The sequence below is a fragment of the Mammaliicoccus sp. J-M41 genome (genome assembly GCF_022385935.1).
GTDB lineage: Bacteria > Bacillota > Bacilli > Staphylococcales > Staphylococcaceae > Mammaliicoccus > Mammaliicoccus sciuri_A.
In genome coordinates, this window is sequence record NZ_JAJNIR010000001.1 from 1 (window position 1) to 57,671 (window position 57,671).

Genomic DNA, 57,671 nt, shown 5'->3' on the forward strand with positions numbered 1-57,671 from the left:
TGATGACATTTAATGCATCTCCTCGTGTTGTTAATTTTGGTTGGCTGACCAAATATTATTCTAGCATGTAGAGATGCATTTTTTAATACAACGGTGAAACCATACTGTACCATACGCATAGCGTATGGTTTTAATTACACAAATAAAATACCCGCCAACGAAATGATTTTCATCGCATTGACGGGTACTTTATAATATTCAATTCATTTAGGAATGATTCTCTTGTAATTCCACATTTTTTTGTGCCCACTCTTCTAATGGTACAAGCGCTTGTGCTAATTCGTATCCTTTAGTTGTTAAATGATATTCAACTGATAGAGGCGTTGTTGTAACAACTTTCTTTTCAACTAATCCCCAATCACTTAATTCAGTTAATTTAAGAGATAATGCTCTAGGTGTAATACGTCTTAAGTCTCTTTTCATATCAGAAAAGTGAGCCGAACGTTCATCACAACGTGATAAATAATTAAGTATTAAACCATTCCAACTGCGTCCTATTACTTTAAAAGTTTCTTCCAAATAAGGACATACTTCCATGTTACTCACCTCTTTAACTTCTATATTGCCATTATACTACACTTTATATACAAAGTATATAATTTATACTTGTTATACGGTTTCAGTCCAAATATCAGCACCTAGTGCTTTTAATTTTTCAACAATACCGCTGTATCCTCTATGAATATGCTTCACATTATAAACCGTTGTAACGCCTTCAGACATTAATCCAGCAATTAATAAAGATGCTCCTGCTCTTAAATCACTTGCTGCTACACTTGCACCTGTCAATTGAGATGGATAATAGATAGCTGTGCCATTTTCTAAATTCACATTTGCACCCATTCTGATCAGTTCATCAACGTGTTTAAATCTTGCAGGATAAATCGTTTCTGTTATTTTACTTTGACCATTTGCTTTTAATAATAAAGGTGTAAATGGTTGTTGTAAATCTGTTGCAAAGCCAGGATAAACTGCAGTTTGTATATCAACAGGTTTATATTCATCTTTACCTTTAATAACAACTGAATCTTCACCTAAATCGATTTCAGTGCCCATTTCTCTTAATTTAGCGATTAATGGTTCTAAATGTAAAGGAATGATATTTTCGATGTACACTTCTTCACCCATGGCTGCTGCTGCACACATGTATGTACCTGCTTCTATTCTATCAGGAATAATTGTATGTTTTGTACCGTGCAAGGATTCTACACCTTCAATTTTCAATGTATCTGTACCTGCACCTCTAATTTTAGCGCCCATATTATTTAATAATGTCGCAACATCAACAATTTCAGGTTCTTTCGCTGCGTTTTCTATTACTGTTTTGCCTTTTGCTAAAGAAGCTGCCAACATTATATTGATCGTTGCACCAACACTCACAACATCCATAAATATTTTAGCGCCAACTAATTCTTCAGCTATTAAATACATCGCACCTTGTTCATTTGTTACTTTTGCACCTAGTGCTTCAAAGCCTTTAATATGTTGGTCAATTGGTCTAGGGCCTAAAGGACAGCCGCCAGGTAAACCAATCACACATTTTTTAAAACGTCCGAGCATAGCACCCATCATATAATAAGACGCTCTTAAAGATTGTACTTTATTGTTAGGTAAAGGTAGATTCACCGCATCGCTTGAATCAACGACAAGCTGATCACCATTTAATTCTGTTTTAATATTTAAATCACCAAGTAGGCTCATTAAAGTTTTGACATCTGAAATATCTGGTAGTCCATCTAATGTCACAACATCATTCGCCATTAAACTTGCTGGAATAAGTGCAACTGCACTATTTTTAGCACCACTTATTTGCACTTTACCATTTAATTTTTTACCACCATTTATTTTTATAACTTCTTGAGACATATGTTTACTCCTTTACTTCATCGTCTTAGAGAATGCATACTCTCTCAACATGAATAGATAATTATTTCCATTATATACTATTCAATAAGATAAACGCAAAAACATAAAAAGTAAATAGAAATGACATAATTTACTACGAAAGAAGTATTAAATTTTAAATTTTTGGCATTAAAATAAATTGAGTAAACGTATTGAATAAATATTCAATTTTTCTATAAAAACAGAAAAAACTACTACAAGCACGATGCTTGTAGTAGTTTGAATTTAATTAAAATTAAGCTTGGTTAGAAGTACCAAATTCTTGGATTTTACCTTTAACTGTTGCTTTAATTGCTTCACGAGCAGGTCCTAAGTATTTACGTGGATCGTAAACTTCGCTGTCGTTGTTTAACACTTCACGAACTGCTTTAGCAGATGCGATTTGGTTTTCAGTGTTAACATTGATTTTAGCTGTACCGAAAGTGATAGCTTTTTTGATATCGTGAGTTGGGATACCAGTACCACCGTGTAATACTAATGGTAAACCAGTTGAAGCACCGATTTCTTCCATTTCTTTGAAACCTAAGTTTGGTTCACCTTTGTAAGGTCCGTGTACTGAACCTAATGCAGGTGCTAAAGTATCAATACCAGTTCTTTCAACTAATTCTTGACATTCTTTAGGGTCAGCATAGATAACGCCTTCTGCAACTACGTCATCTTCTTGTCCACCAACAGTTCCTAATTCAGCTTCAACAGAAACACCGTTAGCATGAGCATATTCAACTACTTTAGAAGTAATTTCGATGTTTTCTTCGAATGGGTGATGAGATGCATCGATCATTACTGAAGTGAATCCAGCATCGATAGCTTCTTTACATTTTTCGAAACTTGAACCGTGGTCAAGGTGAATAGCAACTGGAATTGTAATGTTGTAATCTTCAATTAAACCTTCAACGATTTTAACGACAGTTTTGAAACCACCGATATAACGTCCAGCTCCTTCAGATACACCAAGGATAACTGGCGCATTTTCTTCTTGTGAAGCTTGAAGAATAGCTTGTGTAAATTCTAAGTTATTGATGTTGTATTGACCAACAGCATAACCGTTTTCTTTTGCTTTAATTAACATTTCTTTCATTGAAACTAAAGGCATTGAGTTTCCTCCTAATGTGCAAGGCACGAATTATTTACAAAGTTATTATATCAAACTTTGTGAATATATGCACCTTTTGAAAGCCCTATCCTAAATGTTTTCTTACAATTTTCATAACTTCTTCAATTGTAAACGGTTTCATTAGCACACCTGTAATATTTCCTTTTTTTAAAACTTCTAACTCGGTAGATGATTGAAATGCTGAAATGATATAAACTGGAAGATTGTTGTCAGATTTTCTAATTTCGGCAAATACTTCTTCCCCAGAAATTCCAGGCATTCTTTTATCTATAAAAATCAATTTATAAGTATTTTTATGAAATAATTCAATGCCCTCCGCTCCATTTTTAGCAGTATCTACATTAAATTGATTTAATTCCATAATTTCTTTTAATAATTGTCTAATATTCTTTTCATCATCTATAATAAGTACATCCATTGAAGATACCCCACTTTTTCTATAAAATAAATTTAATGACGTTAATAAGGAGAATACAAATTGCTTAAAATTTTTAATACACAATTAAATGGCATATTTAGTAAAATAGATGCCCAAATTGAAGAAATTGAAATCGCATCACAACTGCTTATGCAAGCAGCAAACGGTGAAGGCAAAATACGCATCAAAACTTTCGACGAAATCAATCATTTCCAAACATTTATGACTGATGGTAACGAAAGCTTTCCACATGCAGAAACACTCAATACTATAGATGATATCGAAAAGATCGACTCTACTGACCGCGTATTATTAGCCGGTACTTCTTTTACTGAAGAACTCAACGAATGGATTACAAAATTAAACGACCACGATATAGATTTTGTCGTAATAGCCAACAAAGATAAAGACAATAAGACACACGAATCACTCATGCATTATATTGACTTATCAACACCAAGAGCAATCATTCCAACCGCTGATTACAGTAAAATCATTACCCCACATCTTATGGCTTTAAATTATATATATTATATCATGTTTGCTGAAATGCATGAGATTACACAAGATTTGAATGAAGAAATTTAGTAGTAGTAGATAATGGGTCTGAATTTTACGAGTTGGGAGATAACGGAGGTTTTAGTTACAATTTTTATGAGTTTTGTAATTATGGGCTTCCATAGTTACACTTCTACCGACTTTTGTTACTATGGACCGCCTTAGTTACATTTCTTATGAGTTTTGTAATTATAGGCTTCCATAGTTACATTTCCGCCGACTTTTGTAATTAACACACCTGTTACGAACAAGTTTGGCGAAAAGTGTTCACAACGCAGCACTTAATATCCCACACATATTCATACAAAAAAGCGCCCTCTATCTAAAATACTTGAAAAAGTATTAGGATAAAGGGCGCTTTAAATATATATTATTTATTTTGAATGCTTGCTTCTACAAATCCTCTGAATAATTTTTGTGGACGTGTTGGTCTAGATAAGAATTCTGGATGGAATTGACATGCTACAAACCATGGGTGATTTTCTAATTCTACGATTTCTACTAATCTACCATCTGGGCTTGTTCCTGAGAATTTCATGCCTTTTTCTTCTAATCTTTCGCGATATTCGTTATTAAATTCATAACGGTGACGGTGTCTTTCGTCTACTTCTAATTCACCATAGACTTTATGTGCAATTGTTCCTTCTTCAATTTTACATGGATAAACACCTAATCTTAATGTGCCACCTAAATCTTCGATGTCTTTTTGTTCTGGTAATAAATCGATAATTGGATATGGTGTGTTTGGATCTAATTCAGCTGAATGTGCATCGTTTAATCCAACTACGTTTCTAGCGAATTCAACTGTTGCTAATTGCATACCTAAACAAATACCTAAGTATGGTACGTTGTTTTCACGTGCATATTGAATGGCTAATATCTTACCTTCTACACCTCTATCACCGAATCCGCCAGGTACTAAAATACCATCTACATCTGCAAGTTCTTTTTGATAGTTTGTTTCGTTTAATTTTTCAGAGTCAATCCACTTAATTTCAACATCTGATTTAAAATCATAACCAGCATGTTTTAAAGCTTCTGCAACTGATAAGTATGCATCTTGTAAACTAACATATTTACCTACTAAACCAATTTTCACTGAACCTTCTAAATTACGTACAGTGTCTAATAATTGGTTCCACTCTGTTAATTCCGCTTCTGGTGCAGCTTCTAAATCTAATCTTTCAATGACGATATCATCCATATGTTGTTCTTTTAAAGCTAATGGAATTTGATATAACGTATCAGCATCTCTACATTCAATGACTGCACGTTTGTTAATGTCACAGAATAATGCAATTTTATCTCTTAAATCTTGAGTCATTTCATATTCAGTACGTACCACAATTAAATCTGGTTGAATACCTAAACCTCTTAACTCTTTAACACTATGTTGTGTTGGTTTAGTCTTCATTTCACCAGCAGCTTTAATGTATGGAAGTAACGTACAATGGATGTACATAACGTTTTCACGACCAAGATCACTCTTGATTTGTCTAATTGCTTCTATAAATGGTAAAGATTCAATATCACCAGTTGTACCACCAATTTCAGTAATAACAACATCAGCATTTGTACTTTCACCAGCCATTAATAATCTTGATTTAATTTCATTTGTAATATGTGGGATAACTTGGACAGTACCACCTAAGAAATCTCCACGTCTTTCTTTTTTAAGTACGTGAGAATAAACTTTACCTGCCGTTACATTTGAATATTTATTAAGGTTAATATCAATAAATCTTTCATAATGTCCTAAGTCTAAGTCTGTTTCTGCACCATCTTCAGTTACAAAAACTTCACCATGTTGATATGGACTCATTGTACCTGGATCAACATTTAAGTATGGGTCGAACTTTTGAATCGTTACATTTAATCCTCTATTTTTAAGTAATCTCCCTAGTGATGCTGCTGTAATACCTTTACCAAGAGACGATACTACGCCACCTGTTACGAAAATGAACTTTGTCATGTTTGTACCTCCATTTATTTTTTAAAAAATAAAAAACGCTCCCACTTACATTATTTAAAATGTAAGGAGGGAGCGCTATATTTATACGATTGTCCTATTTAAAGGAGCCCAAATAAAATATTACCATCTTTTAAAGAAAAGTCAATTAAAATTCGTCTTCTTCGTCTTCCTCATCTTCGTCTTCTTCATCTACAACAAGACCCGCTTCATCTAATTCATCTTCTACGTCTTCGTCTTCAGGGTCTTCAGGATCATTTAAACCTTCTTCATCATCTTGATCAATTGTAATATCAAGATCTTTAGATTTATCTTCTTCCCCTAATAATGAAATTTCTGAATCAGCTTCATCGTCTTCGTCTAGAACGTTGAATTTTTGAATTGTTGGTGCGATTTTTTCTTCGATATCGTCAACTGAATACCAGTCACGAAGTCCCCAAATATTCTCACCCACACTTAAGAAGCGTCCATCAGTATTTAAGTCCGTATAGAATTGTAAAATACGGTTCTCAATTTCTGAATCATTATAATTACCTAAGCTTTTGAATTCGTCTATCATATCATATAAGTTTGTTTCTTTACCGTTCTCTGTTAATAAAATATAAGCCATTTCGATAAATGAATGCTCATCTACCATTTCTTTTGTGAAATCTTTTAATTTCATGCTTTACTCTTCCTTTCAACAATCGAACTATTGTCGCACATTAATATTTATAATCATAACAGTTTACGATTATAATTGACAAGATGATTTTTAGCAAATGTTAGTTAATACTTAATATATTTCATGAGTTTAATATAGTCCTCAGATTTTTGTATTTCTACAAATCGTGCTTTCTCACATAAAGGTTTCAATTTATTGTTTGAACCGAATAAAGTGATGTGTATTTCTTTCTTATCTTCAAACCTTCTTCTAACAAAAGTACTTAACTGTCTTAAAGCACTCTCTGCAATACCTTCTTTTCTTTCGTCTTCTTCAACTTCTATACTACGAATATCAAAATAATGATCTTTATCTTCTAATACGATGATACCTACTTTTTGATTATCTTTCATTAAATGTATATCGACAAATTCGTTATCTAAATCATCTTCATTTAATACAAGTTTCAATGAAGATACATATTTTGAATCTAAATCTAAATAATACAATCGTTCTTTACCTAATGGTCCTTCTTCTTTTGTAGCTGTATGCATAAAGCCAGCTCTTTCATATAAATTCCATGCTGCCTCATTTTCAGCATCTACTACTAAATATAAATGATCAAAATCAGGAAACACATGTTGAACATACTCAGGTAAATTCATCATTATAGTTGTGCCATACCCATTTCCTTGATACTTTTCATTGATTGATAATGAACGTATATATACAACATTATGCGGTGTATCATAACCTTCGTGTTGATAATACTTATGCAATACAAAGAAACCAACTATGTCGTCTTGATCGTTTACAACAACATTAGGTCTTCTATCAGGATCTTCGATAGCACCATCCAACACTTCTTTAGGCAATGAAGAATAAATTTGTTGTCGTTCGTTTAATTCAAAATCATATAGTGCCGTTCTCATATGTTCTTCAAATGGTTTAATGACGATTTCACCGAATGATTTAGCTTTCATGATTGATATCCTCCCGTTTGTTTATATATATCATAACGAATTTTACATTCATTGCGCAATTAAGAACCATAGAAAACGTAATTATCGTACACATGTTATTTTGATTTGGATGAGGGTAATAGAAATAAGACTGCATAATTTAAAGGGGGATATTAATGAAACAGTCAAAAGACAATACAGACAAGCATAATAATAAGACAACATTAGTATTTTGGGTATCAATGTCTATTATATTATTAGTGACTTTAACTGCTGGAATTTTTCCAAAAGGTTTTGGTAAATACGCTAACATATTATATACATTTATATCTAACAGTACAGGATGGTTATTCTTAATCATCGTATTCGTTTTAGATATCTTTTTAATAGGATTAGCTATAACGAGGTTTGGTCGATTTAAACTCGGTAGAGACGACGAAGAACCAGAATTCTCATTTATATCATGGGTCGGCATGTTATTCTCTGCTGGTCTCGGTGTCGGGATTGTATTCTGGGGCGTAGCTGAACCAATGACACATTACTTAAAATCACCACTTCCAAATGAAGTAGATGGCTCTACATTAGAATCAGCTCGACTTGCTATGGGTTATACATTTTTCCATTGGGGTATTTCACAATGGTCTATCTTTGCAATGGCAGGGCTTATCGTAGCTTACTTCCAATTTAGAAAAAGAAGAGACGGTTTAATATCTACAGCAATGGAACCTGTATTCGGTGAAACTTATAAGAAACCATACAGAAATGTTATCGATATCTTAGCGATAGTCGCAACTGTCATGGGTATTGCAACATCAATTGGTCTAGGAATAATGCAAATTGGTGGCGGACTTCATCATGTTTTTGATATTCCTAATAATAATTGGACTAAAATTATCATCACCGTCATTATGACTTTACTATTTCTTGGATCAGCAGCATCAGGTCTTAATAAAGGTGTTAAATGGCTAAGTAATGCTAACATATTTATTTGTTTTGCTTTACTTATATTTATACTTATTTTAGGACCGACACAATTTATATTTGAAACATTTACTGTTGCTATAGGTGACTATATTACAAACTTTGTACAATATAGTTTAAGATTAAATCCTTATGAAGGCGACAATTCTTGGATTCAACAATGGACTGTGTTCTATTGGGCATGGGTCATTGCTTGGTCTCCATTTATCGGAGGATTTGTAGCCAGAGTATCAAGAGGCAGAACGATTAGAGAATTTGTAATTGGCGTGTTAATTATTCCACCACTTATTTCATTTAGTTGGATTGCCACTTTTGGTGGAACGGCCATGTATTTAGTTATTAATAAAGGTGCTTCTATTGCGGAAGATGTTAAAGGAGATTATACAGTTGCACTATTCTCCCTATTATCAAACTTCCCATTTTACGAAGCAACAAGTATTCTAGCAATAATATTAATCTTCTTGTTCCTTGTTACAAGTGCAGATTCAACTACTTTTATCTTATCAAGCATGTCTGATAAAGGTTCAATCGTACCGCCATTCAAGTATAAATTAGTTTGGGGAACACTAATTGGTGCCATTTCAGTTGCCATGACATTAGCAGGTGGTTTAGAAAGTTTACAAACAGCTTCTGTCGTAGCCGGCCTACCATTCGCATTTATACTATTCTTAATGATGTTCTCTATTATGAAAGCATTACGTAGAGAACCATCTAAACATTTCAAAATGACTTATATAGATGATGACACAGATTTCTCCAAGTCATTAGAAGAACGCGAAGAAGAAGAAAAATAATTAAAAAAAGCACCATTCATTGTTTCATCAATGAATGGTGCTTTCTTTTATTGTCGTAATTTCATATATTAAAACGAATGTATCGAAAAATATACCCAATAGACGATGATCCATATGATTAACCATAGTAATATTTTGATATATTGATTAACGTTTTTAAACACAATGTGACTGAGTACATATGCCAGATAGCTCGTTAATATAAACCTCAAGAGTCTTGCAATGAAACTTACGAGTATAAATACAATAAAAGATATACCTTCGTGATAGCTCATCATTGCATAAAGTTTATATGGAACACCAAACAATGGTGCTTCTATTAATCCGAGCACTCCTTTATCTTCTAATGAATGTATCACATGTTCTATCATATAAGGATGAATACCAGGAATCTTAATCATGATCATTTCAACAAAGTTCAAATGTTGAATTGAAATAATGTAAACGATGATACCACCTAGAACTGCACCTACAATTGCAATCAAATTTGCACATAATAATTTAAATTTACTTTTTTGTTTGATTGCATAATAAGTTAAAGCTACATCAGGGATAATAAAGAATACAATCGCTTCAAGAAAAGCCCATATAAATATGATTACCATTCTTTAAAATCACCTTCATTTCTAAGTTCATTCATTCGTTCATTAAGCTCATCCATAAATGCTTTTCTATTCTCATTAAATAAAAATGGACGTCCTACAAAAATATCAACAAAGAATGGTACAAATAGTTTTGAGCCTTTCGGTAATGATTTGCCTAACCCATGTAGAAACAAAGGTTGTATCGGAATGTTTGGTCGTTCTCTCATTAAATAATAAATCCCGGATTTATATTTTGATAACTTTTCAGGTTCTCCTCTACTTCCCTCTGGATATAGTATGATAATACTCCCCTCATCTAAAGCATCCACAATTGGTTCAAATAATCCTTTAATATCTCGCGTCATTTTTCGCTCTATTGGTATGATTCTCATAATATTCATAGAAAACCATTTTAATAGTTTGTTTTTCAGAAAATAATCACCTGCAGCTACAGGTCGTGCTTTCTTAAATCCTTCTCCTTGAAAAAGTGAAAGTAGTACAAGTGTATCTAAATGTGAATTATGGTTGGCAATAATCACAATAGGACCTTTTTTAGGTAACCATTCTCGTCTACGTATATTTAATCCTAAAACAATTAAAATAATTGGCTTAATGATACATGTAAATATAATGAGTCTTAACATATCGGTTCACCCCTTAAAAGTAAAAGAACCTTACAAAGTGGAAGAAGAGTGGCGCTGTGTATGTTAAAGAATCTACTCTATCCAAAATACCGCCATGACCAGGTATTGTTTGAGAAGTATCTTTAATATTTAAATCTCTTTTTAAAGCTGAAATATTCACATCTCCCACAAATCCCATAATACTAATATATAAACCTGCTACAATCATGCCTAATAATGTGAATGGCGTAAGTAATGGTGCTAAACATAAAGATAGAATTGTCGTTGAAATAATCCCCCCAACAAAACCTTCCCAAGTCTTGTTCGGACTCACTTTAGGTACAATTTTGTGTTTACCAAATGCTTTACCGAACAGAAATTGAAAGACATCATTTGCTTGCGTTAATATAACTAAAAATAAAACAAGGCTTGCACCGGGTACTGAACTTTTTTCGCCAGGTAAGACAATTAAGTATGCTAAATGACTTAAACTAAACACCATCAGCATCATGCCCCATTGTACAGATCCCATTGATTGTAAAAACCCTTTTGTTTCGCCTATCAATATTGCTTGTATCGGTATAAATAAGAACATATATACCGGTATAAAAATAATAAACATACCATAAAATCCAAAATAGATAAATGTAAATTGAATTGGTATAGATAAGTACGCCCAGAATAATACGGCTCTATGACTACGATTTGTAGGTATTAAAGAAAAATACTCTTTCAAAGCTAAAAAGCAAAGTAAGCCAAGAAAAATTAATGACACAGTAGAGTGAATAACTAAAGCAATTGTAAAGATAATACACATACTCCACCATGATTTAATTCTTAATCTAATTTCAGTGAAATCTTTTTCAGGATATCGTTTCGTTAAATAAATACTAATCAAACTGGATAATACGAGTACGATAAATACCCCAATCATAACAATCAGCATTTCTGAAGATATCTTCCCTAAGTTCATGATTTAACCTCCTTTAACCCTTTTGTTATTCGATTATAAATATTGATTAACATGAGTATTGAACAAATATAGAACACAAAATGTAAATAAGGAATGATATTTAAATGAACAAAAATCAAGATACTGATGAAACCTACAATAAATGCTCGGTCACTTTTACCCATCGGACCGTCATATCTTCTTGAACTACCGATCACTTGAACAGTTACACCAGCCATTTCACTTATGATTGATAAACTGATAAACAACATAATACCTATTCCATAATCTTCAGCAATAAACACGAATGGTATAAATAAAAATAAATCACTTATAACATCCCCTATTTCATTCAACAATAACCCTAAGTGAGATTTCATTTGATATTTTTTTGCCATTACACCATCAATTGCATTTAAAGCCATTCTTACAAACATCACGATTGGCATTAAAATATAAATCCATTTGTTTTCATGAAATATACTTAAAATAATTCCTGTTACGATAGATAGCAGTAATGCTAATATTGTAACTTGATTTGGGGTCATTCCGATTTTTCTCATCCAGTCAACGATAGGCATTAACAGTTGCTGAAATTTCGGTTTTATTTCGTATATGCTAATCAAAATATAACCTCCCTCATTTATACTTGGTATCATCTTATCATGTAATTATACAATTTTTACAATATATTTCTAAAAAGCATTAGTTTATCATATACAATTTTTTATAGTATAATAACGATAATTATTTACTTTTCTAGATGAGGTGTTCGTGTGAAAATTGGTATTGATGCCGGTGGTACTTTAATTAAAGTCGTAACCGAATTAAATAATGAAAGAACGTATCAAAAATGGTTAGCAACTGACATTGATCAAGTTGCAGATTGGTTAAATCAATTAGATGATGTTGAAGTATCGATTACAGGTGGTAAAGCACAATACTTAGACTCATGCATCAAACATCAAGCGAAACGTAGTATTGAATTTGATGCGACTTATAAAGGGATTCAAATATTTTTAAAAGAAAACAATATAGACCTTGAAACATATATATTCTCAAATGTCGGTACAGGTACTTCTATTCATTATGCTACTACTGATCATCAAGAGCGTGCAGGCGGTACAGGAGCTGGTGGCGGTATGATACAAGGGTTAAGTTATTTACTGACTCAAATTAGTGATTATGACGAACTTGTTCAAACAGCTTTAAATGGGGATCGAGATAAAATAGATTTAAAAGTTAAACATATTTATAAAGGTGATAACACCCCTATTTCTGGAGAATTAACTGCTGCTAACTTTGGACATGTATTACAACATATGAACGATGCATTTCCAAATGCTGATCGATTAGCAGCTGTAATGGGTATTGTTGGAGAAACAGTCACAACCGTATCCATTCATGCCGCAAGACAATACAATACAGAAAATGTTGTGTTTATAGGATCTTCATTTGTTAAAAATGAACTACTCAAAAATATTGTCGTTGATTACACGATTTTAAGAGGTCTAAAACCACACTTCATTGAAAATGGTGAATTTTCAGGAGCGCTCGGTTCAATATATTGTTAAACATTAAGGAGTATTAATATGAAAATTATAGAACCTAAACTACACAATGATTTTGAATATGAAGAAGAAAAAGATGTAATACTCTATCAGTCTTCGTATGACTTGTACTTTGATAAAGCATTAATTCAATTAGATGAAGAAACGAGTCAAATCGATACAATGTATTTCAATCAATGTACATTTGAATCTGTTGATTTCACTAAAATTCACGGATTAGATATTATATTTAAAGGATGCGACCTTTCAAACTGTATATTCAGCGAAGTCTCTCTTAATAGAGTACACTTCAAAGACTGTCGTATGATTGGTGCTAACTTTACGGGTATTAAACTCAAGCATGTACAATTTTCAAATTGTCAGTTGAAAATGAGTCAATTTCAAAATTGTAACTTAGATCACGTTTTATTTAACGATAATCAAATGTCAGAAACTTACCTTTCATTCTGTACTCAAAAATCTGTCGCAATTGAAAGATGTGCATTAGAGTCTCTTGAAGTCGTTGAAACATCATTAAAAGACATTGATTTATCGTCCAATACAATCGAACAACTTGTTGTCCAACCTAACGACTTAAAAGGTGCAACAGTTTCTGAATATCAAGCATATGATATACTTCCGTTATTCGGGGTTAACGTAACATCAAACTAGAAGGTGACACTATGAATCAAATGATAGACATTTTAAAACGCTTTGGATTAAGTGAATATGGCTCTAAAGCTTATATCGCCCTTGTTCAAAATCCAGGCATAACAGCTTATAAACTTAGTGAAATATCAAGCGTACCACGTTCAAAAATTTATGAAGCACTCAATAAACTTGATGAACAAGGACTCGCTTATTTCAATTTACAAGACCAAAAGAAATACTACTATGCCTTATCACCAAAACAGACCATTCAACTATTTGAAAAAAAGCAAAACGAAGAACTCCTTCAACTGGAACAAGAAATCAATAAATTAAACATTGTAACAGATAATGCACCTATTCAAATAGAAGTCTTAACAAATGAATCAACAATCATCGATACCGTAACATCTGCCATTAAACAAGCTAAAAGACAAATAACCGTTTCAATATGGCCAGACTTATATGACATCTTAACAAACCATGTCTCAGAAGATATCCATATTCAAGGAATTACATTCCAAGTCGACCAACCCGGCTATGATCTCATCAATCACCGTTATACAAACTACGTCAAAAGTTCATTAGCACTTAAACCATTTGTCGTAATCGTAGACGATGAACACATGATTTACGGACAAACAGCAGAATCAAATATGCGCGCTTATATCAGTTATGACCACACACAAATAAAAATGATGAAAGACTACATTTGGCATGACGTCTTAGTCAATAAATATATTAATAAATTTGAAGAAGATATAGAAGACGAAATAACCCTTAAGAGAAAAACCTTTTTCTCTTAAGGGTTATTATTTGGGATAAATGATTTTACTACGTTGGGATGAAGTAACTACCTTAGTAGTTACTAATAATGTATCAAACAATCTTCCCACCGTCAACACGAATCGGTAAATATAATTTTTTCAACTTATGACCATTACGGTCGAGGTAAACGACTTTCAATTTATGTTTACCTTTAATATTATCAAGGTTAGTGCTAAAACTTAAACGAGCTTCATATTTATCATAAGTCACACTAGCTGTTTTATATTTACTATTTTTCAATTCATATTTTCCGCCACTTGTATCATATAAATCATCAACAAGTAAAATGAATGCTCCATCTAAGTTTTTTTCAAATTCATCTTTCGAACCTTTATTTTTCAAAATGGTCATATCCATATCTATTGTTATTTCATTACTAACAGTATGCGCATCTAAATTACTGATTTTTAACTTGCCTACACTTATTTCATGATTATGATTTAATTGAATCTCCTCTTTTTTTAATTCGTAATCTGTAAATTTTTCATTTGCCTTTACATATTGACGATACCCTATTGAACCAATACTGATAATTAGAACGACTAAAACGGTAATGACGAGTGTTTTTTCATAGTTATTCACCTACTTTGATGACTTTTTCTTCGCTGCTTAATCTATATACGTATGTAATCAATACAAGATAAATCGATATACAGAATAAACTCGGTAAAAATTGTGAATTATATATACCATAAGATATTAATAAGAAATGTATAGGCGTTACAATTATATCGACTATCATGAATTCAGTAATGGCATAAAATAGTGTATGAAGAATGAAAGGTATAAACATAACGATAACTTTCTCACCAAAATATAATAGTAATGATATTGAGAATACATTTGTTACTATGCCCCATAAACCTACAAACACAATTAATGATAATATAAATATTGTTGGATAATCATAATACAAAGAAATGATCATTGGATTATCTGAAAAAATGCCACCGAACTGTTTAAGTACAATGTCAGGTTTTATATTTGGTAAAATCATAAACATTCCTAAAAAATTTATTAAAAGTGGTAAAGTTACCATAATAAACGATACGAAACTCGAATAAATTAATGTTTTAAACTTTGATTTTAAATTTAATTTATAAAATAACGTACTAACGCCAATTGAAATGACCAATGGCATAATCCCTACATATAAAATAGATAATAATGAGTCACCTTTAATCATGATATTTTCTGTGTAAGGCGTATACTCTAGTAGTTGATATTCCTCATGCTGTATTTTGACATTCCATAAATGAATAATAGATATTGAACATAAAAGTAGAAAAGAAATTACAAATTGCCATTTATAAATGATTAATTTTAAGTACTTTAACATATCAACCGCCTCCAATTACTATAATTTACCATTTTTTGATTTATTATAACCTCCAGTTAGTATTTTTACAACAATCGAATAATATTATATTATTAATTACAATTAATTCGAAAGACAAAAAAAGACGCTTGCTTTATAGCGAGCGTCTTTTTTAATTACATTTATTTAATTATTTAACAAGGCATTGCGTTTAAAATGGCTTTTGGATCTGTTACTGTACCGATCACACCTGATTTTAAGTTGATTCCTAATGCGATGTCTTCTTGTTTCAAGTCTTCTAACCATTCTTCGAAGACTTCTGTTTCTACTTCAATAATATCGTATTCTTCAAAGTCATCACGATGTACTTTTTCTGCTAATTTGCGTGTACTCCATACTGTCATCATGTTTGGTAGACTTGCATCTTCTTCTGATACGATAATGAATTGTTTTTGTCCTTTGACTGTTAACCCGTAAACATAGTTTTCGTTACAAATGTCTTCTGCAAATTCATCTATTCGGATATCATCTAGTTCACTCATGATTTCTTCTATGAATGGAATTGCTTCTACTTTTATTCCGTTATCTTCTGCTGATTTGTCCACAATGAATTGATCGCCTTCATCAAGGATATCATCCATTTCATATGTAACAAATCTATCTAAATCTAACTCCATAATTTTATCGTATTTAGTAATTTCATACGATTTCAAATATGACTCTGCACTTTCTTTCGTTGACCAAATCAGACGAAAATCAGTATCGCCGTCTCTTAAGATTTTACGGTCATTTAGCACAACATAAAATCTTTCTTTTGTTAATATTTGTTTAAATTTAGACATATCCTGGATAGCCATTCTACCACCCTTTTCTTTATATTTAATCCCAATAAAATATATTATACGTATTAGGTATAAGTCAATATAAAAGAAGTTAAATTGTAAAAAAATTTTCATTTATTTTGACTACTTAATGTATCTAGAAAAAGTTGCTCTTGCTCTAATGCTTTTTCTTCAGTTTCTGCATGCCAAATTCCAACAAATCTTGATTTTACGTTGTCTTTACCGAAATAGTCACCATCATAGTATGCAAGTGGATAGAGGTAGCCATTTTTGATGAATTTTTCTATTGTATTGATGAAATGCGTGTTATCTCCTGTAGAATGATAACTTAGAAATTTATGAAAGCCTTCATGTAAACGATCTTTCAGTAATAACATACTTGTTGAACCATTTTGTCTGAAGTTTAAATCAATGGCATATACGTCATGGTTTTTATCTACGAGCAGGTCAAACCCTGATACGCCTTTATAACCATGCTCAACACCATTTTTCATAATTCCATATCCTGCATCTATAACACTTTGTGGTACATGATTTGAATTAACATTACCATTGTAGAAGCCGTATTCATCTGTAAGCTGTTTTACAGCACCTATATATTGTATACCCGTCTTTTCACTATATACGTATTGAACACAATAATTATCAATTTCTTCAATAAATTGTTCGATGATAATGTATTTTGTATCTGATGCTTCTTTAATTCTATCAGTTGCTTTCTTTAAATCCGCTTCATTATAACAAATCATTACACCATACCCACCTGCAGTAGGTAACTCGTCTCCCGGTTTAATGACTAATGGTAAATCCCAGTTTTGAATAGCTTGTTCAAATTCTTCTGCTTTCACAATTTCACGTTTCGGTAAATATTTACCACCCGTCCATTGTTCAATTTTAGATTTATTATTTAAATCTATAAATTTAGGTTTATAAACGGCATATTCTTCATCTTTACATAAATGTTGACCATGTATGTATTGGAAAAATATTTTTTTATTGTCAGCTGTTAACTGTTGTAGTAAATGTTCATATTGCGTTCTATCTTTAAAAGTATATATATTGCTCGGAATATCCACATTTACTAATTTTAAAATTCTTTTAACATTATCTGTTAAACATGCTTCATGAACGATCATGGGCATATTACTAATAATCATTTCTCTTGCTGTTAAAAAATTAGATTGTGCTTCTTCAGCTTTTAACCAAGGATTATCTTCATACGAAGGTCTCGCATTATATACAATATCTTCTTCATACAAATCTCTTAACGTTAAATTGAGTGGTTTCCTATATTCTTTGTTCATAACAAGTTCTCCCTTAATGTTTGATGATGCTCAATAATTTCTTTTCTAAGGGATACATTCTCTATAAGTTCTAATCCCATTGATGCTAATATTTTCGCACCGTTAATTAATGCCTTATCACCCTTTGTACTTGCAGCAGCTTGGCAAAATTCTTTCGTATGGCCGACTAAATTTGATGGTCCAATTTTAATGTGTGGATGAATAGTCGGTACGATATGACTTACATTCCCCGTATCAGTAGAACCAAAACCAAAATCGTCATCAATGACTTCTTCGCCAACTTGTTCGGCGTGCTTTCTAAATAATTCGTCTAGTGGTTTATTAATTACGAATTCATTCACACCATTTTGAATTGGTCTTAATTCATATGTACCTCCTGTTTGTATAGCTGCTCCTTCAGCTATTTTTCTCACTTTATCAGTAAGAATATCTAGTTCTTTACGTGAAGTGGCACGCGTGTAAAAACGTGCATGTGTAAAGTCAGGAATAATATTCGCTGCTTCACCACCATTTAATATGACACCATGCACTTTATCTGTCTTTTTAATTTGTTGTCTTAACATGCTCACCCCATTAAAGAAAGATAACATAGCATCTAACGCATTAACCGCTTCAAAAGCATTTTCAGAGGCATGAGCGCTTCGTCCATAGAATTTAACATCAAATACATCTACAGCTAATGAAGGCACTGTCACGTACGTCTCATGGCCAGGATGGACCATTAGTGCAATATCAATATTATCGATAATACCAGCTTTCACATAAGTTGCTTTTGCACTACCATTAATACCCCCTTCTTCAGCAGGACAACCTAACACGACAACTTTTCCTCCGACTTGATCAATCACTTTAGACAAACTGATACCTGCTAACACACTTGAAGTCCCAATTATATTATGACCACACGCATGACCAAGACCAGGTAATGCATCATATTCTGCTAAATATGCAATAGTTGGTCCTTCTTTTCCTGAGTCATATGTTGCAATGAAACCTGTCGGATGCTTCGCAATATTCTTCTCTATCTTAAAATGATGACTCTTTAATTGATCGCTTAATAAACGTGATGCAAATACTTCTTCATTTCCTAACTCAGGACGCTCATGAATTTGATGACTCATTGATAAATATAAATGTCTATTTTGTTCTATATAATTAATAATATTTTGCGATAAGTTACTCATTAATGATTCACCTTTCCATTATAAAAGCGCACTTCTTGTAAGGAGTGCGCCAATCGTTCTTTTATCTTCCAGTAACAAACTGTAGGAATTGGCACCTTTCCATTATGGGAGGTTGCTGGACTTCATCGGGCCCTTCCCTCAGTCTCTCTTGATAATTCGTATGAAATTTGAATTTAATTCTAACTGTCTAACTCGGATATGTCAATGATTTGTTGCAATATCATTGGAATTTAAGTACCATTTTTCTGCTTTTTTCTCGAATTCTTTAATCATGCTGTCTTTTCCTTTATAGTACTGTTCACTGTCATCAGGAAATTCAATGACTAAGTCATGCTTGAGACGACTATATCTTTCTCTTTCACCATTGAAAGCTCTTAAATAATCTCTAAAGGACAATAATCTTAAAATATGTGGGCTACCTTCATCATAAATATGTAAATGGTGAGAAACTGCACCGTAATGATCATATTTTTTGAAATATCGATTACCGATAACACCACGTTCTCCTTTAGACTCATATCCTAAAGCTGATAATTCATGTGTAAATTCATCAATCGATTTACTATCTTTGACAACTATTAATATATCTATAATCGGCTTCGCAGATAATCCAGGAATAGCCGTTGATCCTATATGTTCAATGCTGATACTATGTTCTTTCAATAACGACTGTAAATATTTTTTCTCTTCAAGAAAAAGGTGTTGCCATATACTGTCGTAAGGGACTACACGTAAACGTTCCATCTCATCACCTAATTTCAGAATAATTTATTAATATTATCTTATAAAGTAACATAGAAAGAAAGTAAAAGAAATCTGAATTGATTGTTTTTTCAAAATTAACTTGATATAATGATGCCGAAATCAAAGGAGGAATCTTCATGACAAAAATGAATGTAGAAAGTTTTAATTTAGATCATACGATAGTAGACGCACCATTTGTGAGACTTGCAGGAATCAAAGAAGGACTTAATGGTGATGTTATTCATAAATATGATATTCGATTTAAACAACCTAACAAAGAACATATGGAAATGCCTGCATTACATTCCTTAGAACATTTAATGGCTGAGAACATTAGAAACCATACAGACAAAGTGGTAGACGTAAGTCCAATGGGATGTCAAACAGGATTTTATGCTTCATTCATCAATCATGACGATTATGATGACGTACTCGCTATATTAGAAGCAACACTTAAAGACGTAGAACAAGCAACAGAAGTCCCAGCATGTAACGAAGTACAATGCGGATGGGCAGCAAGCCATTCATTAGAAGGCGCACGACAACTAGCAACTGAATTTTTAGCAGAACGCGATAATTGGAAAAATATCTTTAAAGAAGATTAATGAGGAAAGCCCAGGATATGACCTGGGCTTTTTTATGTTGGAATGGCGGGGCGTTGTGAACACTTTCGGGTAAACTTGTTTATAACGGGGGCTTTAGTTACAAAAATCAGTCAAAGTGTTACTACGGACTGCATTAGTTACAAAACTCGCGCGAAGTGTTACTAAGGAACGCCTTAGTTACAAAACTCGGCCGAAGTGTTACTAAGGGCCCCCTTAATTACAAAACTCGGCCGAAGTGTTACTATGGGCCGCCTTAATTACAAAACTACTGAGAATTGTAATTACTGGTCTCCTTATTTGCACTTCTTACCAAATCTGCTAATAACGACCCCACTATTTGCACTTCTTACCAAACTTGCTAATAACGACTCCAGTATTTGCACCTTCAGCCAAACTTGCTAATAACGCACCCACTATTTGCACTTCTAGCCAAATCTGCTAATAACGACACCTAACACCCAACTCCCCAACATAATATTCACCTAATTCCTACATCACACTCACCCACAAATAAAAAAAGAGTTTGGGATACGATACCCCAAACTCTCTATATAAAGATTACATTTTTCTTACTAATTTAATCATCACATATTGTAGTGGTAATCTACCCCACAACGCCCATTTTGGTAATTGTTTACCGTTTAATGGGATGTTCTTTTGTGCCATATAAACATTTGCTGGAAATACAGCTACTAAGAACCATTCGATTAATTTTTTCATTAAGCTACTTGGCTTTTTGATCATTAACATGATACCAAATACGATTTCCATCACGCCTGTTATCCAAACAATTGCTTTTTTAAATGGTAAATAGTTTGGAACGATTGCTTCAAAACCTTCTGATCTCACTAAATGCATCACACCTGCAAATGAAAATCCTATTCCAAATAATCGTCTAACTATATTCATTACTTAATCCCCATCTCATTTAAATAGCTTTTACCGAATTCAGGTAACGTCACATTAAAGTTATCTGCAATTGTTGCACCAATTGAACTGAATGTATCATCACCTGATAGTTCATGATATTCTTTAATGCTTGGACTATACATTAATAATGGTACATATTCACGTGTATGATCTGTACCTGGAGCAGTTGGATCGTTACCGTGATCTGCTGTAATAATGACTAAGTCATCTTCATTTAATACTGCTTGTAAGTCTTCTAATCGGTTATCAAAGTCTTTAATAGCTTGTGCGTAACCTTCTTTATCTCTTCTATGACCATACAATGCATCAAAATCAACTAAGTTTAAGAAGCTGATTCCAGTGAAATCACTTTTTACAACATCGATTAATTGATCCATACCGTCCATGTTATCTTTCGTTCTAATAGCTTTCGTAACACCTTCACCATCGTAAATGTCATTAATTTTACCGATTGCTATGACATCGTAATCCGCATCTTTTAAAGTATTCATAACTGTTTTACCAAATGGTTTCAATGCATAGTCATGTCTGTTTGATGTTCTAGTGAAGTTACCTGGTTCGCCAACGTATGGACGAGCAATAATTCTTCCTATTAGATATTTAGGATCTTTCGTAAGCTCTCTAACTTTCTCACAAATATCATATAATTCTTCTAAAGGAATAATATCTTCATGTGCTGCAATTTGTAACACTGGATCTGCAGATGTATATACAATTAAATCTCCAGTTTCCATTTGATGCTCACCATATTCATCGATAATTGCAGTACCTGATGCTGGTTTATTTGCAACAACTTTTCTACCAGTGATTGATTCAATTTCTTTCACCAATTCTTCTGGAAAACCTTCTGGATAGACTTTAAAAGGTTTATCAATATTTAGACCCATGATTTCCCAATGTCCTGTCATTGTATCTTTACCAACTGAAGCTTCACTTAATTTAGTATAGAATGCTTCTGGATTTGATACTTTTTGAACTACTGGTAAGTCTGCAATATTACCTAAGCCTAACTTTTCTAAGTTTGGTAATGTTTCATTAAAACCTTCAAGTGTATGTTTTAATGTATGAGAACCTTCATCACCGAATGCTTTAGCATCTGGTGCTTCACCAATACCTACTGAATCCATTACGATTAAATGAATACGTTTAAATCGGTTTGTCATTTGACACACTCCTAATCTGTAATCACTTTATGAATTAATGTTGGTTTAACTTGTTCGTCAGAAATTGTGATGTTTTCTAAAATTTTAGCTTCTACATCTTTAACATCTTCTTGATTTGCGTAAATCGTTACTAACGATTCACCCGCTTCAACTTTATCGCCAACTTTTTTATTTAATACTAAACCAACTGCCAAGTCAATTATATCATCCTTTGTTGCTCTACCTGCACCTAAAAGCATTGAAGCAACACCAATTTCATCTGCAACGATGTGTGATACATAACCTGAAGTTTCAGCTTTAACTTCGAAAGTATATTGAGCTTGTGGTAATTTTGTAACGTCATCTACTACAGAACCGTCTCCACCTTGATTTTCAAGGAATACTTTGAATTTTTCTAATGCTTTACCATTTTGAATCACTTCTAAAAGTTTTTCTCTCGCTTCATCTAAAGTTTCAGCTTTCTTAGCTAATACAACCATTTGAGAACCTAAAGTTAATACAAGTTCAGTTAAATCTTCTGGACCCTCATCTTTTAATGTTTCAATCGCTTCTTTCACTTCTAAACCGTTACCAATTGCTCTGCCTAAAGGTTGGCTCATATCAGAAATGATTGCCATTGTATTTCTACCTACATTATTCCCGATTTTTACCATTGCATGCGCAAGTAACTCAGAATCTTCAATCGTCTTCATAAATGCACCTGCACCAGTCTTAACATCTAAGACAATCGCATCTGCACCTGCTGCAATTTTCTTACTCATAATTGAAGATGCAATTAATGGAATTGAATTGACTGTACCTGTAACATCTCGTAAGCCATAAAGCTTTTTATCTGCAGGTGTTAAGTTACCTGTTTGACCGATTACGGCTACTTTATCTTTATTCACTAAATCGATAAATTCTTGTTCACTGATTTCAACATGGAACCCTTCAACCGCTTCAAGTTTATCGATTGTACCACCTGTATGACCTAAACCACGTCCGCTCATTTTTGCGACTGGTACGTCTAATGCTGCTACTAAAGGTGCAAGTACAAGTGTTGTTGTATCACCTACACCACCTGTAGAGTGCTTATCAACTTTAATGCCTTCAATTTCAGATAAATCAATTTGATCGCCTGATTCAACCATAGCCATCGTTAAGTTCGCACGTTCTTCATCTGTCATATCTTGAAAATATATAGCCATTGCTAAACTAGACGCTTGGTAATCCGGAATATCGCCTGCAGTATATCCTTTAACAAAAAATTCAATTTCTTCTTTCGTTAATTCTTTCCCGTCACGTTTCTTTGCAATTACATCAACCATTCTCATCGTTAATACCCTCCATTTTTTGTATGAATACGCTTACCTTAATTTGAAAAATTAAAGGTACTATTTCAAGTACCATTAATTTTTAGTAATCTGAATCTGACGCTTCACCTTTTAAAATTTTAACGCCTGCTGAAGCACCAATACGTGTTGCACCATTATCTATCATTGTTTTAACATCTTCGTATGAACGGATACCGCCAGAAGCTTTTACGCCTAAATCAGGACCAACTGTTTCACGCATTAATTTAATATCTTCTGCAGTTGCACCACCAGTTGAAAATCCTGTTGAAGTTTTAACAAAATCAGCACCTGCTGCAACAGCAAGTTCACATGCTCTCACTTTTTCAGCATCTGTTAATAATGAAGTTTCAATGATAACTTTAGTTGTTACACCGTTAGCTGCTGAAACAACACTTTCGATATCTTTTTTAACATCTTCATCTCTACCGTCTTTTAATGCGCCAATGTTGATAACCATATCTACTTCTTGAGCACCTTTTTTAATTGCATCTTCTGTTTCAAATGCTTTAACTTCACTTGTGTTTGCTCCAAGAGGGAATCCGATTACTGTACATACAAGTACATCTGACCCTTCTAAAGCTTTCTTGGCATGTGCAACGTGTGTAGGATTGACACATACTGATTTGAATCCATATTCTTTCGCTTCACTTAATAAAGCATCAATTTGTTCCAAAGTCGTATCTGGTTTTAGTGCTGTGTGATCGATATATTTAGCTAATGACATGTTGAATCCTCCTAATATTTTTTGATTAAGTCTATTATATAACGTTATTGAACATTTGTAAAACGATAACTGAAATATTGTTCACTAATCTAATAACGCCTGTGCAGTGTATTGATCTGTAATTAAAATATTACTCAATTTACCTTCAAGTGCACCTCTAATTGAAGCGACTTTATGCTCACCTCCAGCAACTAATACTGAATGTTCTATACCTTTCAATGCATCAAGTTCAATACCTATTGTTCGATTATTAATAGCTTCGTCTGCTACTTCACCTTTGCTATTATAAAATCTTGAACAAATATCTCCGACTGCTGATTTTTTAAGTCTGTCTTTTTCTTCTTCACTCAAAAATCCTAGTTTAAATAATAGGGCAGAATCTCTTACAGTTCCTACAGTAAAAATCGCAACATCAACTTGTCTACCTTGATCGAGTATTGATTTAATATGTCGGTCTTTTTCAACCATATCTTTTACTTCTTTTACATCAAAAATAACGGGTAACGGTAAATCTCTCGGTGTCGCATTATAAGCTTGAGCAAATCTTTCTAGAATTTGATGACTTCTTGTATCAACATCTGAAAAACTAATACCGCCCTTCAACTGGATAATACCAATATCATTAAAATGACTTTGTTCTAGATATTGAGAAACTTGATACATCGTTTTACCCCAACTTATACCAATATTATCCCCGTTTTTCACAATTTTATTTAAATATTCAGCAGTCTTTTTACCAATTGCCGTTTGAATATTTGAATAATCGTTATAAGATGCATGTTCAACAACACAATCTTTTAAATTGTATTTCGCTTTTAAAAGTGAAGCTAAACTTTCTGCATCTTGATAAGGGTCATCAATTTTAATCGTAACAAAGCCTTGATTTTTAGCATGATTCAATAATCTTGATATCGTTGGTCTTGAAATATTTAACTTTTTCGCAATCGCTTCTTGGCTCAAACCTTCTTGATAATATAGCTTTGCAATCTTGATACTATCCTTGTTCTTTTGTAAATTCATCCCTATTCACCACTTTCTTTCACTCTTATCGTACAAAAATTCGCAAAAAATTTAAACAAATGTTATCTTTAAGATGAAAAAACTTTTATTTTATTTAAAGGAGAAGATAGTTATGACTCAAGGGACACCACATATTCAACCAAATGGTGTAAAAATCGCAAAAACAGTACTAATGCCGGGGGATCCATTACGTGCTAAATTTATCGCTGAAAACTTTTTAGAAAATGTAGAACAATTCAACGATGTAAGAAATATGTTAGGTTACACAGGAACTTATAAAGGTAAAGAAGTATCTGTTATGGGTTCAGGTATGGGTATTGCTTCAATCGGTATTTATTCTTATGAACTTTATAATTTCTTTGACGTAGACACAATTATTCGTATCGGATCATGTGGTGCTATGCAAGAAGATATCAACTTATACGATATTATTATCGCTCAAGGTGCATCTACAAACTCTCGTTATGTTGATCAATTCAACGTACCAGGTTACTTCGCACCAATCGCAGACTTCGGTTTAGTAGCAAGCGCTAAAAACAAAGCAGACGAAATCGGCGCAACATCACACGTAGGTAATATCTTCTCAAGTGATATTTTCTATAATGCAGACTCAGAAGTAACAAGCAAATGGGCAAGATTAGGTATCTTAGGCGTTGAAATGGAATCAGCAGGATTATATATAAATGCCGCAGCAGCTGGTAAAAAAGCGTTAGGTATCTTCACAGTAAGTGACCACTTATTAAGAGATGAAGCAACAACAGCAGAAGAAAGACAAAATTCATTTACACAAATGATGGAAATTGCATTAGAAATCGCAGAATAATTATAAAAAAAGAGCTGAGACGATTATGACCGTCTTAGCTCTTTTCATTTGTGATAGTGAAGGAGTAATATTGGTTGCGTTAGGTTCCAGGATTTAGATAATTAGAGGTCGCTAACTTCCATTATTCTGAATTCTGGTAATTAGGCGGGCCACTCTTACGGACATTTCTCGGAATTCTGTCCCTAACACCTACACCGATTATCTCTCTTCATCTCAACTTCCTCATTATTCTATACCGCACGCTTCTGCTACGACTTCTACGATATGTTTGACTTGTATTTTGTCTTCTAATCCTTCATTTTTAACACCTAACAACATTTGCAAGTGACATCCTGGATTTGATGTGATGATTAATTGTGGCTCTATTTCTTTTACGTGACTCATTTTTCGATTTAAGATTTCCATCGATGCATCATAATTCACGATATTATATATACCTGCTGAACCGCAACAGATGTCTTTTTCGGGTAATACTTTATATGTTAGTCCTTTTATTTGGTTGATTACTTTTTCAGGTTCATTGAATACATGTTGTACGTTTTGCAAATGGCATGATGGCTGATAAGTGGCTTGAATATTAATCGGGTGTTCTAAGTTTAAGTCAATGTCTTCTAATATAACGGATATGTCTCTCACTTTATCAACAAACTGTTCAGCTCTAGCTTTCCACTCCGCTTCATTTCTCAATAAATGATCATATTCTATTAACGAAGCGCCACAACCGCCAATAGCATTGACATAATAATCTACATCGTATTTTTCTAGCGCCTCAATATTGAGTTTGGCTAATTTTCTTGCTTTATCCATTTCTCCAGCATGATGTTGAAGTGCGCCACAACAAGTTTGTTGTTTAATTTCTATAACTTGAATATTATGCGCTTCTAAAATTTTTATCGCAAGATCGTTTATATGTGAGAAAAATGAATTCATCATGCAACCTCTGAAAAAGCCAATTGTTGTTTTTTTCGTTCTAAAAGGTGTTTGGTAAGGTCGTTTATCTTTTTGAACTGGTGGCAAAATCATCGCCATATTACCTAATCTTTCTGGTAGTAATTTCAATGCATTTGTCTTATTTAAAATCCCTGAAACAAAAGACGTATGATAGAGCTTCAAGCCTTTATACATCGCATCTATCATATATTGACGTTCTAAAAATACAGACATAATTTGCGTGTCTAATTTTTTATTTCGCTTTTCTCTTAATACTTCGACTGCCGATTCATAAATGTCGCCGTATTGAACATTCGTTGGACAAACTGTTTCACATTGTCTACAGCCTAAACATAAATCAATTGCTTCTTCTAAATCTTTAAGTTCAGCTTTACCTTCAACTGCATATTTAACAAGATTGATTCTACCTCGTGGAGAATGTTTTTCTTCTTTCATCGTTAAATATGTAGGGCAAGATGGTAAACAAAAGCCACATTGAACACAATCAAAAGTCGCATCATATGCTAATTTTGCAATTAGATTATTCGTCATGGACTAACACAAACCTTTCATGCTCGTCTGGAAAGATTTTACCTGGATTCAGACGATTATTAGGGTCCAATGCCTGTTTTACATCTTTCATAAATTTCATGCCTGCTTCATCAAATTCGTTATACATAAATGGCTTTTTAAACAATCCAATACCATGTTCACCGCTTAATGTACCACCTAATTTCAGTGAAGCTTTAAAAATTTCAGCAACTGCTTCTTCAGCTCGTTTCATTTCTTCTGGCTTACGTTTATCCGTAATAATATTAGGATGTAAATTGCCATCTCCAGCATGCCCAAACACAACTAAATTTAATTGATAAGTTTGTCGAATTCTTTCAATTTCTTCAAAGAAAGCTGGAATTTGACTGACCGGCACACTTGTATCTTCACTTATCTTTGTTGGTCCAAATTTCACGATAGCTGGTGACACAAGTTTACGCACTTCCCAAAGTTCGGATGCCTGTTTTTCATCTTCAGCAATAATGACTTTACAACCAGGTAACGCAGCACATGTTTCTTCGATGATTTTCATTTCTGCTTCAAGTGCTAAAGGATGACCATCTAATTCGACTAACAATACCGACTCAGCATCGGCTGTCACATTCTCAATTGGATGTGTCGACAACACAGCATCAACACAATATTTATCCATGATTTCGATTTTAGAAGGTAATATACCCGATCTTAAAATTTTGGATACCGCTTCACCTGATGTAATAAAATCATCAAACTGCAACATTGCTGTCTTTGTATCAATCGGCTTAGGAATCAATTGTAAAGTAGCTTTTGTAATAATACCGAGCGTACCTTCTGACCCTACGATTAATTTTGTCATATCATAACCTGTTACATTTTTTACTGTGCGTCCACCACAGTGAATAATATCTCCATTAGCCGTTACGACTTCTAATCCAACAACATAGTCTTTCGTGACACCATACTTTAAACATCTTGGTCCACCTGCATTTTCAGCTAAGTTACCCCCAATTGTTGAAACACGAGAACTGGATGGATCAGGTGGATACATCAGTCCATATGATTCAGCAACTTTATGAATTTTCTCAGTGATAACGCCTGGTGAAACTTCCATCATTAAATCATTTTCGTAAACTGTTATTTCATTGTCCCATCTTGAAAAATCCAACACAATACCACCATGAACAGCAAGTGGTCCTCCACTTAAACTTGTGCCACTACCTCTTGGATAAATTGGTACGTCATATTGATTACTTAACTTTACAATATGCACCACTTCTTCAGTAGACATTGGCTGACAAATAATATCAGGCATGTATTCTCCGAAAGAAGCATCAAAACTATAACTTGAAAGATCCGCTACTTCTTTAGAAACGCGCCCATTATCTAAATGTTTCTTTAAAGCATGATAGAGTTCTTCCATGTTATCCCCCCCTCAATATGAAATTATATTCATGATAGCACTGTTTACTTTAATTTTCATTCCAAGTGAATACGTTTACATTTATGATTTAAAAAAATACCTAATCCAATATGTTCATGGATTAGGTATTTTTAATTCAATATTATTTTAAGAATGATTTTAACATCCAGTTGTGTTTTTCAAGACTTGTTACCATTGCTAATAACATGTCACCAGTCATATCGTCGTTAACTTTTTCTGCTAATTGAATACCTTCTTCTAATTGAGCAATTACAGTTGTGAAGTCTTTAGATAATTGTTCAACCATTTGGTTTGCAGTTAAGTTTTTCTCAGCTTCTTCAATAACTGACCATTCTAATGCTTCTCTTAAAGTAGCGATTGGGTTACCTTCAATTGCTAAAATACGTTCAGCTAAATCGTCAACATACACACTTGCTTCATTGTAAAGTTCTTCAAATTTTTCATGAAGTGAGAAGAAATTTGGTCCTTTAACATACCAGTGATAGTTGTGTAATTTAGTATATAATACTGTCCACTCTGCTACTTGTTTATTTAATGCTTCGATTACTTCTTTATTATTTGCCATTTATTTTACACTCCTCTGTAGTTATCTTTTCTTGATTACATTAATTATTATATTATAATCATTCTAATCTGTCAACAATAATTAGCAACTTATTTATAATAATTATAAATAAGAGTTTAAATCTACATAAAAAAGAAGGTAAAGCCTACATTAGACTTATACCTTCTTTATCGTTTTATAAACATTTATTCTGCTTTCTCAAGCTTAAGTGGAATCTTAATTTCTTTCTCAAGTTTCTTACCGTCCATCAATTTAATGATAGAGTCTACTGAAGCTTTACCCATCTTATCAGGTTGTTGCGCGACAGTTGCATCTAGTTTGCCACTTTTAATTGCTTTCATTGCATCTTCATTACCATCAAATCCAACTACGATTACATCTTTATCACCAATTGCTTCGATAGCACCGAGTGCCATTTCATCATTGTGTGAGAATATCGCTTCTACTTCTGGATGTGCTTGTAAGATATTTTGTGTCACGTTTAATCCTTCTGCTCGATCAAACTTAGCACTTTGTTTAGCAATGACATCAAGTGATTTGTCGGCAACTTTATGGAAGCCTTCTCCTCTTTCTCTTGTTGCACTTGCACCTGGAACACCTTCTAATTCAGCAACTTTAGCATTTTTACTTAATTTATCTAAAATAAATTGTCCGCCCATTTTACCGCCTTCAACGTTATCTGAAGCGATAAATGTTGCAACATCACCTTTATCAACTGATCTATCTAATGTAATAACAGGTATACCTTCATTATTTGCTGACTGAACGGCACTAGAAATTGCACTAGAATCAGTAGGATTGACAACTAAATAATCAACTTGTTGTTGAACTAAATCTTCTATATCATTTGTTTGTTTAGCTGAATCATCTCTTGCATCAACTACCTTTACTTTCATACCTTGTTTTTCAGCTTCTTTTTCAATACCTTCTTTAATTGAAACGAAGAATGGGTTATTTAATGTTGAAACACTGACACCAATCGTTATATCAGATTTTTTCTTATTTGTTTTACCTTCATTATCTTTTTTCAATGGCGATTCAAGTGAACATGCCGCTAAAAATAACACAGTTGTCATTAAAAGTATTAATAATTTCTTCATTTGTTTTCCCCTCAATCTAATTGATTATTTTTTTCTATCTATTAATACAGCAATTAAAATAACAATACCTTTTACGACTTGTTGGTAGAATGATGATACTCCTAATAAATTCAGACCATTATTAAGTACACCAATAATAAGTACACCAATAAACGTTCCAACAATTCTACCTTTACCGCCTGTTAAAGAAGTTCCGCCTAATACAACTGCAGCGATAGCATCTAACTCATATGATGTACCGGCTGTAGGTTGAGCTGAGTTTAAACGTGATGTTAAAATTGCACCTGCTAATGCAGACATTAAACCAGAAATACCATAAATTAAAATCTTTACTCTGTTTACTTTAATACCAGAAATTTTTGAAGCGACTTCATTACCACCGATAGCATATGTATGTCTACCAAATGTTGTTTTTTGCAAAATAATCGCCAATATAATAAATACAATAATCATTGTGACTGCTGGTACTGGAATACCGAAGAAATAACCTTTACCAAATAGTTGGAACATATAACTATCACCTAAATTAGTAATAGGGTTACCATCTGTTACAACGAGTGTTAAACCTCTAAATATTGTCATCGTTGCAAGTGTTGCGATGAATGGTGCCATACTCCCGAATGTTACTAATACACCGTTAAATACACCTAATAAGAAGCCACCAAGTACTCCGACAATCAATGCAACAATTGGATCTAAACCACTTGTAATTAAGATTGCAGTAAATGCACTTGATAATGCGAGTATCGAACCGACTGATAAGTCTATGCCGCCAGTTAAAATAACAAATGTCATACCAAAAGCAATTAACCCGTTAATTGAAACTTGTCTTAATAAGTTTAATAAATTCGATAAATCTAGAAATGCTGAGTTCATAATACTAATCACAACGATTAATAATATAAGTCCTATAAATGGAATAATTTTTTCGACTAATGAAGTCTTAGCTGTTAGTTGTTGCATGTAATTCCCCTCCTGTAGCTAATGTCATAATATTTTCTTCTGTTATATTTTCGCCTTCAACTTCACCTTTAATATTGCCTTCTTGAACAACAATAACGCGATCACTCATGCCGATAACTTCAGGTAACTCTGAAGAAATCATAATAATCGATACACCACGTTCAGTTAGCTCATTCATCAATTGATAAATTTCTCGCTTAGCACCAACGTCTATCCCTCTTGTCGGTTCATCTAAGATCAAGATTTGAGCACCTGTACCAATCCATTTTGCCAATACTACTTTTTGTTGGTTACCACCTGAAAGTGAGGATACTAGTGCTTTTCGTGGTGTCTTAATATTGAGCCTTTTGCTCATTTGATCTGCAAACACATGCGTCGCTTGCTCTTTAATAAACCCTTTATTCGAAAAGCTTTCAAGAGATGGTAGAACCATATTATGTTCGATTGAGAAATCGAGAATGAGTCCTTCATCTTTTCTATTTTCAGTAATTAAGCCTAAACCATGTTTCATTGCATCTTCCGGTGACTTAATCAATACGGATTCACCTTTAATGTCTATATCTTTATGACCTTTATCAATTCCGAACAGACTTCTCATAATCTCAGTTCTACCTGCACCCATTAAACCACTAAATCCTAATATCTCACCTTTTCTTAATGAGAATGAAATATCTTTGATGCCTTGTTCATCATTATTAAGTGATTTAACATGCATCAATGTTTCACCTGGTTCAACGGTTCTTTCTGGGAATTGCTCTGTTAAGTCTCTACCTACCATTGATTTAACAATTTCATCATAATTGGTTTCGCTTGTAGGTTTGTATAATACAGTTTTACCATCTCTCATAACGGTAATTTCATCAGAAACCTCAAATATCTCAGCCATTCTATGTGAAATATAAACGAATGAAACGCCTTGATTTTGAAGATTTTTAATAAGTTTAAATAACTGTGTGATTTCTTTATCTGTAAGTGCTGCAGTTGGTTCATCCATGATGATAATTTTTGCATTGGTCATTAAAGCTTTAGCAATTTCTATCATTTGTTGTTCACCGATTGAACATTTTCCTGCAACTTTCTTCAATGAAATACTAAAGTTTAATTTTTCAAAGACTTTTAATGCTTCTTGCTTCATTTTCTTCTCATTTAATATGCCAAATTTATTGCGCATTTCTTTCCCTATAAACAAATTTTCAAGCACTGTTAACTCTGGCCAAATATTAAGCTCTTGATGTATAAACGTAATACCTGCTTCTTCTGACATTTGAGCATCTTTAAAGACAACTTCTTGATTGTGATAATTAATTTGACCTGCATCCTTTTCATGAATACCAACAAGAATCTTCATTAAAGTTGATTTCCCTGCACCATTTTCTCCCATAAGCGCATGAACTGAAGCTTCTTTTAATTTAAAATCTACGCCAGTTAACACTTTATTTTGGCTAAACGCTTTATGTACACCAGACATTTCTAGCATGAAATCCCTCCTTAAAATAAAACATCACTTTCTAATATGACGTTTGCATATGGTGTTGCTTCCCCTGTTCTTATAATTGCGACAGTATCTTGTGTTAATTTTTTTAATTCTTCGTGTGATACAAATTCTCTTTCAACACCTGTTTCTTGAATCTTTTCATAAAGTGCTGAATTATCCGTCTTCATTTCTTCTGCAAAAATCATTTTCTGTACAGACATATGTTCTAACAAAATATCGTAAACGCTTTCAAAACTTGGTACACCAAAAGTCAGTGCTAAATCAATTTTTCGCACGCCTTTTGGTACTGGTAATCCACAATCTGCTATCACAATACGATCTGTATGACCAAGATCACTTAATACTTTAGAAATTTCACTGTTTAATATCCCTGTCTTATACATGCCATTCTCCTTCAATATCTTGTAATGTTGGCATTCCGCCTTGTGCACCTAATCCAGTTACTGAATGACTTGCTGCTATATTAGCAAATGCTAATGCTTGATCTAAGCTGTATTCTTTTTGAAGCGCTACTGCAAATGCACCATTAAATGTATCGCCAGCACCTGTCGTATCTTTCACTTCACGTTTATAACCTGGTACTTGAACTTTTTCTTTACCATTATGATAAGCTGCACCTTTATCACCTAAAGTTACAATCAATTTCATTGGATATGCTGCTAACGCTTCATCTAATTCACCTTTAAACATCTCATCACTTTCTGTTTCGTTAGGTGTTAAGTAATCAACTTTTTCAATAACAGTGTTGCTTACTTCTCTATATGGTGCAGGATTCAGAATTGAAATCAAACCGTGTTCTGAACAATATTCAACAGCAAATTCAACTGTTTCACTTGGAATTTCTTGTTGTAATAAAACGATATCGCCTTCTGACAATGCTTCTAAATGTTTTTTAACATAGTCTGGCGTCACTTCATTGTTAGCTGAAGGTACGACAATAATACTATTATCTTGTTCAGATAATGTTATATGTGCTGTTCCAGATGGCATTTGTGTAACGGGTTCCACACAATCCACAATAACGTGATTATTTTGAAGATTTTCATATATTTCTTTACCAAAATCATCATCGCCAACTCTACCAATCATATGTACGTTATCGCCTAATCTTGCAGCTGCGACTGCTTGGTTTGCACCTTTCCCACCAGGTGTTGTAAAGAAATCGTCCCCAAGAATTGTTTCTCCTTTACCTGGTCTTTTAGACGCTGATACAACTAAATCTATAGACATACTTCCGATAACTGTAATTTTCTTCATATTAATCTCTCCTTGTTGATTGTCTTTCCACTAAAGTTACATCTAATATTTGATGATGTTCTCTTTGTTTACCTTCCAACTGTTTAATCAATTGTTGACATGCTTTTTGACCAATTAAATAAGCAGGTTGATGAATCGTTGTTAAACTTGGTGAATATGTACGTGATAACGGTATATCATCATAACCAACCACTTGTATATCGTCTGGTACTGTGTATTGATAATTATAAAGAATACTCATGACGTTAAATGCGCCAACATCATTACTACAAATAATGCTATCAATGTCGTGTTCTTTAATTAAGTTAAGCAAATCATCTTCTGATAAAGATAATTCATTAGCTGAAACATAGTTGATACCCGCTTCATCTAACATTAACTTCGCACCATTGAATCGCTCTCTAAATGATTTGTAATTTAAATCTTGTTCCAAAATAAGAACAGATTGCGCTTTACCGTTAATCACTGCCTGAGCTTGAAGTTGTCCACCTTTGTAATGATTTGTTTCAACAAATTCATGATCTTCGTACACACGGTCTAATAGAACAAAAGGCATATTATAAGATTTAAATGAATCAAAAGTTTCCTTACTCGATAATTGTGAAGCAATAATACCACTACAATTATGTACGTTAAATGTATTTAAATAAGCAAGCTCTTTCTCATCATTGCCATCACCATTTCCAATAATGATATGATAGCCCATCGCCATCGCTTCATCTTCAACACCTCTAGCAACTACTGTAAAAAAAGGGTTACTCATATCTGGTAATAATAGTCCTATCATTCTAGATTGTCGTTTATATAAAGTTCTTGCTGTTTCATTAGGTCGATAATTTAATTCTTGAATTGCTTTATCAATTTTATCTTGTGTTTCCTTCTTAACATAACCACTTTTATTAAGCGCTCTAGATACAGTAGCAACAGATACTCCTGCATGTTGCGCAACTTGTTTAATTGTTGCCATACTTCAACTTCCTTTTATGTAACCGTTTACACAAAAGGATATCACGCAATCTTTATTTATGCAATATTAATTTAAAAAATATTTTCTTTCTTCAGGTGTCGGTAATCGACAAGCATTTTTCAAAATCACTTTATGTCTGATTTTGGCAAATGCATCATAGCCAAAATCTCGTACGAATTTCGGTATCCATTTCAAAGCCAATCCTAAAAATTGATAGCCTTTTATTTGACCTAATAAATGAATTATCGCCTTTGATTTAATCCATACTTTGTCGCCATCTAAAACAATAATGCTATCTATATTTTGCAAATCAGGTCGCGCTTCAAATAAATGATCACCATATGAAGATTCTAGTTGAGCAAATTGAAAACGAGTCGAAATCTTATGATGAATTAACCACATCACAGCACGATTACAATATCCACAATCCCCATCATAATAAACAATAGCGATAACAATCACTCCAATTATCATTTTCTTAAACGTAACACGACAGTATGATAATTAAAAGTTTTAGAGACACAATTACGAATAATGTCCCTAACAAAAAGTGCTAGGACTCTTCTATCCTAGCACTTCTTCAATTCTATAATTAAGCAGCTTGTTTTTTAAATTCTTTATATTCTTCTTCATTAATTTTGATAATTTTAAATCCTACATATCCAAAGATGACGGATATGATTGGTACTGTATAGTTGAAGATTGCATAAATACTATAATCTAATACGTTCACATTCAATGTTTGAGCGATAAATACCCCACATGTATTCCACAAGAAGAATACGGATGTTACAGTACCACCGTCTTCAAGTGCACGTGATAAGTTTTTCGGATGTAATCTTCTTTCTAAAAATGTATTAATGTACATTCTTGAAGGTATTACAATCGATATGTATTGTTCTGAACATGAAGCGTTTGTACCTATACATGAAATAATAACAGATGCTATTAAACCACCAGTACCTTTTGCAATTTTTAAGATTTTTGAAATGATTGATTTTAGCATGCCTGAATATTCTAGAATGCCTCCAAATGTCATCGCAACGATAGTCATTGAAATTGTATAGAACATGGATTCTAATCCACCTCTGTTGAACAATTCTTTGACTAAATCATTTTTAGACTCTAATACAAATCCAGTTTGTAATGTCTTCACACTGTCATGAAGACTTCCACCTTGAATAAATATTTGTGATAAGAATCCTAAAACAATACCGACAACTAATGCTGGTATTGCTGGCACTTTAAATGCAACTAATATAATAACTATTACAGGTACGAGCAACAGCCACGGCGAAATTGTAAATTTGTCTAGCATTTCATTATTGATGGCATCAATTTTTGCTTGGTCCATATTACCAGCTGAAAATTGTTGTCCTAAAATAAAAAATACAATTAATGAAATGATAACGGCAGGTACTGTTGTATAGAACATGTGTTTAATATGATCAAATAAATCTGTACCTGTTAGACCTGCTGCTAAGTTTGTCGTATCTGATAATGGGCTCATCTTATCACCAAAGTATGATCCAGATATAATAGCACCTGCTATCATGCCTGCTGGTATATCCATACTTAATCCAATTCCCATACCAGCTACACCAACTGTAGCCATTGTTGACCAACTACTACCAATAGCTAATGATACGATTGCACAAATAACTGCGATGGTTACTAAAAATAATGATGGCGTTATTAATTTCAAGCCATAGTAAATCATTGTGGCTACTACGCCTCCACCTATCCAAGCACCAATGATCAGTCCAACTAAAATGATAATGACGATTGCTGGTAAGGCTAGTCTAATACCTTTATACATCATTTCTTCGATGTCTTGCCAGCTATACCCATGATAGTAAGCTACAATTGCTGCAATTGCTGTTCCTATCATTAACGGTATGTGCGGAGCTTGCTCTAAAACGACTACTGTAAATAACATACTGATAATCATAAATAAAAATGGCACAACGGCCCAAAAGAAACTAATCTCTTTCTTAGATGTACTATTATTCTCCATAGATAACCCCCCTAAAATAAAGCGCTTACATTTATAATTTTACTGGTTTATACTACATATTACAATCCCATAATGACAAAGCCTGGACAAATATTTATGTACCAGACTCATACTTATAACTCATATAATTATTCATTAAGCATATATATAACTTCTTGCATAATTTCATTGAATTCTTCTTTATATTCATTGTTAAAACGTAAAATAACTGCTCGTTCGTCTGATTTTAAGCGATTTTTTAAAATGTACCTTTTTTCAAATAAACGTTTAATCGCTCTCGCTGATTTATTTTGTTTGATATAGCCTTTTTTCATAGCATCTTTTAGATGCACTTCTTCCACTTCATTTAATTTCATTAAAAAGAAAAATTCATGCTTCTTTAGACCATACTTTTGTTCAATAACTAAAAAGATATTATCAATTTTATTTTGCTGATCGAAAAACGCTGAACATGTTGAAATTGCTTCTGAATAAGATTGAGTCTTCATAATATGACCTCCTGTTTTTCCGCTAATTAGATTTTCTTAAAATAATTTTAACACAAAATTAAATAACATCAATATGGAATTTAAATATATATTTGCCAATTTATGTATTTTTCTAGAGGTAAATTATCAAACTGAAATGACTAACTCACAAAGTGTATAGAAGTACTATTATTTTACAAATAAAAAAAGATTATAACTGTAATCGTTATAATCTTTTTCTTGTATTCAATTAATTGTAGATATTTACTTTTTAGCTTTATCTTTTAAATAGAATTCTTTTCCTGTAAAGAATTCTGTTGTTAAACTTTTAACTTTAGGTGCTAACATCACTACTGCGATAATATTCGGAATCAATATACATGCAAGTGCGATGTCTAATAAATTCCAAAGTTGTGTACCAGCACCGAATGCACCAAGCGCGATTGAGAGTACATAAACAATCTTCATAATAAAGCCTGCTGTTAAGCCAAATAAGTATTCTGCCATTCTTGATCCATAGTATATAACTACGATGATTGTTGAGAATACGAAGAAGACCATTGAAATAGATACAATCCAACTTCCAAATGTTCCAAATGCATTATTAAAGGCGCGAGCTGTAAGTGCAGCCGATTGTTCTTTAGCATCATTATCTTTCCAAACATCAGATACTAAAACAACAAATGCTGTCGTACTACAGATAATTAATGTATCAACAACGATTTCACTAACACTCCAGAATGCTTGTCTTACAGGATGGTCTGTCTTTGCAGCAGCATGCGCAATTGGCGATGTACCAAGACCTGCTTCGTTAGAATAAATCCCGCGTGCAAATCCCCAACGTACTGTTGTGGCAAGTGCAGCACCGAAACTACCTCCTAATGCTGCATCTGGATTAAATGCTTTCTCAATAACTAACGCAATTACGCTAGGTACATGTTGAATATTCAGTATGATAATCAAGAATCCCATAATACAATATAAACCTACCATAACCGGTACGATCATTTCGGTAAATGTTGCGATACGTTGAATACCACCAAATACAACTAAAGCAGCAATAACAGCTAGCACGATTCCTGTTATACCCATATGAATATCGAATGTATCTTGAACAGTACTTGCAGCTGAATTCCCTTGTACCATAATACTTGGAATAAGTTCAAGCATTAAAGCAAATGCAAATACAAATGAAAATACTAATCCGACTTTCTTATTTTTGAAACCTTTTTTCATATAATATGTAGGTCCACCAACAAATTCTCCTTTATCGTTTTTCTCACGATAATATATACCTAGTACGTTTTCGGAATATTTTAATGCCATTCCTAGAAATGCGATTACTAACATCCAAAATACTGCACCAGGTCCACCCATCATAATGGCTGTAGGTACACCGACAATGTTTGCTGCACCTACTGTTGATGATAAAGCTGACGTTAACGCTTGCCTCGGCGTAATTGTACCTTCACCTTTAGGCTCTTTATTAATACTTCCAAAAGTTTGTTTCATCATATAACCAAAATGCCTAAATTGTATTAAACCTAAATACAATGTTAAAAATAAACTTGATACTAATAAAAGTGTGACGATTGGATATCCCCATAACCAATCTGAGAATGCTACGATTTTCTCCATAAAATGACCCCTTTGTAATTTTATTTGTGAAATATAAACCAAGCATAATTCTATATTACAGAATATTCTGCAATTTATAAACCTTTAAAAAAATAAAAACGGAATAAAATCTTAAGTGTTAAGATTTTATTCCGTCTATTTTATCCTACATGTAATACTCTACAATGTTTTAAGAATTGATGTGAATATTGTTCTTTAATGTCTTCAATCGAACCGTAACATAAACCAATCATACGCCATTTAGGATTATGACGATAGAAAGAGTCCTTTTCTAAACTCCACTTCACCATCTTACCTTCATGATTATACCTTGGTAATGTCATTTCATGACCATCAAGCACATTTAAGAATAATTGAAAGATTTCTGGATCTATTCTTTCAAACTGGTCAATCACTAGCCATTCTCTTTCTGAGTTCGTAATATGTCCTGTAATGAAACCTTCTCTATAATATAAAGCGCCACTTTCATTTGGTAAATATCGACCGTATAACATTTCTTCTGAGAAATCAGGATGACCTACTGTATATATACCTTTCGCAAGTTCACGTTCAACATAATGTTTCGCTTTTTTCAAACCGTCTTCTTTATTGTCACAAAGCATTAAAATAATAGGTTTATCTTTTTTAGGTTCATTTTCCTGCTCACGTTGAACAGACATCTCATATTGATTACTAGAACTTTCTTTGTAAGTACCATTACTCATATCTAACATCGCATCATATTGTGCTTTTGTTAAATTAGCAATAGACTGTTTCGAACTGTCTTGTAAGAAATATAATTTCTTTAACGTTTGATGTCTATTTAATTCGCCAATATTCACAGGATTAATATCTTCATGATATTTAACTTCAATACATGTAGAATCTGTTCTACCAGGTTGAGGTGGCAACTTATGTATACTATCTGACACTTCCCCAGTTCCGATAATCGACTGATTAGCATTTCTACTTAAAAATATAATCTGATCTCCTATTTCTAACTGAGTATAGTACGTATAACCATTTCGCTTAATACCATTTACAGTATGTGTAAATATTGTATACGTTTGATCTGGTTCAAATTGAATTTCTTCTGTAAGTAAGAAATACCTAGGAATTTTTATAGCGCCTTGTCCTAACCCTATAATTAAATCGAATTCTTCTTTCGTAATGCGATTAAACAATTGTTCTGTCATTTGTTTAATTCTAGATTCTAATTGTTCACTTCTCTTTAAATATTCAATTGATAACATTGTTAAAGATTGCTCAAACTTAAATTGGATGCTTACTTTTTGATTACCACCCGTTTGAACTTGTAAGATTTCGCCGAATCCAAGTAAGCCGACTTGATTTTGTACTTGATAATAAATGACTTTATCTCCTGGTTTGGCTGTCTTAAATGCATGATAACCTTGCGTTGGATTAAAGCTTGCACCTGATTCAAACACTGCAGTTTGGCCTTCTAATGGTTCCGTATGACGCCACCTATTATATCCACAATTTAACCAAAAGTAGTTTCTTTCTTCAGACATATGTATACTCCTTAATATCTATAATGATCGATTTTCATAATGATGTTTACTTTGATATCTTAATTTTATTTTTATATAAAAAACTACGCTTAAAATTTACTTTCTTAACAACACATTAATATTAACATTGTATAAGACATTCACACTCATGTCTATGTTTACAATCATAAAAAAAGAGCCGAGGACACATCATAATGTCCAAGACTCTTCAATGATTAATGTATAAAATTATAACTTGAAACTTGAGAAGCTGGTACCGTTCTGTAAGTTAGTACACCTGGTGATGAACTAAAATTCATTTCTGATACTTGAATGCTTCCGTTTGAATTAATTCTTTCAACAAATGATACATGACCATAGTATCCAGCTGATGATTGAAGGATTGATCCAACTGATGGTGTGTGATTAACAACATAACCATCTTTAGCAGCTGCACTTGCCCAATTATTTGCATTCCACCAGTAAGTACTAATTGGTTTACCTATAGCTTGACGACGGTTAAATACGTGCCAAGTACATTGACCCCAGTCGTATAAGTTTTGATGATTGAATGTCGGTGATGTGTATCCACTGTTGTTATTTGAATTAGAAGTAGAACCTGAACTTGATGCTGTTCCACTTACTTTTAATTTTTGTCCCGGATAAATGATAAAGTTTGATAAACCATTTAATGACATAATTTTTTGGTATGTCGTTCCATATCTAGCTGCAATCGCTGATAGTGAATCTCCTGACTTAACTGTATAAGTAGAAGTGCTACCTGAAGCATTAGACGCTCCACTGTTACTAGAGCTACCCGTGTTACTACTAGAACTTGCTGTTCCATTAACTTTTAATTTTTGTCCCGGATAAATAATCGTGTTGCTTAACCCATTCAATGACATAATTTTTTGATACGTCGTACCATATTTACCAGCAATAACCCCTAATGTATCTCCCGATTTTACTGTGTAATATGTCGTTGATGAAGTTGAAGTAGATCTTGAGCTCGTGTTCGATGTACTTGATGAGTTTGAAGTACCAGGAACTTGTAATACTTGATTTGGGAAAATAAGATTTGAACTTAAATTATTTAAGCTTTTAATTTTCGCAATCGTTGTATTATGCTTATCAGCAATCAGCCATAAAGAATCTCCACTTTTAACTTTATAAGTTGCTGCTTCCGCTTGATGAGAAGATACTGCAACTGCAACCGAAGCACCAACAAATGCCGCTATTGTCTTTTTCTTCAAAATAACTTACCTCCATCTTCTTACAGTTTATTTATGAATTCTTATTAATTATACACCGTAACCTTTACCGTTTATATTACAGTTTTATTTCATTTTCATTAATCCTATAATAGTATATTACTTTTAAAGATTAATTAGAAAATGAACAAATATAATAAATCGCATATTATAACTAGCGCAAGATAAATTGGAGGTGGGTAGGAAGGTAATATGTGTGAGTGTTCGTGCGACACACCCTGTTTTTGTGCCTTAGCGCACGATATCTCCAAGTTCGGGCGATATTATCCTATCATACATAAAAACAGTAGAAATTCTTTTACAGAATTTCTACTGTTGATTTATTATGCTTTATACGATCAACGATAACCCTGCTAAGCATGGCATAAGGTTGACTAATATGCCGCCTATTTTGAGTCCTGCTGATATGTCTTTGTCTTTTAATGTAGAGATTGCAAGTATTAAACCAATTAACGCAATGATAAATGGAATGACTGGCGTTGGATACTTAGGCATTCCGAAAAATAATCCTAATCCTGCAATGACTGCACATACTAATGATAAATATAGAAATTTTTTCATTTGATAGACCCCAATCTACACATAACTAATGATGACTTCTAATTCACCATTTATGTGATTATCTAAATCATCTGCTGTCATGATTAAATGTTCGCCTTTTTCAACTTCAAATACATTACCATCTGTAATGATTTCTCCGCTTCCAGCTATCACGCTTACTAAGCAATAGTCTCTAGGTTTTCTAAAATTAAATGTCCCACTAATTTCCCACTTAGCAACTGTAAAGAAGTCGCTTTCGATTAATAATGTTCCTTTTTGGTCTTCATCATCAATCCTTTTAGGTGGTACATTTGGGCTTTGTGCACCGACAGTTATAACGTCGATACTCTTTTCTAAATGAAGTTCTCTTTTCTTGCCGTCTTTATCAATTCTGTCATAATCGTAAATTCTATAAGTTGTATCAGAATTTTGTTGTGTTTCTAGAATCATAATACCGCTACCTATTGCGTGAACTGTTCCACTAGGTACATAGAAGAAGTCGCCTTTTTCTACTTTTACGCGTTTAAATAAATGATCCCAATCTTCATTTTGTATAAATTCTTCTAATTGTTGTTTTGTATTTGCATATGTACCATATATAATTTCTGCATCTTCTTTAGCATCTATAATATACCAACATTCTGTCTTACCAAATTCACCGTTTTCATGTTCATGTGCATATGTATCATCAGGATGTACTTGTACTGATAGTTGATCATTTGCATCAAGAATCTTAGTTAATAATGGGAACTTTTCTTCTGTAGGATTACCGAAAAGTTCTGGGTGATTTAACCAAACTTCATCTAAAGTTTGCCCTTTATATGGTCCGTTTGCGATTTCGTTTGGCCCATTTACATGTGCAGATATCCCCCAACATTCACCGATTCGTCCTTCAGGCAGGTTATATCCCATATTTTCTAAATTTCTACCACCCCATATACGTTCTTTGAATACAGGCTTTAAAATTAATGGAGACATTCAATCATCCTTTTCTAATTGTTGTTATATATTGTATACCGCTTATTTTTATAATCGTTTTAATGTACCAATGGTGATTGTACCATAACGACACTATATTGTGGAATACTCATAACACAGATAGATTGAATTTATAACTATTAACAATTTTATAATTATTAAAATGTATAATACTATTTATTCAAATGAATATCTCCACCTGGTCCTAATGGAATGCCCAGTAAGAACCAAATAATCATGAATAACGGCCAAACGATACCTAACACAATTGAATATGGCATTAAACTTGAAATTAATGTACCTAGTTTCATATTTTTATCATATTTTTGAGCATATGAAAGTAATAATGGTAAGTATGGCATCATTGGTGTAATCGGATTTGTTATGGAATCACCGATACGATAAACCATTTGTGTAAATGCTGGATGATAACCTAATAACATAAACATTGGTATAAAGATTGGTGCCAATATTGCCCATTTAGCTGAAGCACTTCCGATTAACAGATTAATTAAACTACTTAGAATGATAAATCCAATAATCAAGATGACCCCATTTTGACCTTGTAATAATTCTGCACCTTTTACAGAAATGACAATACCTAGATTACTCCATTCTAAATATGCTAAAAGTTGAGCAGCAAAGAATACAATAACGATAAAGCTACCCATTGTGGACATGGAATCTGATAACATTTTTCCTAAATCTTTTGTATTTGAGATTTTCCCTGAAAGAATACCATATACAAAACCAGGCACGAAAAAGATAACTAAAATAATGATACCTACACCATCCATTAACGGTGCTTTATCAATTAAACTACCTGTCTTTGGATTTCTTAACCAGCCATTTTCAGGAATTGCTAAAGCAAGTAATAACGCTACAACAATAAAGAAACTAATATTCGCAAACTTCAATGCTTTACTTTCTTTTGCACTAATTTTATTATCATCACTTTGATCCTCAGAACCTTCATCAGGTTTGTATGTACCTAAACGCGGAATAACGACTTTCATACTGACATAATAAATAGATGGTAATAAGATGATTGTTGATGCTGCAATAAAATACCAGTTCATCGCAACATTTAAATTGATGTCTTTATCAATAATTTCAGCTGCTGGTTTCGTAAATGCATATACTAACGCATCACTCATACCTAACGTAACGTTCGCAGCAAATGCACCTAGTGCTGAGGCATAAGCCATCGCAAGTCCAGCAATCGGATGATAACCTAACTTTATAAAGACTAACGCTGTTAATGGTGGTAACACGACTGGTGCTGCATCTCCTGCAGCATTACCGATAATACCTACAAATATAATAATGGGAACAATAATTTTTCTAGGTGCTTTTTGAACAACTTGGATCATTAACTTATCAAAATAACCCGTCTTTTCAGCAACACCTATACCTAACATAACTGCTAGTACTAAGCCTAACGCAGGAAATTCTGAAAAATTCGTGATAGATTCACTAATAATTTTTCCAAAACCTTCTCTAGAAATTAAATTTGTAACTTCTACAGTCTTCCCAGTTGCAGGACTTTCAACTTTTATGTGAAATAATGAAATAAACCAAGACAGAAATATTAACGCTGCACATAAGAAGAAAAATAGTATACTCGGATCGGGTAATCTATTCCCTGCTCTTTCTATTAAATTTAGAAATCTATTAATGATTGAAACTTTTTCTTTTGTTTGATTCATATATTATCCTCCCATCAGTAAATTAAAAACAGTATATCAAACTGTGTTTAATTTTTGAAGGTTCTGATAATTTTACAAATGTTTTTATAACAAGTCTTTATATATATTTTTAAATCACATTTAAGTGTAAATTTGGCATCTTTTTTTAAGAATTAACATTGATAAAGTGCACCGTTGACCTTATACTAAGTATACAGATGATAAGTTGTAATAAATGTACTTCATTTTCGAATAGACATCATGCAATTTATTATTAACTGTAAGAAGTCTTTATATATGATTATGAAATGGAACGGATGGGGTTACATACCCTAAAGCGATAAGCCTCCTGAAGCTTATCGCTTTTAATTTTGCATAAAATAAAAAACTGCTATCATGTCTATGTTAGACATCAATAGCAGTTATCATCATCAAGTATTATTGTTCTGTTTTTTTAATATTACTGAGTACAACTTTTTCTACTTCTTCTAAATGAAATGCCATCTTATGTTGCGCGAGCTCTGCATTTTGAGATTTAATAGCTTCAAAAATTTCTTTATGCTCGTTATATAACTTCTCGATTGATTTACTTTTCGTATATAAATAAATCCTTCTCGTTTCTTTCATTGTATGTCTCATAATTTCAGATACATTTAACAATAATTGTTTAAGCATATCATTTTTAGCCGCTTCTACTACAGCTAAATGAAATTTCAAATCAGAAGCTTCTCCTAATTCATTGTCTTGAATGGCTTGTTTCATATCTTTTAATGCAGATTCAATAGCATGCAAGTCATCATCTGTTCTTTTTTCAGCTGCTAGTTTTGATACACCGACTTCAACAATTTTACGGACTTCTAGTAAATTTTCAATATCTTTAACGTCTCCATTGATTGCTTCGATATTAAAATAAACTTCTTCTCTTTCAACGATGAAAGTCCCTTGCCCGTGTTTAATTTCTACATAGCCCATTGCTCTTAACGCATTCAATGCTTCTCTTATCGTTGCTTGTCCTACCCCAAAACTTTCAGATAAAGCCTTTATAGATGGTAAGCGGTCTCCTATTTTCAAACGACCTTCATTAATATCTAATATGATGACATCTGCAACTTTTTCATATAATTTCTTGTTCGATATCTTCATTCTTCTTTCTCCACCTTGTTAAAATCATTAGTAGAGCAATTATATCATTTAAAATATATTTCATCTTAAAGAATTTAAATTATTGATGAAATTCTCTTTTAATACTTTCCATTGTTTCTTCTAATGTTGCACCTGTTGATAAAGATACACTTGCTAAAAATGCACCTTCTACAATGGGACCGTCTACTTTGTACAATTTATATTCGCCGTCATATAAGTCTAACGCCATTTCTAAATTCATTTCAGATGAACCGATATCATAAAATAATAATGCATCTTCAGTTAATGCATCAATTACTTCATTAACTGTATCGATACTTGTACCGATTCCACCTTCATTTGTCCCGCCTTTTGCGATTACTGTGACACTTGGAGACATTTGCTCCAATAATGCTTTTACACCTTGTGCGATATCGTTACTATGACTAATAATACCTATTGTCGCCATGTTTACACATCCTCACTTAAAGCTTTTAATACATATACCATACTTTGTGCACCAGGATCTATATGTCCAATAGAATCCTTTTTGAAATAGGCTGCTCTACCTTTAGTTGCTTCTAAATCTTTCGTATCTTCAGCGAACTGTTGCAACACATCTTCAGATAATGACTCTCCATTTGATAAATGATCTGAGGCTTTTAATAGCACATCATACATTGTTTTTTCGCCACCTGATACTTTACCTCTAGCAGCAACTGCATCTTTAAAAGTATTAACATATTCTAATAAATTATCAGAAGTGATTTCGTCATAATCTAGACCTGCCATTTTAACAAAGCTAAATCCATATAGTGGACCTGATGCACCACCTACAGAACTCATTAAAGTCATGCCTGTAGATTTCAATACATCACTCACTGTATCTCCTGTAACTTTTTCGTCTACTGCTTTAAATCCGCGTAACATATTAACACCATGGTCTCCATCACCAATTGCTCTGTCTAATTGTGTTAAATTTTGTTCTTCTTGTTCAAACGTATGACTTAAAGCTTTAAGTTTGTTTAACAATGTTTCTGCGTTCATTTAAAATGCCTCCTATTTAAAATATTTACTTTCTGTCGGTGCGTTAAATGCTTCTTCAACTTCTTGTTGATAAGGCACTAATGTAATAGAAAATCCTTGCATATCTAATGCAGTCATATAATTGCCAACAAAGTATTTTTTAACATCTAATTCATTTTGTTCTGCATATTCATTAAAATAATGCGCGATGATTGCAAGTTCTGAATCTGGTGTCGCACCCATACCATTAATCATAACAATTAATGATTTATCAGAAACTTCCTTTTCAAGTTCATGCATTAAACGGTTAATGATTTTATCGATTGTTTCAATATTTTCTTGGTAAATACCACGTTCACCATGAATACCAATACCAATCTCCATTTTATTATCATCTAAATCAAATCCGTATTGACCAGTTGTTGGTACTAAACAAGGATAAATGGCCATTCCAATCGTTCTAATATTTTCAATAAATGATTCTACTTTTTCTTTAATAGCTGCTAAGTTATATCCATTATCAGATAGATAGCCGGCATACTTATGTACAAGAACTGTACCCGCTACACCTCTTCTATCTTGTTCATTTTCAATAGAAATATCATCACGTACGATAACGGATTGGCAAGAAATACCTTCCATTTCTGCCATCTCTTGCGCCATTTCAAAGTTCATAACATCTCCGGCATAGTTCTTAATGATTAATAAGACACCTTCATCAGTCGCGACATGTTTAATCGCTTCGAGAATTTTATCTGGTGTTGGAGAAGTAAAGACTTCACCACATACAGCTGCATCTAACATACCTTCAGCAACATAACCAGCATGTGCAGGTTCATGACCAGATCCACCACCAGAAACTAAAGCAACACCACTCTTTTTAACATTTTTACGAACGACAACATTGTCGCTAATAATTTCAACTGAGTTATCCATCACTTCGATTCCCTTAAGCATATCCGCTACAAAGTTTGTTTTTTCATTCATTAATTTCTTCATATAATGACCTCCCGTTGAATTCTATGTTTTCTATTCCATTATAAAACGTTTAGATAGGTAAGCGTTAACAATATGAGTTAATAAGAAATGATAATTTGGGAATGAGCTTGTATGTAGGGCTTACGGACAGAATTCCGAATAATGTCCCTAACATGGGCGCTTACGGACAGCGTTCTTATTACCACTATTCCGAATTCTGGTAGTTACATTCCCACACACAAATAAAAAATCCGAGACAACATGCTTTGTCTCGGATTCCCACTCTTATTCTTCTATTAGATATACTCTTGTTTCAAATGGTTCTAATATGTTTGTATCTTCTATCGTTGTATAGTTGTGTAATAATAACTTACTTTTTTCTAAATTGAGTGGATATGTGATACTAGCTTTCTCGCCTGTTAAGTTACTCATAATAATAACTTCTTCGTTATCTAATACGCGCTTATAGCTATAAATTTGTTTATGATCTTTATCGACTAGTTCGTATTTACCGTAATTAAACACGTCGTAATCTTTTTTCAATTGAATCAAACGCTTATAATAATTTAATACAGAATGTTCATCTTCTAACTGATCTGCTACGTTGATTGTTTTGTAATTTGGATTTACGTGGAACCATGGTTCTGTTGTTGAAAATCCTGCATACGCACGATTATCCCATTGCATCATTGTACGAGAATTATCTCTATTTACTTTACTCAAATTATTTAATAAAGATGATGCAACTTCTCCATTTTGTTCTTTCAATTTAATTTCATTTTTAACAGAAACATCATTAAAATCTTCTAATGATTCAAACGGATAGTTTGTCATCCCTATTTCTTGTCCTTGATAAATAAATGGTGTGCCCTTTTGTAAGAAATAATTTGTCGCATGACTTGTTGCACTTTCATACCAATAATGCTCATCATCTCCCCAAGTTGAAACGAGTCTTGGTTGATCATGATTTTCGATAAATAGCGCATTCCAGCCAACTCCTTCAAGTTGGTCTTGCCATTTAGACATAATATTTTTATATTGTATAACATCAAATCCGCTATCTTCAGTATTCCATAATCCTAAATGTTCGAACTGAAAAATCATATTAAATATACCATTATCAAAGCCTACCCAATCATTCGCATCATCAGGACTGACACCATTTGCTTCTCCTACTGTCATAATGTCATATTTATTGAATGTTTCATCTCTCAATTCACGTAAATGATTTAATATACCTGGTCTGTTTGTATAGCGTTCAAATGCCGCTTTATACTGTTCATCACCTGGCTCGACTGGTATATCGCCATCTTCAAATGATTTTTGAATATGTGTAATTGCATCTACGCGGAAACCATCGATACCTTTATCAAACCACCAGTTAATCATATTATATAATTCAGAGCGAACCGCTTCATTCTCCCAATTTAAATCTGGTTGTTTTTTACTGAAAATATGCAAGTAGTATTCATCTGTTTCTTCAGTTTTTTCCCAAGCCGAACCGTTGAAAATACTTCCCCAGTTATTAGGTTCTTTGCCGTCTTTTCCTTCTTGCCATATGTACCAATCTCTTTTAGGATTGTCTTTACTCGATTTAGACTCGATAAACCATGGATGTTCATCTGATGTATGATTGATGACTAAATCCAATATGAGTTTCATACCTTTATCGTGCGTCTCTTTTAAAAGTAATTCGAAGTCTTCCATCGTACCAAACTCATCCATAATATCTTGATAATCACTAATATCATAGCCATTATCATCATTCGGTGATTTAAATATTGGTGAAACCCAAATCACATCTATACCTAGATCTTTCAAATAATCTAACTTTTCTCTAATACCATTTATGTCACCAATACCATCATTGTTAGAATCATTAAAACTTCTAGGATAAACTTGATAACATACCGCTTCTTTCCACCAAATTCGTTCCTCCATCATTCAGTCACCTCTTATTTTATCGTTGATTTTCTCTCTATTATATCTGTTGGAATAATCGTATTTTTTCTTAAAATATTAGGATTCTCAATCAGTTTAATTAAAGCTATACCCGCTTCCTCACCTAAATGTTCAGGATAAATATTCACGACCGTTTGAGGTGGTGAAGCAAAAGTATTAATAAATGAATCATTAAAAGTTGCTGTCATCACTTCATCTGGCACACTTATATTAAGTTCATATAATGCACTTAATAAATTAATATTGATCATGCTATCTGATGTAATAATCGCTGTAGGGAAAGTCGCACTTTCTTTCATTTCTTTAATGATTGCTAATATTTCATCTCTGTTAGGATTTGCATGGTAAATTTCATATTGGTTGATACCATGTTTATCGCAAGCTTTCTTAAAGCCTTCTACCCTGTCTAATGCAACAGCATATGAATCTGGTTCAGCTATAAAAGCTAAATGTTTATGCCCTTTATCAATCATAAATTCAGTTATCATTTGACTTGCTTCGACATTATCATTGTCGATATGAATAATTTCTCTTTCGCCTAGTTGTTTACCTACAACAACAAACGGAAATTGATATTTTTTGAGTAGTTGTGTAACCGGATCATTTTCTTTTGAGTAAAGCATAATAAAGCCATCTATCGATTTAGATTTAATGAGATTTTCTACTTCAACTAATAAGTCAGCTTGTTCAACCGACGTTGTCATAATCGTTGAATATTCTCTTTGTTTACAAGCTATTGATATCCCCATCAGAACATCTGTAAAGAATGGGTTTTGCGTCATTTCTTTAGAAGCTGATTTTAAAATTAAACCAATCGTTTTAGATTTTTGTGTTACAAGTGTTCTCGCGGCAATATTAGGTTGATAGCCCAATTGCTTCATCACAGCTTTAACTTTCTTTGATGTCTTTTCACTTATACTTTTATGTCCACTAATTACTCTTGATACTGTTGATGGTGCAACATTTGCTTCTTTCGCAACATCTTTTATTGTAACCACGAGATCACTCCTTTATTATCCTTTTGTAGCACCTGCCGTTAAACCAGTCACTAAGTATCTTTGTAATAATAAGAATACTATTGAGATTGGAATTGCAATCATCATTGCTCCAGCAGCAAATACTGTAAAGTTGTTTCCGAATTTATCATTTATAAAATTAAATAGTCCGACTGCTAGTGTGTATTTTTCAGGACTTCTTAATAAAATTCTTGGCAGAATAAAGTCCATAAATGGTCCCATAAAATTAAATAAAGCAACAACTGCTAGAATCGGTTTAGCTAACGGTAACATAATTGTGAAAAATATTCTCATATGTCCTGCACCATCTATTTTAGCAGATTCATCTAATTCTTTAGGAATTGTATCGAAATATCCTTTTACTAAGAAAGCATTCATCGGAATGGAACCACCTATATAAATTAAAGTAAGACCGAATAATGAATCTAATAAGCCTATTGTATTTAATAAGATATAAATTGCTACCATTGCCATCAATACCGGGAACATTTGTAAAATTAAAAATGCAATTAGTCCGTATTTTCTGCCGACAAAACGATATCTTGAAAATGCATATGACGTTAAACCAACAAAGATTACTGAGAATAGCGCATTAGCCGTTGCCACGATTAATGTATTCTTATACCAAGTGAGATAATCACTCGATGGATCAGTTAGTAAATAAATATAATTTTTCAAAGATGCATCTTTCGGAATCATAGAAGAACCATAAAGATTGGAACCTGAGTTAAGTGATAACCCTAAAGTCCACAGTAATGGATAAATAATGATAATAAACATAATAATCAAAATGCCATACATGATAATCGCTCTTAATATATTTTTATTCTTCTTATTCATTAAATATCCCCCTCATCTTTAAAAGTACTTGTCTTTCTAAATTGTAAGAATGCAATAATGGCAATAAACACACCGATAATTAATGAAATCGTTGCAGCCATATTATAATTTTGCATATCAAATGTTAATCGATAAACCCATGAAATTAAGATATCTGTACTACCTGCATTCTGACCAGAAACAGGTGGACCACCTTTATTAAATAAGTAAATTAAATTAAAGTTATTAAAGTTTCCTGCGTATTGCATAATTAATAATGGTGCAGTCGCAAATAAAATATGTGGAAACGTAATATTTCTAAATTTTTGCCAACTTGATGCGCCGTCCATATCTGCCGCTTCGTACCAATCTGATGAAATACTTTGTAGAACACCAGTGAATAAAGCGAATACAAATGGGAATCCAAGCCATACTTGAATTAAAATTAAAGCAACCTTTGCCCAGAATGGATCATTTAACCATGCTGGTGCAATACCGAATAATGGTTGTAGGATATCATTATTAATCGAACCAAAATCATCATTAAAAATGGCCGCAAAGATTAATATTGTCACAAACGATGGAACTGCCCAAGGTAAGATTAATACTGTTCTAATAAGCTTTTTAAATCTAATAAGTGGATGATTAACAATAATAGCGAGTAATAACGCTAACGCGATTTGTAAAGTAGTCGCTACTAAAGTCCAAACAATCGTCCAAGTTAATACGTTAAAGAATGTTGTCTTCCAAATAGGTACTGTAACTAATGATTTAAAGTTATCAAATCCTACCCATTCTAATAAATGTCTAGGCGGTGCATTATATAAATTATAATTTGTAAAAGCTAAAAAACACATGAATAAAAGTGGAAATACGACAACAAATATTAATAAAAAGATACCTGGTGATATTAATAAATATGGGAAAGTCTTATCCCATGTCGCCGTCATTCGACCTTTACGATCTTTAATTTCAAATCCTTTATTATATTGATCTGCATTACGATAAGCATCTATGATATTCACGACATATAAAGTGATCGCAAATGCAATTAATAATAACGAAATGATACCTTGTGCTAATAGAACTCTTGAATCATCTAATTTAGGAACTGTACCTAAAGTGAATAATCCCCAGAATCCAATATTCATAAATTGATAAAATACTGAAATGAAACTAATAAAAAATACGATAAATATACTACCTTTTATATATCTTTTATTATAGAATTGGCCAATACCTGGAATAATCGATAGCATGGCTGCTAATTTTGGATTTCTCATTTTCACACCTTCTTTTATTTTTTAGATGCATTCATAATTTCTACTTGTTCATCAATACCGTTTTTCGCTTCATCAAGTGCTTCTTTAGGGTCTTTACCGTTGGACATAAATGTCGCTGCATTTCCCATCGGATCCCATACTTGACTCATCTCCGGAATATTTGGCATTGGAATAGCATTTTGAGCTTGTTCTTCATATGGCTTTAATAATTTATTTTTAGAAGAGACGTCTGTACGACCTGTAATTTCTTGCATTTCATCTGTATATTTCTGCATATTATCTTTATTTGTTAAATACAGCATTAAGTTTTTAGCCCAGTATTTCTCTTCACTATATTCGGATATAAACCAACCTCTTACCCCTAGGAATGGTTTCATTTCTTTACCATTATCAGTTGGGAATGTTGCTGTACCGAAATCATCGCCAAGTGCTTCTTTAAACTCATTCGTTTGCCAAGGACCTGTTACAAACATGCCTACTTTACCTTCTTTAAAAAGTCCTACAATTACATCTTGATTAGCTGACTTCGTAATATAACCTTTGTCATACCATGATTGTAATCTCTCTCCATTTTTCACGACAGATGGATCATTTACTGCTACATCATTTGTATTAAATCCATCTTTTTCTTCTTTAAATATGTATCCGCCTTGTGAGAATAAAAATGGATAATTAAAGTAGAAGTTCTTTGCATCAAACATAAATCCATATTGCTTTTTATCTTTGTCAGTTACATCTTTTGCGATTTTTTCAACATCATCCATCGTCTTTGGTGGTGTCTTAACGAGTTTCTTGTTATAGACAACAGCCGTTGATTCTACGATAACGGGTAATGCTAACTGTTTACCTTCATAATTTAAAGCTTGTAATGCTTCTTTGGAATAACCTTTTAATTCTTCATCTGTAAAATCAATTTCTGCCGCTAATCCTTGTAAATAAGCATCTCCTGCACGGTCATGCGGTTGAAAGAATAAGTCAGGTCCATTACCTGAAGGACCATCAAGTGACAAGTTATCTACTTGATCATCTTGAGCTGTATTTTTAAGAATGACTTTAATACCTGTCTTTTTTGTATAATCTTCTGTTACTTTCTTATAAAAAGCCATTTGTCTATCGCCATCTACCCACATCGTAAGTGACTTAGGTTTGGCTGTTTTTTCATCATCATTCAGTGCTTTATCAATATCTTCTTGCGTTCGATTAGGACCACAACTTGCAAGCAATAATGTCACGAGTAATATTGAGCAAATTTTTATTAAATGTTTCATCTAATCCCCTTCTTTCATTAATTGTTAATTCACTCAATCAATTAATTTTTTATTTTTTCTCCAGTTTCTTTATCAAAGAAGTGACATTTATTTAAATCTAATGCGAGCTCAATTTCTTCATTTGGATGAATCACTGTTCTAGCATCTAACTTGGCGCAAATTTCTTCATCGTTAAATAATCCGTGAATCATAATTTCAGAACCTAATAATTCACTAACAAGTACTTTAGTCTTGAAGGTTACATCCTTATTAGCATTGATAAATACAGGTTCATCATGAATGTCTTCTGGTCGAATACCGAATCGTATCGTCTTGCCATCATAGCCATTATGATTAAGCATGCGTGCTTTACTTTCATTTAATTTAATCACTTGTTTGCCAATCACTAACTCGTCTTTATTAACTTTTGCGTCAAAAATATTCATTGCAGGTGATCCAATGAATTGGGCAACAAATTCATTTTCTGGTGCATCATATACTTCACGTGGTGTACCTATTTGCATAATATCGCCATCTTTTAAGACAACAATACGTGTTGCCATCGTTAAAGCTTCTGTTTGGTCATGTGTGACATAAATCGTTGTAGTTTGTAATCGTTCATGCAACTTTAATATTTCTGTTCTCATTTGAACTCTTAATTTCGCGTCTAAATTAGATAAAGGCTCATCCATTAAGAATACTTTCGCATCCCTTACAATTGCTCGACCTAATGCAACCCTTTGTCTTTGACCACCTGATAAAGCTTTAGGTTTTCTTGGCAAATATTCCTTCAATCCAAGAATTTCAGCTGCGTATTGAACCCTTTTATCTATTTCTTTTTTATTCATTTTTCGTAGTTTAAGACCAAATGCCATATTGTCATATACTGTCATATGTGGGTATAAAGCATAATTTTGAAAGACCATTGCGATATCTCTATCTTTCGGTGCGACATCATTCATTCTTCGATCATCAATTAAAAAATTTCCTGATGTAATGTCTTCTAATCCTGCGATCATTCTCAAAGTTGTAGACTTTCCACACCCTGATGGACCAACGAAAACAATAAACTCTTTATCTTTTATATGTAAGTTAAAATCATGTACTACAGTATTACCTTTGTCGTAAGTCTTCTTTATATTCTCTAATTTCATTTCAGCCATAGATAAACCCTCCATAATTGTAATCGCTTTCAAAATTTAATATAGATTTATCATATGTGTAAAAAGTTAAAAAGTCAACAACTTTATGCAAACGATTGCTTTAATAATTCGCGACAATATAAACCATTTATTTTCAAAAGAAAGCCTTTACACGCAAACGATTGTATTTTTTTGAGTTGAACCTCTTGCAATTATAGTACATAGGGTGTACTATACTCTTTGTATTAAGTACAGGAGGTGTACTAATTATGGAAGAAGAATTAAAAAAAGCTTTTAACCTATTCCAAGAATCCATCATTAATATACACAGTGAAGTTGCAAAGATTTTAAATAATTCTGGGTTAGATGAAGTTGTTTCTAAAGAACAATATCAAACTTTAAAAATTATTAAAGATTTTCCTAGATGCACATACAGTTTTATTGCTGCTAAACAAGGCGTCTTTAAGACTGCTATATCAAACAGGATTAATAAATTAAAGCATCTAGACCTCATTGCTATTCAGCAAGGCGAAGATAAGAGAGAGAAATCTGTTTTGCTAACAGATAAAGGTTTAGAACTTGTAAAGCGAACTGAAGATGTTATTTACGAAACATTTAATCGTAAATTGTCTTCTCACTTTTCAAACGAAGAGATTATATCGTTTGTTAAACAATTAGAGAAAGCAAATAAACTTATAACAGGAAAGGACAATGTTAATCATGTTTGATGATATAAAAAATTTATGGACACATAAGTTCTTACTCGTATCACTTATAGCAATTATGCTTATTCCACTTATTTATAGTTCAGTATTTGTAGGTTCTTTATGGGATCCATACGGAAAGACGGATTCATTAAAGATATCTGTAGTGAATAGCGATAACGGTGGAAAAATCAATGGTGAAAAGGCAGACATCGGTAAAGACGTAGTAGATAAATTAAAAGACAATGATAAATTTAAATGGGAATTTGTTTCTCAAAAAACTGCAGACAAACATTTAGAACATGGTGAATCTTATGCTGTCATTTCAATACCAGCTGAAACGACTAAAAATGCAGGTTCTATGTTAGATAAAAATCCTAAAAAAATCGACTTAAATGTCAAAACGAACCCTGGTTATAGTTACACTGGTTCACAAATCGCATCTAAAGCTATTACAGCTGTTGAAGATAATTTAAGTGAATCTGTTCGTGAGAAATACATTTCAGAATCATTT

Annotated in this window: 59 protein-coding genes and 1 riboswitch (1 of these 60 running past the window's edge); of the genes, 9 read left to right on the top strand and 50 right to left on the bottom strand. The window is 32.9% G+C overall.

Going from position 1 to position 57,671, the window contains the following annotated elements; genetic code table 11:
* Positions 1 to 207: 207 nt before the first annotated feature.
* The 4 genes from LQ686_RS00005 to LQ686_RS00020 all read right to left on the bottom strand — a co-directional run bounded on the left by LQ686_RS00005 (position 208) and on the right by LQ686_RS00020 (position 3,437).
* Positions 208 to 537: a winged helix-turn-helix transcriptional regulator gene (locus LQ686_RS00005; RefSeq protein ID WP_025904464.1), complete on the bottom strand. Its 330-nt coding sequence runs from the start codon at positions 535 to 537 to the stop codon at positions 208 to 210.
* 72 nt (positions 538 to 609) lie between these two features.
* Complete coding sequence (locus LQ686_RS00010) at positions 610 to 1,866, bottom strand: UDP-N-acetylglucosamine 1-carboxyvinyltransferase (protein ID WP_037589788.1); 1,257 nt, start codon at positions 1,864 to 1,866, stop codon at positions 610 to 612.
* A gap of 274 nt (positions 1,867 to 2,140) precedes the next feature.
* Positions 2,141 to 2,998 (bottom strand): class IIb fructose-bisphosphate aldolase FdaB, encoded by an 858-nt coding sequence (gene fdaB, locus LQ686_RS00015; protein WP_025904462.1) that lies wholly within the window; start codon positions 2,996 to 2,998, stop codon positions 2,141 to 2,143.
* Between the two features lie 85 nt (positions 2,999 to 3,083).
* The gene (locus LQ686_RS00020) at positions 3,084 to 3,437 is read right to left on the bottom strand and encodes a response regulator (protein WP_103362087.1); all 354 of its coding nucleotides are present in this window, start codon (positions 3,435 to 3,437) and stop codon (positions 3,084 to 3,086) included.
* Positions 3,438 to 3,497: 60 nt separating this feature from the next.
* Between LQ686_RS00020 and LQ686_RS00025 the strand changes: the two genes are divergently transcribed.
* On the top strand, positions 3,498 to 4,025 hold the full coding sequence (locus LQ686_RS00025) for a DUF2529 family protein (protein WP_103362088.1): 528 nt from the start codon (positions 3,498 to 3,500) through the stop codon (positions 4,023 to 4,025).
* Between the two features lie 340 nt (positions 4,026 to 4,365).
* Here the strand turns inward: LQ686_RS00025 and LQ686_RS00030 are convergent, their stop codons facing one another.
* The 3 genes from LQ686_RS00030 to LQ686_RS00040 all read right to left on the bottom strand — a co-directional run bounded on the left by LQ686_RS00030 (position 4,366) and on the right by LQ686_RS00040 (position 7,593).
* Positions 4,366 to 5,967: a CTP synthase gene (locus LQ686_RS00030; RefSeq protein ID WP_025904459.1), complete on the bottom strand. Its 1,602-nt coding sequence runs from the start codon at positions 5,965 to 5,967 to the stop codon at positions 4,366 to 4,368.
* Positions 5,968 to 6,112: 145 nt separating this feature from the next.
* Entirely contained in the window at positions 6,113 to 6,628 is a 516-nt protein-coding gene (gene rpoE, locus LQ686_RS00035; protein ID WP_037589792.1) for a DNA-directed RNA polymerase subunit delta, read from the bottom strand.
* Positions 6,629 to 6,732: 104 nt separating this feature from the next.
* Entirely contained in the window at positions 6,733 to 7,593 is an 861-nt protein-coding gene (locus LQ686_RS00040) for a GNAT family N-acetyltransferase (RefSeq protein ID WP_162841896.1), read from the bottom strand.
* 152 nt (positions 7,594 to 7,745) lie between these two features.
* Between LQ686_RS00040 and LQ686_RS00045 the strand changes: the two genes are divergently transcribed.
* On the top strand, positions 7,746 to 9,344 hold the full coding sequence (locus LQ686_RS00045; protein ID WP_025904456.1) for a BCCT family transporter: 1,599 nt from the start codon (positions 7,746 to 7,748) through the stop codon (positions 9,342 to 9,344).
* Between the two features lie 68 nt (positions 9,345 to 9,412).
* Here LQ686_RS00045 and LQ686_RS00050 read toward each other — a convergent pair whose 3' ends face one another.
* Genes LQ686_RS00050 through LQ686_RS00065 form a run of 4 tightly spaced genes read right to left on the bottom strand, consistent with a single transcriptional unit; the run spans position 9,413 to position 12,129 of the window.
* Positions 9,413 to 9,949, bottom strand: coding sequence for a YqaA family protein (locus tag LQ686_RS00050; RefSeq protein ID WP_103362090.1), 537 nt, complete (start codon positions 9,947 to 9,949; stop codon positions 9,413 to 9,415).
* Entirely contained in the window at positions 9,943 to 10,572 is a 630-nt protein-coding gene (locus tag LQ686_RS00055) for a lysophospholipid acyltransferase family protein (protein ID WP_065381668.1), read from the bottom strand. Before LQ686_RS00055 ends, LQ686_RS00050 begins: the two co-directional genes overlap by 7 nt.
* Positions 10,573 to 10,585: 13 nt before the next feature.
* A complete protein-coding gene (locus tag LQ686_RS00060; RefSeq protein WP_025904453.1) occupies positions 10,586 to 11,524 on the bottom strand; it encodes a phosphatidate cytidylyltransferase in 939 nt (312 codons plus the stop codon).
* Positions 11,521 to 12,129 carry a CDP-alcohol phosphatidyltransferase family protein gene (locus tag LQ686_RS00065; RefSeq protein ID WP_198052267.1) on the bottom strand — a complete coding sequence of 203 codons (609 nt, stop codon included), beginning with the start codon at positions 12,127 to 12,129 and terminating at the stop codon, positions 11,521 to 11,523. The genes LQ686_RS00060 and LQ686_RS00065 overlap by 4 nt, the downstream gene beginning before the upstream one ends.
* A gap of 150 nt (positions 12,130 to 12,279) precedes the next feature.
* On the opposite strand from LQ686_RS00065, the gene coaW reads away from it, so the two are divergent.
* The 3 genes from coaW to LQ686_RS00080 are packed head-to-tail and all read left to right on the top strand — an operon-like array spanning position 12,280 to position 14,507.
* Positions 12,280 to 13,077, top strand: coding sequence for a type II pantothenate kinase (gene coaW, locus LQ686_RS00070; RefSeq protein WP_103362091.1), 798 nt, complete (start codon positions 12,280 to 12,282; stop codon positions 13,075 to 13,077).
* A gap of 18 nt (positions 13,078 to 13,095) precedes the next feature.
* On the top strand, positions 13,096 to 13,725 hold the full coding sequence (locus LQ686_RS00075) for a pentapeptide repeat-containing protein (protein WP_103362092.1): 630 nt from the start codon (positions 13,096 to 13,098) through the stop codon (positions 13,723 to 13,725).
* 11 nt (positions 13,726 to 13,736) lie between these two features.
* Positions 13,737 to 14,507 carry a TrmB family transcriptional regulator gene (locus tag LQ686_RS00080; protein ID WP_103362093.1) on the top strand — a complete coding sequence of 257 codons (771 nt, stop codon included), beginning with the start codon at positions 13,737 to 13,739 and terminating at the stop codon, positions 14,505 to 14,507.
* A 73-nt stretch (positions 14,508 to 14,580) separates the two neighbouring features.
* Here LQ686_RS00080 and LQ686_RS00085 read toward each other — a convergent pair whose 3' ends face one another.
* The 6 genes from LQ686_RS00085 to LQ686_RS00110 form a co-directional block, all read right to left on the bottom strand.
* Positions 14,581 to 15,111, bottom strand: a complete 531-nt coding sequence (locus tag LQ686_RS00085; RefSeq protein WP_204175933.1) for a hypothetical protein — start codon at positions 15,109 to 15,111, stop codon at positions 14,581 to 14,583.
* On the bottom strand, positions 15,104 to 15,868 hold the full coding sequence (locus LQ686_RS00090; RefSeq protein ID WP_103362095.1) for a hypothetical protein: 765 nt from the start codon (positions 15,866 to 15,868) through the stop codon (positions 15,104 to 15,106). Before LQ686_RS00090 ends, LQ686_RS00085 begins: the two co-directional genes overlap by 8 nt.
* 173 nt (positions 15,869 to 16,041) lie before the next feature.
* The gene (locus LQ686_RS00095; RefSeq protein WP_103360672.1) at positions 16,042 to 16,704 is read right to left on the bottom strand and encodes a DUF2750 domain-containing protein; all 663 of its coding nucleotides are present in this window, start codon (positions 16,702 to 16,704) and stop codon (positions 16,042 to 16,044) included.
* Positions 16,705 to 16,799: 95 nt separating this feature from the next.
* Positions 16,800 to 17,993, bottom strand: coding sequence for an L-aspartate--L-methionine ligase LdmS (gene ldmS, locus LQ686_RS00100; protein ID WP_103360673.1), 1,194 nt, complete (start codon positions 17,991 to 17,993; stop codon positions 16,800 to 16,802).
* Positions 17,990 to 19,177 (bottom strand): M20 family metallopeptidase, encoded by a 1,188-nt coding sequence (locus tag LQ686_RS00105; RefSeq protein ID WP_025904444.1) that lies wholly within the window; start codon positions 19,175 to 19,177, stop codon positions 17,990 to 17,992. The genes ldmS and LQ686_RS00105 overlap by 4 nt, the downstream gene beginning before the upstream one ends.
* A 58-nt stretch (positions 19,178 to 19,235) precedes the next feature.
* A riboswitch (SAM riboswitch) is annotated at positions 19,236 to 19,335 on the bottom strand.
* Between the two features lie 43 nt (positions 19,336 to 19,378).
* Positions 19,379 to 19,921, bottom strand: a complete 543-nt coding sequence (locus tag LQ686_RS00110; protein ID WP_025904443.1) for a GrpB family protein — start codon at positions 19,919 to 19,921, stop codon at positions 19,379 to 19,381.
* A gap of 137 nt (positions 19,922 to 20,058) precedes the next feature.
* Here LQ686_RS00110 and LQ686_RS00115 point away from each other — a divergent pair, with 137 nt between their 5' ends.
* Positions 20,059 to 20,526 (top strand): S-ribosylhomocysteine lyase, encoded by a 468-nt coding sequence (locus LQ686_RS00115; protein WP_103360675.1) that lies wholly within the window; start codon positions 20,059 to 20,061, stop codon positions 20,524 to 20,526.
* Between the two features lie 558 nt (positions 20,527 to 21,084).
* Here the strand turns inward: LQ686_RS00115 and LQ686_RS00120 are convergent.
* The 5 genes from LQ686_RS00120 to LQ686_RS00140 all read right to left on the bottom strand — a co-directional run bounded on the left by LQ686_RS00120 (position 21,085) and on the right by LQ686_RS00140 (position 25,697).
* A complete protein-coding gene (locus LQ686_RS00120; RefSeq protein WP_103360676.1) occupies positions 21,085 to 21,435 on the bottom strand; it encodes a DoxX family protein in 351 nt (116 codons plus the stop codon).
* Positions 21,435 to 22,619: a phosphopentomutase gene (gene deoB, locus LQ686_RS00125; protein WP_103360677.1), complete on the bottom strand. Its 1,185-nt coding sequence runs from the start codon at positions 22,617 to 22,619 to the stop codon at positions 21,435 to 21,437. Before deoB ends, LQ686_RS00120 begins: the two co-directional genes overlap by 1 nt.
* 11 nt (positions 22,620 to 22,630) lie before the next feature.
* Positions 22,631 to 23,932: a pyrimidine-nucleoside phosphorylase gene (locus tag LQ686_RS00130; protein WP_103360678.1), complete on the bottom strand. Its 1,302-nt coding sequence runs from the start codon at positions 23,930 to 23,932 to the stop codon at positions 22,631 to 22,633.
* A gap of 82 nt (positions 23,933 to 24,014) precedes the next feature.
* Positions 24,015 to 24,677, bottom strand: a complete 663-nt coding sequence (gene deoC / locus LQ686_RS00135; protein ID WP_037589818.1) for a deoxyribose-phosphate aldolase — start codon at positions 24,675 to 24,677, stop codon at positions 24,015 to 24,017.
* An 84-nt stretch (positions 24,678 to 24,761) separates the two neighbouring features.
* Complete coding sequence (locus LQ686_RS00140) at positions 24,762 to 25,697, bottom strand: sugar-binding transcriptional regulator (protein WP_103360680.1); 936 nt, start codon at positions 25,695 to 25,697, stop codon at positions 24,762 to 24,764.
* Between the two features lie 112 nt (positions 25,698 to 25,809).
* Between LQ686_RS00140 and deoD the strand changes: the two genes are divergently transcribed.
* Entirely contained in the window at positions 25,810 to 26,520 is a 711-nt protein-coding gene (deoD, locus tag LQ686_RS00145) for a purine-nucleoside phosphorylase (protein ID WP_103360681.1), read from the top strand.
* 225 nt (positions 26,521 to 26,745) lie between these two features.
* Here the strand turns inward: deoD and LQ686_RS00150 are convergent, their stop codons facing one another.
* From LQ686_RS00150 to LQ686_RS00285, 28 genes are all read right to left on the bottom strand, one after another.
* Positions 26,746 to 28,002, bottom strand: a complete 1,257-nt coding sequence (locus LQ686_RS00150) for a (Fe-S)-binding protein (protein WP_103360682.1) — start codon at positions 28,000 to 28,002, stop codon at positions 26,746 to 26,748.
* Positions 27,992 to 29,401, bottom strand: a complete 1,410-nt coding sequence (locus LQ686_RS00155; RefSeq protein WP_025906398.1) for an FAD-binding oxidoreductase — start codon at positions 29,399 to 29,401, stop codon at positions 27,992 to 27,994. Before LQ686_RS00155 ends, LQ686_RS00150 begins: the two co-directional genes overlap by 11 nt.
* 142 nt (positions 29,402 to 29,543) lie before the next feature.
* Positions 29,544 to 29,987: a Dps family protein gene (locus LQ686_RS00160; RefSeq protein ID WP_103360683.1), complete on the bottom strand. Its 444-nt coding sequence runs from the start codon at positions 29,985 to 29,987 to the stop codon at positions 29,544 to 29,546.
* 185 nt (positions 29,988 to 30,172) lie between these two features.
* Positions 30,173 to 31,087 (bottom strand): D-ribose ABC transporter substrate-binding protein, encoded by a 915-nt coding sequence (locus LQ686_RS00165; protein ID WP_037588978.1) that lies wholly within the window; start codon positions 31,085 to 31,087, stop codon positions 30,173 to 30,175.
* A 24-nt stretch (positions 31,088 to 31,111) separates the two neighbouring features.
* Positions 31,112 to 32,050, bottom strand: a complete 939-nt coding sequence (locus LQ686_RS00170; protein ID WP_025906404.1) for an ABC transporter permease — start codon at positions 32,048 to 32,050, stop codon at positions 31,112 to 31,114.
* A complete protein-coding gene (locus LQ686_RS00175; protein ID WP_119494741.1) occupies positions 32,031 to 33,527 on the bottom strand; it encodes a sugar ABC transporter ATP-binding protein in 1,497 nt (498 codons plus the stop codon). The genes LQ686_RS00170 and LQ686_RS00175 overlap by 20 nt, the downstream gene beginning before the upstream one ends.
* Positions 33,528 to 33,538: 11 nt before the next feature.
* A complete protein-coding gene (gene rbsD / locus LQ686_RS00180) occupies positions 33,539 to 33,928 on the bottom strand; it encodes a D-ribose pyranase (RefSeq protein WP_119494740.1) in 390 nt (129 codons plus the stop codon).
* On the bottom strand, positions 33,921 to 34,802 hold the full coding sequence (gene rbsK, locus LQ686_RS00185) for a ribokinase (protein WP_239733102.1): 882 nt from the start codon (positions 34,800 to 34,802) through the stop codon (positions 33,921 to 33,923). The genes rbsD and rbsK overlap by 8 nt, the downstream gene beginning before the upstream one ends.
* Before the next feature lies 1 nt (position 34,803).
* Positions 34,804 to 35,769 carry a LacI family DNA-binding transcriptional regulator gene (locus LQ686_RS00190; protein WP_119489579.1) on the bottom strand — a complete coding sequence of 322 codons (966 nt, stop codon included), beginning with the start codon at positions 35,767 to 35,769 and terminating at the stop codon, positions 34,804 to 34,806.
* Between the two features lie 66 nt (positions 35,770 to 35,835).
* Entirely contained in the window at positions 35,836 to 36,243 is a 408-nt protein-coding gene (locus LQ686_RS00195) for a thiol-disulfide oxidoreductase DCC family protein (RefSeq protein ID WP_233695040.1), read from the bottom strand.
* 118 nt (positions 36,244 to 36,361) lie between these two features.
* Positions 36,362 to 37,786: a Na+/H+ antiporter NhaC gene (nhaC, locus tag LQ686_RS00200; protein ID WP_103360688.1), complete on the bottom strand. Its 1,425-nt coding sequence runs from the start codon at positions 37,784 to 37,786 to the stop codon at positions 36,362 to 36,364.
* A gap of 128 nt (positions 37,787 to 37,914) precedes the next feature.
* Positions 37,915 to 38,274, bottom strand: a complete 360-nt coding sequence (locus tag LQ686_RS00205; protein ID WP_103360689.1) for a transcriptional regulator, SarA/Rot family — start codon at positions 38,272 to 38,274, stop codon at positions 37,915 to 37,917.
* Positions 38,275 to 38,517: 243 nt separating this feature from the next.
* Positions 38,518 to 39,891, bottom strand: coding sequence for an alanine/glycine:cation symporter family protein (locus LQ686_RS00210; protein WP_103360690.1), 1,374 nt, complete (start codon positions 39,889 to 39,891; stop codon positions 38,518 to 38,520).
* A 140-nt stretch (positions 39,892 to 40,031) separates the two neighbouring features.
* Complete coding sequence (locus LQ686_RS00215; protein ID WP_103360691.1) at positions 40,032 to 41,402, bottom strand: EVE domain-containing protein; 1,371 nt, start codon at positions 41,400 to 41,402, stop codon at positions 40,032 to 40,034.
* Positions 41,403 to 41,617: 215 nt separating this feature from the next.
* Entirely contained in the window at positions 41,618 to 42,634 is a 1,017-nt protein-coding gene (locus LQ686_RS00220) for a LysM peptidoglycan-binding domain-containing protein (protein WP_025906418.1), read from the bottom strand.
* Between the two features lie 348 nt (positions 42,635 to 42,982).
* Positions 42,983 to 43,213, bottom strand: coding sequence for a hypothetical protein (locus LQ686_RS00225; protein WP_048541014.1), 231 nt, complete (start codon positions 43,211 to 43,213; stop codon positions 42,983 to 42,985).
* 15 nt (positions 43,214 to 43,228) lie between these two features.
* On the bottom strand, positions 43,229 to 44,170 hold the full coding sequence (gene manA / locus LQ686_RS00230) for a mannose-6-phosphate isomerase, class I (RefSeq protein ID WP_107565843.1): 942 nt from the start codon (positions 44,168 to 44,170) through the stop codon (positions 43,229 to 43,231).
* Positions 44,171 to 44,343: 173 nt separating this feature from the next.
* Positions 44,344 to 45,879, bottom strand: a complete 1,536-nt coding sequence (locus LQ686_RS00235; protein WP_103360693.1) for an AbgT family transporter — start codon at positions 45,877 to 45,879, stop codon at positions 44,344 to 44,346.
* Between the two features lie 417 nt (positions 45,880 to 46,296).
* Positions 46,297 to 47,001, bottom strand: coding sequence for a FadR/GntR family transcriptional regulator (locus LQ686_RS00240; protein WP_239733103.1), 705 nt, complete (start codon positions 46,999 to 47,001; stop codon positions 46,297 to 46,299).
* Positions 47,002 to 47,080: 79 nt separating this feature from the next.
* Positions 47,081 to 47,449 carry a dihydroxyacetone kinase phosphoryl donor subunit DhaM gene (gene dhaM / locus LQ686_RS00245; protein WP_119494738.1) on the bottom strand — a complete coding sequence of 123 codons (369 nt, stop codon included), beginning with the start codon at positions 47,447 to 47,449 and terminating at the stop codon, positions 47,081 to 47,083.
* A gap of 2 nt (positions 47,450 to 47,451) precedes the next feature.
* Positions 47,452 to 48,027, bottom strand: coding sequence for a dihydroxyacetone kinase subunit DhaL (gene dhaL, locus LQ686_RS00250; RefSeq protein ID WP_103360694.1), 576 nt, complete (start codon positions 48,025 to 48,027; stop codon positions 47,452 to 47,454).
* Positions 48,028 to 48,039: 12 nt separating this feature from the next.
* The gene (gene dhaK / locus LQ686_RS00255; RefSeq protein WP_025906431.1) at positions 48,040 to 49,005 is read right to left on the bottom strand and encodes a dihydroxyacetone kinase subunit DhaK; all 966 of its coding nucleotides are present in this window, start codon (positions 49,003 to 49,005) and stop codon (positions 48,040 to 48,042) included.
* Positions 49,006 to 49,269: 264 nt separating this feature from the next.
* Positions 49,270 to 50,925, bottom strand: a complete 1,656-nt coding sequence (locus LQ686_RS00260) for an alpha-glucosidase (protein WP_119494742.1) — start codon at positions 50,923 to 50,925, stop codon at positions 49,270 to 49,272.
* 14 nt (positions 50,926 to 50,939) lie between these two features.
* Positions 50,940 to 51,944: a LacI family DNA-binding transcriptional regulator gene (locus LQ686_RS00265; RefSeq protein ID WP_103360695.1), complete on the bottom strand. Its 1,005-nt coding sequence runs from the start codon at positions 51,942 to 51,944 to the stop codon at positions 50,940 to 50,942.
* Positions 51,945 to 51,959: 15 nt separating this feature from the next.
* Positions 51,960 to 52,802, bottom strand: coding sequence for a sugar ABC transporter permease (locus LQ686_RS00270; RefSeq protein WP_025906438.1), 843 nt, complete (start codon positions 52,800 to 52,802; stop codon positions 51,960 to 51,962).
* Positions 52,802 to 54,070: a sugar ABC transporter permease gene (locus LQ686_RS00275; protein WP_103354225.1), complete on the bottom strand. Its 1,269-nt coding sequence runs from the start codon at positions 54,068 to 54,070 to the stop codon at positions 52,802 to 52,804. The genes LQ686_RS00270 and LQ686_RS00275 overlap by 1 nt, the downstream gene beginning before the upstream one ends.
* An 8-nt stretch (positions 54,071 to 54,078) precedes the next feature.
* A complete protein-coding gene (locus LQ686_RS00280) occupies positions 54,079 to 55,332 on the bottom strand; it encodes an extracellular solute-binding protein (protein WP_107565845.1) in 1,254 nt (417 codons plus the stop codon).
* Positions 55,333 to 55,373: 41 nt separating this feature from the next.
* A complete protein-coding gene (locus LQ686_RS00285; protein ID WP_025906444.1) occupies positions 55,374 to 56,474 on the bottom strand; it encodes an ABC transporter ATP-binding protein in 1,101 nt (366 codons plus the stop codon).
* Positions 56,475 to 56,722: 248 nt separating this feature from the next.
* Here LQ686_RS00285 and LQ686_RS00290 point away from each other — a divergent pair, with 248 nt between their 5' ends.
* The gene (locus LQ686_RS00290) at positions 56,723 to 57,181 is read left to right on the top strand and encodes a MarR family winged helix-turn-helix transcriptional regulator (protein WP_119494737.1); all 459 of its coding nucleotides are present in this window, start codon (positions 56,723 to 56,725) and stop codon (positions 57,179 to 57,181) included.
* A protein-coding gene (locus tag LQ686_RS00295; RefSeq protein WP_103360734.1) for a YhgE/Pip domain-containing protein crosses the window boundary here: on the top strand, positions 57,174 to 57,671 show its 5' end (the start). It continues 939 nt past the right edge of the window; only the first 498 of its 1,437 coding nucleotides appear in the window; it begins with the start codon at positions 57,174 to 57,176; the stop codon falls past the right edge of the window. Before LQ686_RS00290 ends, LQ686_RS00295 begins: the two co-directional genes overlap by 8 nt.

Bases quoted from the DNA above. Each gene is read 5' to 3' on its own strand.
- dhaL (WP_103360694.1), bottom strand. From the start codon at position 48,027: ATGAACGCAGAAACATTGTTAAACAAACTTAAAGCTTTAAGTCATACG.
- LQ686_RS00260 (WP_119494742.1), bottom strand. From the start codon at position 50,925: ATGGAGGAACGAATTTGGTGGAAAGAAGCGGTATGTTATCAAGTTTAT.
- fdaB (WP_025904462.1), bottom strand. From the start codon at position 2,998: ATGCCTTTAGTTTCAATGAAAGAAATGTTAATTAAAGCAAAAGAAAAC.
- dhaM (WP_119494738.1), bottom strand. From the start codon at position 47,449: ATGGCGACAATAGGTATTATTAGTCATAGTAACGATATCGCACAAGGT.
- LQ686_RS00270 (WP_025906438.1), bottom strand. From the start codon at position 52,802: ATGAATAAGAAGAATAAAAATATATTAAGAGCGATTATCATGTATGGC.
- LQ686_RS00055 (WP_065381668.1), bottom strand. From the start codon at position 10,572: ATGTTAAGACTCATTATATTTACATGTATCATTAAGCCAATTATTTTA.
- ldmS (WP_103360673.1), bottom strand. From the start codon at position 17,993: ATGAACAAAGAATATAGGAAACCACTCAATTTAACGTTAAGAGATTTG.
- LQ686_RS00190 (WP_119489579.1), bottom strand. From the start codon at position 35,769: ATGGCAACAATTAAACAAGTTGCGCAACATGCAGGAGTATCTGTTGCT.
- LQ686_RS00235 (WP_103360693.1), bottom strand. From the start codon at position 45,879: ATGAATCAAACAAAAGAAAAAGTTTCAATCATTAATAGATTTCTAAAT.
- LQ686_RS00115 (WP_103360675.1), top strand. From the start codon at position 20,059: ATGACAAAAATGAATGTAGAAAGTTTTAATTTAGATCATACGATAGTA.
- LQ686_RS00290 (WP_119494737.1), top strand. From the start codon at position 56,723: ATGGAAGAAGAATTAAAAAAAGCTTTTAACCTATTCCAAGAATCCATC.
- LQ686_RS00165 (WP_037588978.1), bottom strand. From the start codon at position 31,087: ATGAAGAAATTATTAATACTTTTAATGACAACTGTGTTATTTTTAGCG.
- LQ686_RS00130 (WP_103360678.1), bottom strand. From the start codon at position 23,932: ATGAGAATGGTTGATGTAATTGCAAAGAAACGTGACGGGAAAGAATTA.
- LQ686_RS00090 (WP_103362095.1), bottom strand. From the start codon at position 15,868: ATGTTAAAGTACTTAAAATTAATCATTTATAAATGGCAATTTGTAATT.
- manA (WP_107565843.1), bottom strand. From the start codon at position 44,170: ATGTCTCCATTAATTTTAAAGCCTGTATTCAAAGAACGTATATGGGGT.
- LQ686_RS00045 (WP_025904456.1), top strand. From the start codon at position 7,746: ATGAAACAGTCAAAAGACAATACAGACAAGCATAATAATAAGACAACA.
- LQ686_RS00195 (WP_233695040.1), bottom strand. From the start codon at position 36,243: ATGATAATTGGAGTGATTGTTATCGCTATTGTTTATTATGATGGGGAT.
- LQ686_RS00205 (WP_103360689.1), bottom strand. From the start codon at position 38,274: ATGAAGACTCAATCTTATTCAGAAGCAATTTCAACATGTTCAGCGTTT.
- LQ686_RS00140 (WP_103360680.1), bottom strand. From the start codon at position 25,697: ATGAATTTACAAAAGAACAAGGATAGTATCAAGATTGCAAAGCTATAT.
- LQ686_RS00010 (WP_037589788.1), bottom strand. From the start codon at position 1,866: ATGTCTCAAGAAGTTATAAAAATAAATGGTGGTAAAAAATTAAATGGT.
- LQ686_RS00120 (WP_103360676.1), bottom strand. From the start codon at position 21,435: ATGAATATAGTTAGACGATTATTTGGAATAGGATTTTCATTTGCAGGT.
- LQ686_RS00105 (WP_025904444.1), bottom strand. From the start codon at position 19,177: ATGAGTAACTTATCGCAAAATATTATTAATTATATAGAACAAAATAGA.
- deoB (WP_103360677.1), bottom strand. From the start codon at position 22,619: ATGACAAACCGATTTAAACGTATTCATTTAATCGTAATGGATTCAGTA.
- deoD (WP_103360681.1), top strand. From the start codon at position 25,810: ATGACTCAAGGGACACCACATATTCAACCAAATGGTGTAAAAATCGCA.
- LQ686_RS00060 (WP_025904453.1), bottom strand. From the start codon at position 11,524: ATGAACTTAGGGAAGATATCTTCAGAAATGCTGATTGTTATGATTGGG.
- LQ686_RS00050 (WP_103362090.1), bottom strand. From the start codon at position 9,949: ATGGTAATCATATTTATATGGGCTTTTCTTGAAGCGATTGTATTCTTT.
- rbsK (WP_239733102.1), bottom strand. From the start codon at position 34,802: ATGAAGAAAATTACAGTTATCGGAAGTATGTCTATAGATTTAGTTGTA.
- nhaC (WP_103360688.1), bottom strand. From the start codon at position 37,786: ATGGAGAATAATAGTACATCTAAGAAAGAGATTAGTTTCTTTTGGGCC.
- LQ686_RS00020 (WP_103362087.1), bottom strand. From the start codon at position 3,437: ATGGATGTACTTATTATAGATGATGAAAAGAATATTAGACAATTATTA.
- LQ686_RS00080 (WP_103362093.1), top strand. From the start codon at position 13,737: ATGAATCAAATGATAGACATTTTAAAACGCTTTGGATTAAGTGAATAT.
- LQ686_RS00175 (WP_119494741.1), bottom strand. From the start codon at position 33,527: ATGCTAGAAATGTCTGGTGTACATAAAGCGTTTAGCCAAAATAAAGTG.
- LQ686_RS00210 (WP_103360690.1), bottom strand. From the start codon at position 39,891: ATGGAGAAAATCGTAGCATTCTCAGATTGGTTATGGGGATATCCAATC.
- LQ686_RS00030 (WP_025904459.1), bottom strand. From the start codon at position 5,967: ATGACAAAGTTCATTTTCGTAACAGGTGGCGTAGTATCGTCTCTTGGT.
- LQ686_RS00095 (WP_103360672.1), bottom strand. From the start codon at position 16,704: ATGGCTATCCAGGATATGTCTAAATTTAAACAAATATTAACAAAAGAA.
- deoC (WP_037589818.1), bottom strand. From the start codon at position 24,677: ATGTCATTAGCTAAATATATCGATCACACAGCACTAAAACCAGATACG.
- LQ686_RS00285 (WP_025906444.1), bottom strand. From the start codon at position 56,474: ATGGCTGAAATGAAATTAGAGAATATAAAGAAGACTTACGACAAAGGT.
- LQ686_RS00280 (WP_107565845.1), bottom strand. From the start codon at position 55,332: ATGAAACATTTAATAAAAATTTGCTCAATATTACTCGTGACATTATTG.
- LQ686_RS00225 (WP_048541014.1), bottom strand. From the start codon at position 43,213: ATGAAAAAATTTCTATATTTATCATTAGTATGTGCAGTCATTGCAGGA.
- dhaK (WP_025906431.1), bottom strand. From the start codon at position 49,005: ATGAAGAAATTAATGAATGAAAAAACAAACTTTGTAGCGGATATGCTT.
- LQ686_RS00150 (WP_103360682.1), bottom strand. From the start codon at position 28,002: ATGACGAATAATCTAATTGCAAAATTAGCATATGATGCGACTTTTGAT.
- LQ686_RS00240 (WP_239733103.1), bottom strand. From the start codon at position 47,001: ATGAAGATATCGAACAAGAAATTATATGAAAAAGTTGCAGATGTCATC.
- LQ686_RS00170 (WP_025906404.1), bottom strand. From the start codon at position 32,050: ATGCAACAACTAACAGCTAAGACTTCATTAGTCGAAAAAATTATTCCA.
- LQ686_RS00160 (WP_103360683.1), bottom strand. From the start codon at position 29,987: ATGGCAAATAATAAAGAAGTAATCGAAGCATTAAATAAACAAGTAGCA.
- LQ686_RS00215 (WP_103360691.1), bottom strand. From the start codon at position 41,402: ATGTCTGAAGAAAGAAACTACTTTTGGTTAAATTGTGGATATAATAGG.
- LQ686_RS00110 (WP_025904443.1), bottom strand. From the start codon at position 19,921: ATGGAACGTTTACGTGTAGTCCCTTACGACAGTATATGGCAACACCTT.
- rpoE (WP_037589792.1), bottom strand. From the start codon at position 6,628: ATGAAATTAAAAGATTTCACAAAAGAAATGGTAGATGAGCATTCATTT.
- LQ686_RS00005 (WP_025904464.1), bottom strand. From the start codon at position 537: ATGGAAGTATGTCCTTATTTGGAAGAAACTTTTAAAGTAATAGGACGC.
- rbsD (WP_119494740.1), bottom strand. From the start codon at position 33,928: ATGTATAAGACAGGGATATTAAACAGTGAAATTTCTAAAGTATTAAGT.
- LQ686_RS00075 (WP_103362092.1), top strand. From the start codon at position 13,096: ATGAAAATTATAGAACCTAAACTACACAATGATTTTGAATATGAAGAA.
- LQ686_RS00155 (WP_025906398.1), bottom strand. From the start codon at position 29,401: ATGGAAGAACTCTATCATGCTTTAAAGAAACATTTAGATAATGGGCGC.